This is a genomic window from Citrobacter sp. Cpa228 (assembly GCF_030333085.1).
Lineage (GTDB): Bacteria > Pseudomonadota > Gammaproteobacteria > Enterobacterales > Enterobacteriaceae > Citrobacter > Citrobacter pasteurii.
The window spans coordinates 115,344-156,329 of the sequence record NZ_JAOWGQ010000054.1 but is presented as its reverse complement, the minus strand read 5'-3'; the positions used below and the strand labels follow the sequence as shown (position 1 = coordinate 156,329).

38 protein-coding genes and 1 pseudogene (1 of these 39 cut by a window edge) are annotated in these 40,986 nt (G+C 53.0%); 32 read left to right on the top strand and 7 right to left on the bottom strand.

What is annotated here, in order from left to right:
- Positions 1–292 precede the first annotated feature (292 nt).
- From OGX91_RS18345 to OGX91_RS18325, 5 genes are all read left to right on the top strand, one after another.
- Positions 293–1,924: a sensor histidine kinase gene (locus tag OGX91_RS18345; RefSeq protein ID WP_040234011.1), complete on the top strand. Its 1,632-nt coding sequence runs from the start codon at positions 293–295 to the stop codon at positions 1,922–1,924.
- Positions 1,921–2,640 (top strand): two-component system response regulator DcuR, encoded by a 720-nt coding sequence (gene dcuR / locus OGX91_RS18340; RefSeq protein WP_005132485.1) that lies wholly within the window; start codon positions 1,921–1,923, stop codon positions 2,638–2,640. Before OGX91_RS18345 ends, dcuR begins: the two co-directional genes overlap by 4 nt.
- A 752-nt stretch (positions 2,641–3,392) precedes the next feature.
- Positions 3,393–4,733: an anaerobic C4-dicarboxylate transporter DcuB gene (gene dcuB / locus OGX91_RS18335; protein WP_040234012.1), complete on the top strand. Its 1,341-nt coding sequence runs from the start codon at positions 3,393–3,395 to the stop codon at positions 4,731–4,733.
- A 96-nt stretch (positions 4,734–4,829) separates the two neighbouring features.
- The gene (fumA, locus tag OGX91_RS18330) at positions 4,830–6,476 is read left to right on the top strand and encodes a class I fumarate hydratase FumA (protein WP_005132487.1); all 1,647 of its coding nucleotides are present in this window, start codon (positions 4,830–4,832) and stop codon (positions 6,474–6,476) included.
- Positions 6,477–6,622: 146 nt separating this feature from the next.
- Positions 6,623–7,255, top strand: a complete 633-nt coding sequence (locus OGX91_RS18325; protein WP_149692402.1) for a DUF2238 domain-containing protein — start codon at positions 6,623–6,625, stop codon at positions 7,253–7,255.
- 87 nt (positions 7,256–7,342) lie between these two features.
- On the opposite strand, the pseudogene OGX91_RS18320 reads toward OGX91_RS18325, so the two are convergent.
- A pseudogene (locus tag OGX91_RS18320) lies at positions 7,343–7,656 on the bottom strand (family 4 glycosyl hydrolase); the annotation flags it as partial.
- Between the two features lie 458 nt (positions 7,657–8,114).
- Between OGX91_RS18320 and adiA the strand changes: the two are divergent.
- From adiA to pmrB, 6 genes are all read left to right on the top strand, one after another.
- Positions 8,115–10,382: an arginine decarboxylase gene (gene adiA / locus OGX91_RS18315; RefSeq protein WP_155021957.1), complete on the top strand. Its 2,268-nt coding sequence runs from the start codon at positions 8,115–8,117 to the stop codon at positions 10,380–10,382.
- A gap of 313 nt (positions 10,383–10,695) precedes the next feature.
- Entirely contained in the window at positions 10,696–11,457 is a 762-nt protein-coding gene (locus tag OGX91_RS18310) for an AraC family transcriptional regulator (RefSeq protein WP_149692403.1), read from the top strand.
- 127 nt (positions 11,458–11,584) lie between these two features.
- A complete protein-coding gene (gene adiC / locus OGX91_RS18305; protein WP_155021952.1) occupies positions 11,585–12,922 on the top strand; it encodes an arginine/agmatine antiporter in 1,338 nt (445 codons plus the stop codon).
- Positions 12,923–13,065: 143 nt separating this feature from the next.
- The gene (gene eptA, locus OGX91_RS18300; RefSeq protein ID WP_286627125.1) at positions 13,066–14,703 is read left to right on the top strand and encodes a phosphoethanolamine transferase EptA; all 1,638 of its coding nucleotides are present in this window, start codon (positions 13,066–13,068) and stop codon (positions 14,701–14,703) included.
- A gap of 4 nt (positions 14,704–14,707) precedes the next feature.
- Positions 14,708–15,376 (top strand): two-component system response regulator PmrA, encoded by a 669-nt coding sequence (gene pmrA, locus OGX91_RS18295; RefSeq protein WP_005132497.1) that lies wholly within the window; start codon positions 14,708–14,710, stop codon positions 15,374–15,376.
- Complete coding sequence (pmrB, locus tag OGX91_RS18290) at positions 15,377–16,459, top strand: two-component system sensor histidine kinase PmrB (RefSeq protein WP_040234021.1); 1,083 nt, start codon at positions 15,377–15,379, stop codon at positions 16,457–16,459. It begins immediately after the preceding gene.
- On the opposite strand, the gene pmrR is transcribed toward pmrB, so the two are convergent.
- Both pmrR and proP read right to left on the bottom strand, forming a co-directional pair.
- Positions 16,453–16,542: an LpxT activity modulator PmrR gene (gene pmrR / locus OGX91_RS18285; RefSeq protein ID WP_003826741.1), complete on the bottom strand. Its 90-nt coding sequence runs from the start codon at positions 16,540–16,542 to the stop codon at positions 16,453–16,455. The two genes, pmrB and pmrR, sit on opposite strands and share 7 nt — an antisense overlap.
- 156 nt (positions 16,543–16,698) lie before the next feature.
- Positions 16,699–18,201, bottom strand: coding sequence for a glycine betaine/L-proline transporter ProP (proP, locus tag OGX91_RS18280; protein WP_040234023.1), 1,503 nt, complete (start codon positions 18,199–18,201; stop codon positions 16,699–16,701).
- A gap of 701 nt (positions 18,202–18,902) precedes the next feature.
- Between proP and kdgT the strand changes: the two genes are divergently transcribed.
- Positions 18,903–19,901: a 2-keto-3-deoxygluconate transporter gene (kdgT, locus tag OGX91_RS18275; RefSeq protein ID WP_005132500.1), complete on the top strand. Its 999-nt coding sequence runs from the start codon at positions 18,903–18,905 to the stop codon at positions 19,899–19,901.
- Positions 19,902–19,931: 30 nt separating this feature from the next.
- Here kdgT and OGX91_RS18270 read toward each other — a convergent pair whose 3' ends face one another.
- Complete coding sequence (locus OGX91_RS18270) at positions 19,932–20,825, bottom strand: diguanylate cyclase regulator RdcB family protein (protein WP_286627122.1); 894 nt, start codon at positions 20,823–20,825, stop codon at positions 19,932–19,934.
- Positions 20,822–23,179 carry a clamp-binding protein CrfC gene (gene crfC / locus OGX91_RS18265; RefSeq protein ID WP_005132503.1) on the bottom strand — a complete coding sequence of 786 codons (2,358 nt, stop codon included), beginning with the start codon at positions 23,177–23,179 and terminating at the stop codon, positions 20,822–20,824. Before crfC ends, OGX91_RS18270 begins: the two co-directional genes overlap by 4 nt.
- 542 nt (positions 23,180–23,721) lie before the next feature.
- Between crfC and OGX91_RS18260 the strand changes: the two genes are divergently transcribed.
- From OGX91_RS18260 to OGX91_RS18175, 18 genes are all read left to right on the top strand, one after another.
- Complete coding sequence (locus OGX91_RS18260; RefSeq protein WP_003031835.1) at positions 23,722–24,057, top strand: zinc ribbon domain-containing protein YjdM; 336 nt, start codon at positions 23,722–23,724, stop codon at positions 24,055–24,057.
- Between the two features lie 139 nt (positions 24,058–24,196).
- Positions 24,197–24,646 carry a VOC family metalloprotein YjdN gene (gene yjdN / locus OGX91_RS18255; protein ID WP_005132515.1) on the top strand — a complete coding sequence of 150 codons (450 nt, stop codon included), beginning with the start codon at positions 24,197–24,199 and terminating at the stop codon, positions 24,644–24,646.
- A gap of 132 nt (positions 24,647–24,778) precedes the next feature.
- Complete coding sequence (gene phnC, locus OGX91_RS18250; protein ID WP_005132516.1) at positions 24,779–25,567, top strand: phosphonate ABC transporter ATP-binding protein; 789 nt, start codon at positions 24,779–24,781, stop codon at positions 25,565–25,567.
- A gap of 23 nt (positions 25,568–25,590) precedes the next feature.
- Positions 25,591–26,607 carry a phosphonate ABC transporter substrate-binding protein gene (gene phnD / locus OGX91_RS18245; RefSeq protein WP_005132518.1) on the top strand — a complete coding sequence of 339 codons (1,017 nt, stop codon included), beginning with the start codon at positions 25,591–25,593 and terminating at the stop codon, positions 26,605–26,607.
- A 104-nt stretch (positions 26,608–26,711) separates the two neighbouring features.
- Positions 26,712–27,491 (top strand): phosphonate ABC transporter, permease protein PhnE, encoded by a 780-nt coding sequence (gene phnE, locus OGX91_RS18240; RefSeq protein WP_003841119.1) that lies wholly within the window; start codon positions 26,712–26,714, stop codon positions 27,489–27,491.
- Between the two features lie 20 nt (positions 27,492–27,511).
- Complete coding sequence (phnF, locus tag OGX91_RS18235; RefSeq protein WP_005132524.1) at positions 27,512–28,237, top strand: phosphonate metabolism transcriptional regulator PhnF; 726 nt, start codon at positions 27,512–27,514, stop codon at positions 28,235–28,237.
- Entirely contained in the window at positions 28,238–28,690 is a 453-nt protein-coding gene (phnG, locus tag OGX91_RS18230; RefSeq protein ID WP_048213880.1) for a phosphonate C-P lyase system protein PhnG, read from the top strand. It abuts the gene before it with no gap.
- Positions 28,687–29,283 (top strand): phosphonate C-P lyase system protein PhnH, encoded by a 597-nt coding sequence (gene phnH / locus OGX91_RS18225; protein ID WP_149692406.1) that lies wholly within the window; start codon positions 28,687–28,689, stop codon positions 29,281–29,283. Before phnG ends, phnH begins: the two co-directional genes overlap by 4 nt.
- Positions 29,283–30,350 (top strand): carbon-phosphorus lyase complex subunit, encoded by a 1,068-nt coding sequence (locus tag OGX91_RS18220; protein WP_286627118.1) that lies wholly within the window; start codon positions 29,283–29,285, stop codon positions 30,348–30,350. The genes phnH and OGX91_RS18220 overlap by 1 nt, the downstream gene beginning before the upstream one ends.
- A 46-nt stretch (positions 30,351–30,396) precedes the next feature.
- Complete coding sequence (phnJ, locus tag OGX91_RS18215) at positions 30,397–31,188, top strand: alpha-D-ribose 1-methylphosphonate 5-phosphate C-P-lyase PhnJ (RefSeq protein ID WP_230586357.1); 792 nt, start codon at positions 30,397–30,399, stop codon at positions 31,186–31,188.
- Positions 31,185–31,943, top strand: a complete 759-nt coding sequence (phnK, locus tag OGX91_RS18210; protein WP_149692408.1) for a phosphonate C-P lyase system protein PhnK — start codon at positions 31,185–31,187, stop codon at positions 31,941–31,943. Before phnJ ends, phnK begins: the two co-directional genes overlap by 4 nt.
- A gap of 108 nt (positions 31,944–32,051) precedes the next feature.
- A complete protein-coding gene (phnL, locus tag OGX91_RS18205) occupies positions 32,052–32,732 on the top strand; it encodes a phosphonate C-P lyase system protein PhnL (RefSeq protein WP_149692409.1) in 681 nt (226 codons plus the stop codon).
- Entirely contained in the window at positions 32,729–33,865 is a 1,137-nt protein-coding gene (phnM, locus tag OGX91_RS18200; RefSeq protein ID WP_005132539.1) for an alpha-D-ribose 1-methylphosphonate 5-triphosphate diphosphatase, read from the top strand. Before phnL ends, phnM begins: the two co-directional genes overlap by 4 nt.
- A gap of 2 nt (positions 33,866–33,867) precedes the next feature.
- Complete coding sequence (gene phnN / locus OGX91_RS18195; protein WP_005132540.1) at positions 33,868–34,422, top strand: ribose 1,5-bisphosphokinase; 555 nt, start codon at positions 33,868–33,870, stop codon at positions 34,420–34,422.
- Positions 34,409–34,843 carry an aminoalkylphosphonate N-acetyltransferase gene (gene phnO, locus OGX91_RS18190; RefSeq protein ID WP_199947627.1) on the top strand — a complete coding sequence of 145 codons (435 nt, stop codon included), beginning with the start codon at positions 34,409–34,411 and terminating at the stop codon, positions 34,841–34,843. The genes phnN and phnO overlap by 14 nt, the downstream gene beginning before the upstream one ends.
- A 9-nt stretch (positions 34,844–34,852) precedes the next feature.
- A complete protein-coding gene (phnP, locus tag OGX91_RS18185) occupies positions 34,853–35,611 on the top strand; it encodes a phosphonate metabolism protein PhnP (protein ID WP_199947629.1) in 759 nt (252 codons plus the stop codon).
- 78 nt (positions 35,612–35,689) lie between these two features.
- Positions 35,690–35,941, top strand: a complete 252-nt coding sequence (locus tag OGX91_RS18180) for a type II toxin-antitoxin system Phd/YefM family antitoxin (protein ID WP_087879465.1) — start codon at positions 35,690–35,692, stop codon at positions 35,939–35,941.
- Positions 35,938–36,225, top strand: a complete 288-nt coding sequence (locus OGX91_RS18175) for a type II toxin-antitoxin system RelE family toxin (protein ID WP_005132544.1) — start codon at positions 35,938–35,940, stop codon at positions 36,223–36,225. The genes OGX91_RS18180 and OGX91_RS18175 overlap by 4 nt, the downstream gene beginning before the upstream one ends.
- Here the strand turns inward: OGX91_RS18175 and yjdP are convergent.
- Both yjdP and OGX91_RS18165 read right to left on the bottom strand, forming a co-directional pair.
- The gene (gene yjdP, locus OGX91_RS18170) at positions 36,222–36,551 is read right to left on the bottom strand and encodes a DDRRRQL repeat protein YjdP (RefSeq protein WP_149692412.1); all 330 of its coding nucleotides are present in this window, start codon (positions 36,549–36,551) and stop codon (positions 36,222–36,224) included. The two genes, OGX91_RS18175 and yjdP, sit on opposite strands and share 4 nt — an antisense overlap.
- Before the next feature lie 69 nt (positions 36,552–36,620).
- On the bottom strand, positions 36,621–38,885 hold the full coding sequence (locus OGX91_RS18165; protein ID WP_286627113.1) for an ATP-binding protein: 2,265 nt from the start codon (positions 38,883–38,885) through the stop codon (positions 36,621–36,623).
- A 114-nt stretch (positions 38,886–38,999) separates the two neighbouring features.
- On the opposite strand from OGX91_RS18165, the gene OGX91_RS18160 reads away from it, so the two are divergent.
- Positions 39,000–40,523, top strand: coding sequence for a sugar ABC transporter ATP-binding protein (locus tag OGX91_RS18160; RefSeq protein WP_286627111.1), 1,524 nt, complete (start codon positions 39,000–39,002; stop codon positions 40,521–40,523).
- A protein-coding gene (locus OGX91_RS18155) for an ABC transporter permease subunit (protein ID WP_286627109.1) crosses the window boundary here: on the top strand, positions 40,516–40,986 show its beginning. Its footprint extends 525 nt past the window's final position; 471 of the gene's 996 nt are visible here — the first part of the coding sequence; it begins with the start codon at positions 40,516–40,518; its stop codon lies beyond the right edge, outside the window. The genes OGX91_RS18160 and OGX91_RS18155 overlap by 8 nt, the downstream gene beginning before the upstream one ends.

The following is a 40,986-nucleotide window of genomic DNA, read 5'->3' as shown; positions in this document are numbered from 1 at the left end:
CTCAGCCCGCAACCCTTAAATGACAGAAAAATGACTGACTGCTGCATTCCACAGCAAAACACCGCCTTATACCCATTTACGCACAGAGTTATCCACAATCGTAAGCAAATTATCTGTCAGCGTCCCTGAAAAAGGAGAGAACCGGTATGAAAACCTCTATATAGAAAGAAATTCACTCTACGCTATATAAAGAAGAAGGGCTGACAACTTAAGCTCCATAATCCCTACCACCTTTGAATTACGTACCTCATCGGGCAATAATACCCGCACAAACAGTGATTCCAGGACTGCGATGAGACACCCTCTGCAACGAACTACGATACGCAAACGCCCGATGAAACTCGGCACAACCGTGATCCTCATGGTCAGCGCGGTCCTCTTCTCTGTGCTGCTCGTCGTTCATTTGATTTACTTCTCGCAAATCAGCAACACGACACGTGATGCATTAGCAGACAAAGCGCTTGCGGTCGCGCGAACGTTGGCAAACTCTCCTGAAATCCGCGAGGGGCTCAAGAAAAAGCCTGAGGACAGTGGTATCCAGGCAATTGCTCAAGCGGTAAATAAGCGCAACGATTTTTTATTCATCGTTGTCACGGATATGAAAAGCATTCGTTATTCGCACCCTGAAGCACAACGTATCGGCCAACCGTTTAAAGGCGACGACATCCTGTTGGCGTTACAGGGCAAAGAGAACGTTGCCATTAATCGCGGCTTTCTGGCTAAAGCGCTACGCGTTTTCACCCCCATTTATAACGAACATCACCAGCAGATTGGGGTTGTGTCGATTGGTCTCGAGTTAAGCAGGGTCACCGAGCAGATCAATAACAGCCGCGGCAGTATCTTTTGGTCCATCTTATTTGGCGTTCTGGTTGGGTTATTAGGTACCTGGGTATTGGTGAAGGTTCTCAAACGCATTCTGTTTGGTCTGGAGCCTTATGAAATTTCCAATCTGTTCGAACAGCGCCAGGCAATGCTGCACTCTATAAAGGAGGGGGTCATTGCCGTTGATGATAGTGGTGAGGTCACGCTAATAAACCAGGCCGCCCAGGAGCTATTGGATTACCGTAAGTCACAGGATGATGCCCAGCTATCCACACTCAGCCATGCATGGTCTCAGGTAGTTGATCTTTCGCAGGTGCTACGTGATGGAACGCCACGCCGTGATGAGGAGATCATGGTGAAGGATCGGCTGCTTTTAATCAACACCGTTCCAGTACTCAGCAATGGCAAAATCATCGGGGCTATTTCAACCTTCAGAGACAAGACTGAAGTCCGAAAACTGATGCAGCGTCTGGACGGTATGGTCAACTATGCCGATGCACTTCGTGAACGATCCCACGAATTCATGAACAAGTTACACGTGATTCTGGGATTATTGCACCTGAAAAGTTATAAGCAGTTGGAAAATTATATCATTAAGACGGCCAACAATTATCAGGAAGAGATTGGCTCACTGTTAGGCAAAATAAAATCACCGGTGATCGCGGGCTTTTTACTCAGTAAGATTAATCGCACATCTGATTTAGGTCATAGTCTGATCATTAGTAATGAAAGCCAGTTGCCGGAAAACAGTAATGAAGATCAGGTGGCGGTGTTGATCACCGTGCTGGGCAATTTAATTGAAAACGCCCTGGAGGCGCTAGGTCAAGAATCTGGGGGCGAGATCAGCGTATCCTTGCATTATCGACACGGCTGGTTGCATTGCGAAGTGAATGACGATGGTCCGGGGATCGCCCCCGAACGCATTGACCACATCTTTGAGAAGGGCGTCTCGTCAAAAGGAACCGAACGAGGCGTCGGTTTAGCACTTGTGAAACAGCAGGTTGAAAACGTTGGCGGCAATATTTCCGTCGAATCCGAACCTGGGGTCTTCACCCAATTTTTTGTACAGTTACCGTGGAATGGTGAGAGGGCCAGCAGATGATCAATGTCTTAATTGTCGATGACGATGCAATGGTTGCGGAGTTAAACCGCCGTTATGTCGCGCAGCTGTCTGGTTTTCATTGCTGCGGAACGGCCTCTACTCTCGAAAAAGCCAAAGAGATCATCTTTCATGGCGAACATCATATTGACCTGATTCTACTGGATATTTATATGCAGAAAGAAAACGGTCTGGACCTGTTACCCATTCTGCACAGCGAAGGCTGTAAATGTGATGTCATCGTCATCTCCTCCGCCGCCGATGCGACAACAATTAAAGACTCACTCCACTACGGTGTCGTTGATTATCTGATCAAACCGTTTCAGGCCTCACGCTTCGAAGAGGCCTTAACCAACTGGCTGCAGAAGAAAACGGATATGGAGAAGCACCAGTACTATGAACAGTCAGAGCTTGACCAACTGATTCATGGTAGCTCTTCCAGCGAGCAGGAAACGCGGCGCTTACCCAAGGGGCTGACACCACAAACGTTACGTACGCTGTGCCAGTGGATTGATGAGCACCAGGACCAGGAGTTCTCCACGGATGAACTGGCGAACGAGGTCAATATCTCCCGGGTCTCATGCCGTAAATACCTTATCTGGCTCGTCAATTGTCATATCTTATTTACCAGTATCCATTATGGTGTTACTGGCCGGCCGGTTTACCGCTACCGCGTTCAGGCTGAGCATTACTCATTACTTAAACAATACTGCCAATAAAACGCTCCCCCGGGGATTATTCGTTATATAAAAGTAACAATTATTAAAATAATGAAAAATCCCTTTTTATCCCACTAAAACAGATAAATAGTGAATTTGCGTTAGATCAAATATATTTGTATCAAACATGTTAAATTTATTATTTTGTTATTGATAAACATCACACTGTTTTTAATTTCAAAATCGCTAACAAAAGTTAATTAAGTATTAACTAACCCACAGAGTGTGTATTTTTACTCCTAAAGGATTAGTCTGAATTTCATCAGACATAAAAATCTAGACTGGTAGCAATGGAGACCATGCTACGTACTATGGACACCGTACATTTTTGTGAGCAAATAAACGTATCCGTACGCCAGATTCATTACCACATGACATGGCGTGACCGCGATCACATAAAGAACACACTCACCTGGTATATCGGTGTTTCACGTAATAGCGGACAATGTAGAACCGACGGTCAGCCTCCGGAAAACCGGTGTAAGCCAGCCAAACTACAGCGTCAGCCGCAGCGCTTCATAACCAGCCCAACCTCCCATCGCCTGAGGATTCTCTCCTCTGATCAATGCCATAGAAAAAAGTTAAATATTTCCAAAAAGTTATAAATACATTCTAGCCAGATATTTAAACATTAATCGCAAATACGGACATATCGAATACTGACCATTTTTTGATGCTTATTCCGGCAAAAAAGAATGTGCTACAGATCCATTTTTCAAAAATTGACTGGGTTTTTCGCGAGGGTAAATAAAATGTTATTTAGTATACAACTTCTCATAATATTAATATGTTTGTTTTATGGTGCCAGAAAGGGCGGTATCGCGCTGGGTTTGTTAGGCGGTATCGGCCTGGTTATTCTGGTTTTCGTGTTCCATCTCCAGCCGGGTAAACCCCCTGTTGATGTAATGCTGGTTATTATTGCCGTGGTGGCCGCTTCTGCAACCTTGCAAGCCTCCGGCGGTCTTGACGTTATGCTGCAAATTGCTGAAAAGCTGCTGCGTCGTAACCCAAAATACGTTTCTATCGTAGCACCATTTGTTACCTGTACCCTGACTATCCTGTGCGGTACCGGCCACGTGGTGTACACCATTCTGCCGATCATTTATGACGTCGCCATTAAGAACAATATTCGCCCGGAACGCCCAATGGCGGCGAGTTCTATCGGTGCACAGATGGGGATTATCGCCAGTCCGGTTTCCGTCGCCGTTGTCTCTCTGGTTGCGATGCTGGGTAACGTGACATTTGAAGGCAAGCACCTCGAATTCCTCGACCTGCTCGGCATCACCATTCCATCTACCCTGCTGGGTATCCTGGCTATCGGTATTTTCAGCTGGTTCCGTGGTAAAGATCTGGATAAAGACGAAGAGTTTCAGAAGTTTATTTCCGTACCTGAAAACCATCACTATGTGTATGGCGACACGGCAACACTGTTAGACAAAAAACTGCCGAAAAGTAACTGGCTGGCAATGTGGATCTTCCTCGCTGCCATCGCCGTTGTTGCCGTGCTCGGTGCGGTATCTGAACTGCGCCCTTCTTTTGGCGGCAAACCGCTGTCAATGGTACTGGTTATCCAGATGTTCATGCTGCTGACTGGCGCATTGATTATCATCTTAACCAAAACGAATCCCGCATCTATCTCAAAAAATGAAGTCTTCCGTTCAGGTATGATCGCGATTGTTGCGGTGTACGGTATTGCCTGGATGGCGGAAACCATGTTCGGTGCGCATATGTCTGAAATTCAGGGCGTACTGGGCGAGATGGTGAAAGAATATCCGTGGGCCTATGCGGTTATCCTGCTGTTGGTCTCCAAGTTTGTAAACTCTCAGGCTGCAGCGCTGGCCGCTATCGTCCCGGTCGCACTGGCTATCGGGGTTGATCCAGCGTACATCGTTGCTTCTGCTCCGGCATGTTACGGTTACTACATTCTGCCGACCTACCCGAGCGATCTGGCTGCTATTCAGTTTGACCGTTCAGGTACCACCCACATTGGCCGTTTCGTTATCAACCACAGCTTCATTCTGCCTGGTTTGATCGGCGTAAGCGTATCCTGTGTCTTTGGTTGGGTCTTCGCCGCAATGTACGGTTTCCTGTAAGCACACTTCGCGTGCCGTCCGCTATGGTGCGGCACGCCACCGTTAAGACACAGAGAATTTTAAAATTCCTGAGAAAAATGAAAAGGCTGGAAGCAAATGTCAAATGTTGAATTCACTTACCAGGCGGCTTTCCCACTGGGGGAAGACAAAACTGAGTACTACCTGCTGACATCCGATCACGTCAGCGTCGGCGAGTTTGAAGGCGAGTCAATCCTGAAAGTAGCGCCTGAAGCACTTACGCTACTGGCCCAGCAAGCCTTCCACGATGCCTCCTTCATGCTCCGCCCTGAACACCAACAGCAAGTCGCCTCCATACTCCATGATCCTGAAGCCAGCGAAAACGATAAGTACGTTGCGCTGCAATTCCTGAGAAACTCCGAGATTGCCGCCAAAGGCGTATTGCCAACCTGTCAGGATACCGGCACGGCCATTATCATGGGTAAAAAAGGTCAACGTGTCTGGACCGGCGGCGGTGACGAAGCGGCGCTCTCCAGAGGCGTATTTAATACCTATATTGAAGATAACCTGCGCTACTCGCAAAACGCGGCGCTGGATATGTACAAAGAAGTGAATACCGGCACTAACCTGCCTGCGCAAATCGACCTGTACAGCGTGGACGGCGACGAATATAAATTCCTGTGCGTGGCAAAAGGCGGCGGTTCTGCCAACAAAACCTACCTGTATCAGGAAACCAAAGCACTACTGACTCCCGGCAAACTGAAAAACTTCCTGGTTGAGAAAATGCGTACGCTGGGGACTGCAGCTTGCCCGCCGTACCATATCGCATTTGTGATTGGTGGTACGTCAGCAGAAAGCACCCTCAAAACGGTGAAACTGGCCAGCACACACTACTATGATGCGCTGCCGACTGAAGGTAACGCTCACGGTCAGGCATTCCGCGATCTGCAACTGGAACAGGAACTGTTGGAAGAAGCCCAGAAACTCGGCCTTGGCGCCCAGTTTGGCGGGAAATATTTCGCTCACGACATCCGCGTGATTCGACTGCCTCGCCACGGCGCATCCTGCCCGGTAGGCATGGGCGTTTCCTGCTCCGCAGACCGTAATATTAAGGCCAAGATTAACCGCGAAGGTATCTGGATTGAAAAACTGGAACATAACCCAGGCCAGTACATCCCGGAATCTCTGCGCCAGGCCGGCGAAGGCGAAGTGGTTAAAGTTGACCTTAACCGTCCGATGAAAGAGATCCTTGCCCAGCTTTCTCAGTACCCGGTATCCACCCGTCTGTCGCTGAGCGGCACTATCATTGTCGGTCGCGACATCGCCCACGCGAAGCTGAAAGAACGCATCGAGTCCGGCGAAGGTCTGCCGCAGTACGTGAAAGATCATCCGATCTACTACGCAGGCCCGGCGAAAACGCCGGCAGGTTACCCGTCCGGTTCTTTGGGTCCAACCACTGCGGGTCGTATGGACTCCTATGTTGACCTGCTGCAGTCCCATGGCGGCAGCATGATCATGTTGGCGAAAGGTAACCGCAGCCAGCAAGTGACCGACGCCTGCCATAAACACGGCGGCTTCTACTTAGGTAGCATCGGTGGTCCGGCAGCGGTACTGGCGCAGCAGAGCATTAAGCATCTGGAATGCGTGGAATACCCGGAGCTGGGAATGGAAGCTATCTGGAAAATCGAAGTAGAAGATTTCCCGGCTTTCATCCTGGTCGATGACAAAGGCAACGATTTCTTCCAGCAAATCGTCAGTAAACAATGCGCTAACTGCGCGAAGTAACCTATTCGGCCCGGCACTGGACTGACACCAAATTTTGGGGCCAGCCCGGTGATCCCCCCGGGCCAACTTTATCCCCCCATTAACTGGCGTTGAATTTTTGCCGTTCACAGTGAATAGTAATATTTTCCATTACTTGTGAATTCGCCATGCTCCGCACACTGAATCCTGTAATACTGAACACTGGCGCTATAGTGCTGGCGCTGATCCTTATCTACACCGGCTTTTGTGCCACCGAGAAATTGACCTGGCTGATGGAAGTGACGCCGGTCATTATTGTTGTGCCATTGCTGCTCGCCACCATGAAGCGTTACCCGCTGACACCCATGCTCTACACGCTTATCTTCTTTCATGCCATCATTTTGATGGTTGGCGGCATGTATACCTATGCCAAAGTCCCCATTGGTTTTGAAGTGCAGACGTGGTTGGATCTCAGTCGCAACCCCTATGACAAACTGGGTCATTTTTTCCAGGGACTGGTGCCAGCGCTGACGGCAAGAGAGATTTTAGTCCGCGGCAATATTGTCCGCGGCCGCAAGATGTTAGCGTTTTTAGTCTGCTGCGTAGCACTGGCAATCAGCGCCACCTATGAGCTCATTGAATGGTGGGCGGCACTGGCGATGGGGCAAGGCGCGGATGACTTCCTGGGTACGCAGGGCGATCCATGGGATACTCAATCGGATATGTTCTGCGCCCTGCTCGGCGCGCTAACGACAGTGCTTGTACTGGCGCGAGTTCACTGTGCACAGCTGCGTCGCTACGGGATGGTAAGCGCCAACTAAATATACATACTGCCGGATGTCGATAACGTTCATCCGGCAGACGCAAGAGGAACCTTACTGATGCAACCAGGCCGGCAGCCACTCGCCGTGCGCGTCAATGAGATCTTCACGACCCGGTTTGATAAACCACGGCGTGTATTCAGCAAAGTGTTCCGACGACTCGGTGACGAAATACCCAATTTTTTGAACATTTCATAACGCACAATGTTCTGGCAGCGAGTATTGCCGTGGATATTCGGTTTCGGGACCTGGCCCGTTGCATAAGCTGCCAGCAGTTCCGGATAGAGATCGACATAGGTCCCATCAGCCGTTTTACGCTCCAGTTGCAGATAAAACGCCATATGGTTGATCCCGGCGCAACAATAACGCAACGAAGCAGGATCAATATCCAGATCCCGCGCCGATAAAAGTAATTTTGGGTGCAGACATCATGACTCTCCAGAACGTGGGGTGATGACGCAATGGTGTCATGAGGACGCAAGAAAAACGTCCGGCTTCTGCACCGAGCACTCCCAAAAACTCAGTTCGCCTTTTCGTTCGGGCGAAAACTGAGCCAGCAACATCGACAATCGATGACCGGATAAGCGCCGGATGGCGCAAACATATGCCCACTGACAGCACTTCCCATTCGGCAATATCAGTATCAGCCAAAAAAATAATTCCCCTGTCGATAAACAGTGCTGAAAAACTGCCGTCGATGAATATTAATTATTTGTTTATAAAGGAATAAAAACAAAACACGCTCATTTCTCAGCCACTTTACAGCCCAATTCGTCAGGATAATACTTGCCTGCGTCACATTCATACGGTGTGTCTGCAATCCATAAATTGCAACCTCTCCACTACCGGGTAAAAGATGATGAAAGTATTAATTGTTGAAAGTGAGTTTCTGCATCAGGACACCTGGGTTGGTAGCGCTGTCGAGCGTCTGGCTGATGCCTTAAGTCGCCAAAATGTTACCGTCATTAAGTCCACTTCATTCGACGATGGTTATTCCATCCTCGCGGCAAATGAAGCCATTGATTGCCTGATGTTCAGCTATCAAATGGAACAACAAGATGAACACCTGAATGTCAGGCAATTGATCGGCAAGCTCCACGAACGCCAGCAAAACGTCCCCGTTTTCCTGCTGGGCGATCGGGAAAAAGCCACCGCATCGCTGGATCGCGATCTGCTGGAGCTTGTCGATGAATTCGCCTGGATTCTTGAAGATACCGCTGACTTTATCGCCGGGCGCGCCGTTGCTGCGATGACCCGTTACCACCAACAGCTGTTACCACCGCTGTTCAGCGCGCTGATGAAATACAGTGACATTCACGAATATTCCTGGGCCGCCCCTGGTCACCAGGGCGGCGTGGGATTTACTAAAACACCGGCCGGTCGTTTCTACCATGACTACTACGGTGAAAACCTATTCCGTAGCGACATGGGTATTGAACGCGCCTCACTGGGTTCACTGCTTGACCATACTGGCGCGTTTGGTGAAAGCGAAAAATATGCCGCACGTGTCTTCGGCGCTGACCGTTCATGGTCCGTGGTGGTCGGTACTTCTGGCTCTAACCGCACCATCATGCAGGCATGCATGACTGACAACGATGTGGTAGTGCTGGATCGTAACTGCCATAAATCCATTGAACAAGGGCTCATTCTTACCGGGGCAAAACCGGTGTACATGGTACCAAGCCGCAACCGCTACGGTATTATCGGGCCTATCTACCCGCAGGAAATGCAGCCCGAAACATTGCAGAGAAAAATCAGCGAAAGCCCGCTGACAAAAGACAAAACCGGACAGAAACCGTCATATAGCGTTGTAACCAACTGTACCTATGACGGCGTCTGCTACAACGCAAAAGAGGCGCAAGACCTGCTAGCCCAGACCAGCGATCGCATTCATTTCGATGAAGCCTGGTACGGCTATGCGCGTTTCAACCCGATTTATGCCGATCACTACGCTATGCGTGGTGCACCTGGTGACCATAGCGGCCCAACCGTTTTTGCCACCCACTCGACCCATAAGTTGCTGAATGCGCTCTCTCAGGCATCTTACATTCACGTCCGAGAAGGCCGTGGCGCGGTGAATTTCTCCCGCTTTAACCAGGCGTACATGATGCACGCCACCACGTCTCCGCTGTATGCCATCTGTGCATCAAACGACGTGGCAGTTTCCATGATGGACGGTAACAGTGGCCTGTCGCTCACCCAGGAGGTGATCGATGAAGCCGTCGATTTCCGTCAGGCGATGGCACGGCTGTACAAAGAATTCACGGCTGAGGGCGACTGGTTCTTCAAACCGTGGAACAAAGAGGTGGTTACCGATCCGCAGACCGGAAAAACCTATGACTTTGCCGATGCGCCAACCCAACTCCTGACGACCGACCAGAACTGCTGGGTAATGCGTCCCGGTGAATCCTGGCATGGCTTTAAAGACCTGCCAGATAACTGGAGCATGCTGGACCCTATTAAAGTCAGTATTCTGGCGCCTGGTATGGGTGATGATGGTGAACTGGAACAGACCGGTGTTCCGGCTGCGCTGGTTACCGCCTGGCTTGGCCGCCACGGCATCGTACCGACCCGTACCACCGATTTCCAGATTATGTTCTTGTTCTCAATGGGGATCACCCGTGGTAAATGGGGCACGCTGATAAACACACTGTGCTCTTTCAAACACCACTACGATGCCAATACCCCGCTCTCACAGGTGATGCCTGAACTGGTAGAGGAATATCCTGACTCTTACGCAAACATGGGTATTCACGATCTGGGCGACACCATGTTCGCCTGGCTGAAAGAAAATAACCCAGGTAGCCGACTCAATGCAGCCTACTCCGGCCTGCCTGTTGCTGAAATGACCCCGCGTGAAGCTTATAACGCAATAGTCAGCGATAACGTTGAGATGGTGGCTATTGAAAATCTGCCGGGCCGTATCGCAGCCAACTCCGTCATTCCTTACCCACCGGGAATTCCAATGCTGCTGTCCGGGGAAAACTTTGGCGATGCCAACAGCCCGCAGATTAGTTATCTACGTTCGTTGCAATCCTGGGATCATCATTTCCCTGGCTTTGAACATGAAACCGAAGGAACGGAAATTATTGACGGTGTGTATCACGTCATGTGCGTGAAAGCCTAATGTCGCTTTTTAGATAGTCTATTTTTTATAAGGTTGACGTGTGATGGTTGAGTAATTCCTGAGTATTGCTGCAAAACAATAACATTGTCATACCTTTTGCGCGGGACCACCCCGCGCTTTTTTTATACGCAAATAGTACGTTGCCACTTGCGTAAAAAATTATGTACATGCCAAGAATCCCTACAGATATTGTAATTACTAAAAATCACGCTATTTTATCGCTTGTTTTGATTCATCATACAATTTTTTAACCGCGATTACTCAGCAGGTGCTGAGTTACGGTATTTGATGTTCATATTCCGGGAGTTTGGGTATGAGGCTTTGCAGCAAAGAAGCTTGTGTTGTTGTATTAACGGAGAAAGATGTTTGGTTAAGGATTAACGGTAAAGAAGCCATCAGTTTAAAAGCTAACCACATGGCTCTGGTGGCGTGTGATAATAATATTATCGACTTCTCTTCACTTAATAACGCACTGGTCGTACATATCAGTCGCGATGTCATTAAAGACTATCTACGATTTTTAAATAAAGATCTTTCACAGTTCCCTCTCTGGCAACGTAGCGCCAATCCGGTGATGACCGCCGTCTGCCTGACGCCGGATGTCTTTCGGGTTGCCGCTCAACACAGCGTGATGGAAACGCAAAACGAAGGCGAAAATGAGCGTACCCGTTCGCTACTGTTCACCGTATTATCGCGTTTTCTCGACAGCAAAAAGTTTATCTCCCTACTTATGCATATGTTACGCAATCGCATCAGCGACAGCGTTTACCACATCATTGAGAGCGATATCCATAAAGACTGGAATTTAAGCATGGTCGCCAGTTGCTTATGTCTGAGTCCCAGTTTGTTAAAGAAAAAGCTCAAAAATGAAAATACAAGTTACAGTCAAATAATAACCACGTGTCGTATGCGTTATGCCGTTAATCAATTAATGATGGACGGGAAAAACATTTCACAGGTATCTCAGCTGTGCGGATATAACAGTACTTCATACTTTATCTCCGTATTCAAAGAGTTCTATGGAATGACGCCGCTGCATTATGTCAGTCAACATCGGGAACTCTCCGCTGCCTGATTTTTGATCATTTAGCGATGAGCCATAATAATATCAGCATTGGCGATACCCCGGTTCCACCATCATAAAATAGTCTTCTGAAGAGGTATGATGTGACGTCATTTATCCTTATCAGGAGTTAAAAAATATGTCGACGGATGCTGATACTCACAAAGTGGGCTTAATCCCCGTCACCCTTATGGTGTCGGGGAATATTATGGGTTCCGGTGTATTCCTGCTACCCGCAAACCTGGCGTCAACTGGCGGGATTGCAATCTACGGATGGTTGGTCACTATTATCGGTGCTCTGGCACTGTCGATGGTGTACGCCAAAATGTCGTCCTTAGACTCCAGTCCCGGTGGTTCTTACGCTTATGCGCGCCGCTGCTTCGGTCCCTTTTTAGGCTACCAGACCAACGTGCTGTACTGGTTGGCCTGCTGGATTGGTAACATCGCCATGGTCGTTATTGGCGTGGGTTACCTGAGCTACTTCTTCCCTATCTTAAAAGATCCGTTGGTTCTGACGCTCACCTGTGTCGTGGTACTGTGGGTCTTCGTCTTGCTGAATATTGTCGGTCCAAAAATGATCACTCGCGTGCAGGCCATTGCGACAGTACTGGCGCTGGTGCCCATTGTTGGTATTGCCGTCTTCGGCTGGTTCTGGTTCCGCGGTGAAACCTATATGGCGGCCTGGAACGTCAGCGGCATGAATACCTTCGGCGCCATCCAAAGCACCTTAAACGTAACCTTATGGTCGTTCATTGGGGTTGAAAGCGCCTCCGTCGCCGCCGGTGTGGTTAAAAATCCGAAACGTAACGTCCCTATCGCCACCATTGGCGGGGTATTGATTGCCGCCGTCTGCTACGTTCTCTCTACCACGGCGATTATGGGTATGATCCCTAACGCTGCACTGCGGGTGTCAGCCTCACCGTTTGGTGATGCTGCACGAATGGCACTGGGCGACACCGCCGGGGCAATTGTCTCCTTCTGTGCCGCTGCCGGGTGCCTCGGTTCTCTGGGCGGTTGGACGCTACTTGCCGGACAAACTGCCAAAGCGGCAGCCGATGACGGCCTGTTCCCACCGATTTTCGCCCGCGTCAACAAAGCGGGAACACCGGTTGCCGGGCTAATCATCGTCGGGATCCTGATGACCCTCTTCCAGTTCAGCAGTATGTCGCCAAACGCCGCAAAAGAATTTGGTCTGGTCTCTTCGGTCTCCGTTATCTTCACCCTGGTGCCATATCTGTACACCTGCGCGGCATTGCTGCTGCTGGGTCACGGTCACTTTGGTAAAGCGCGTCCGATGTACTTACTGGTGACCTTCGTGGCATTTGTCTACTGCATCTGGGCAGTGGTGGGTTCTGGCGCCAAAGAAGTGATGTGGTCGTTCGTGATGTTGATGGTAATCACCGCACTATATGCGCTCAACTACAACCGGATCCATAAAAACCCGTATCCTCTGGATGCCCCGACCAACAATAATTAATGCCTGTAAGCGTCGTTGCCCGATGACATAAGCGCATCGGGCCTACGCATCCCCCCACCAGTACCTGCTAACATTAAGAACTTAATGTTGGCTTAATTTTACTTTGAGAGGATCCGCTCCACTTAGTCGATGGAACCCCCTTAATGTTAAAGCTCCTGTTTAAAAGACCGACTCTCGGGCAAATCAGCTGGCTATTGCTGATCTCATTTTATCTTGCGACCTTCCTGAACATCGCGTTCTACAAACAGGTACTGCAAGACCTTCCGCTGGATTCCCTGCGCAACATCCTGGTGTTCTTATCGATGCCGGTTGTCGCATTCAGCATCATGAATATCGTGCTCACGCTGGCCTCTTTCCTGTGGCTTAACCGCCTGGTCGCGTGCATTTTCATTTTGGTCGGGGCGTCCGCCCAGTATTTCATTATGACCTACGGCATCATCATTGACCGCTCGATGATCGCCAACATGATGGATACCACACCGGCTGAAACCTTCGCCCTCATGACGCCGCAAATGCTCCTGACGCTGGGACTGAGCGGCATTCTGGCCGCCATCGTTGCCTGCTGGGTAAGAATCAAACCTATTACGCCTGCGCTGCGCAGCGTGTTGTACCGCGCTGCGAATATCCTGATATCGGCACTGCTTATCGTGCTGGTCGCCGCCTTCTTCTATAAAGATTACGCATCGCTGTTTCGTAATAACAAAGAGCTGGTTAAGTCCCTCAGCCCGTCCAACAGCATCGTGGCAACGTCATCCTGGTATTCACACCAGAGGCTGGCCAACCTGCCGCTGGTGCGTATTGGCGAAGATGCGCACCGTAATCCAGAAATGGTGAAAGGAAAACGTAAGAACCTCACTATTGTGGTGCTCGGTGAAACATCACGCGGCGACAACTTCTCTCTGTCAGGTTATTCACGTCAGACCAATCCGTTGCTGGAAAAAGATGATGTCGTTTATTTCCCGCGTACAACGTCCTGCGGTACGGCGACAGCCGTTTCCGTTCCCTGCATGTTCTCCGACATGCCACGAGCGCACTACGACGAAGAGCTGGCTCACCACCAGGAAGGCGTACTCGATATCATCCAGCGGGCGGGAATTAACGTTCTGTGGAATGATAACGACGGCGGCTGTAAAGGTGCCTGTGACCGCGTACCGCATCAGGATATGACTGCGCTGAACTTACCAGGACAGTGTATTAACGGTGAATGCTACGATGAAGTCCTGTTCCACGGGCTGGAAGAGTACATTAATAACCTGAAGGGCGACGGCGTGATCGTGCTGCACACCATCGGCAGCCATGGCCCAACCTATTACAACCGTTATCCGCCACAGTTTAAGAAATTTACCCCAACCTGCGATACCAACGAAATTCAAACCTGTTCGCAGCAGCAACTGGTGAATACCTACGACAATACCATCCTGTACATTGACTATATTGTTGATAAAGCGATCAATATACTGAAAGAGCATCAGAACAATTTCACCACCAGCCTGGTTTATCTTTCCGATCACGGTGAATCCTTAGGAGAAAACGGCGTCTACTTGCACGGTCTACCGTATTCGATTGCGCCAGACACACAAAAACATGTACCGATGCTGTTGTGGCTCTCCGAAGATTATCAGCAACGCTACCAGATTTCTCAAACATGTTTGCAGAAACGGGCCAGCTCAGAAGATTTCTCACAGGATAATCTGTTCTCAACCCTGCTGGGATTAACGGGCGTACAAACCAAGTATTACCAGTCAGCAGATGATATTCTGCACCCATGCAAGGGAGGCTAACCGAATGAAAATTCTGATTGTTGAAGACGATACACTGTTACTACAGGGGCTGATACTTGCCGCACAAACGGAGGGCTACGCCTGCGATGGCGTGTCAACGGCCCGTGCCGCCGAGCATTGCCTGGAAACGGGGCATTACAGTCTTGTCGTTCTGGATTTAGGTTTACCGGATGAGGATGGCCTGCATTTTCTGACCCGCATCAGGCAGAAAAAATACACCGTACCGGTACTCATCCTGACCGCCCGCGACACCGTGAAAGACCGCATCACCGGGCTGGATGTCGGCGCTGATGACTATCTGGTCAAACCGTTCGCGCTGGAAGAACTGCATGCCCGCATTCGGGCGCTGTTACGTCGGCATAACAATCAGGGTGAAAGTGAGATTATCATTGGCAACCTGACATTGAATATCGGCCGCCGCCAGGTGTGGATGGATGGACAAGAAATTGTCTTAACGCCAAAAGAGTACGCGCTATTGTCGCGGCTGATGCTCAAAGCGGGGAGCCCGGTACACCGGGAGATTCTGTATAACGACATCTACAGCTGGGATAACGAGCCGTCGACCAATACGCTGGAAGTCCACATCCATAATCTGCGCGATAAAGTGGGAAAATCACGCATTCGCACGGTTCGAGGTTTTGGCTACATGCTGACCGCTACTGAGGAAAGCTAAGTGAATTTGATGCGTTTTCTAAAGCAACCGCTCCCGCTTCGCCAGCGTTTAATGCTGACGATCGGCCTGATTCTGCTGGTCTTCCAGCTGATTAGCACCTTCTGGTTGTGGCATGAAAGCACCGAGCAAATACAGCTGTTCGAACAGGCGTTACGCGAAAACCGTAACAACGATCGCCATATCATGCACGAGATCCGTGAGGCTATCGCCAGCCTGATCGTCCCCGGCATTTTTATGGTCAGCCTGGCGCTGCTGATTTGCTACCAGGCAGTGCGACGAATTACCCGTCCTCTTGCCGATCTCCAACAGGAGTTAGAAACTCGCACAGCGGATAATCTGGCTCCCATTAATATCCGTAGCTCCACCATTGAGATACAGGCGGTAGTGACGGCGCTCAATCAGTTGGTTACGCGGCTAACAACCACTATCGACAACGAGCGGCTGTTTACTGCTGACGTTGCCCATGAGCTACGAACGCCACTATCCGGCGTTCGTCTGCATCTGGAATTGCTGTCAAAAACCCACAATGTTGACGTTACGCCGCTCATCACCCGTCTCGACCAAATGATGGACAGCGTGTCGCAGCTGTTGCAACTCGCCCGTGTGGGTCAGTCGTTTTCGGCCGGAAATTACCAGCATGTCAAACTGCTGGAGGACGTCATACTGCCCTCCTACGATGAGCTCAGCGCCATGCTGGATCAGCGGCAACAAACGTTGCTCCTGCCGGCAAGCACAGAGGATGTCATCGTACGCGGCGACGCCACTCTATTGCGGATGCTGTTGCGAAATCTGGTAGAAAACGCCCACCGTTACAGCCCGGAAGGTACCAACATTACGATTAACCTTAACGTGGAACAAAATGCAATTCTGGCCGTTGAGGATGAAGGGCCAGGCATTGATGAAAGTAAATGTGGGGAACTGAGCAAAGCATTTGTGCGTATGGATAGCCGTTTTGGCGGGATTGGGCTGGGGCTGAGCATTGTCAGTCGAATTACCCAGTTACATCACGGGCAGTTCTTTTTGCAAAACCGCCCAGGAGCCAGTGGCACTCGCGCCTGGGTGGTGCTGGAGAAAGATCAGTAAGAGCTCACCCACACATACAAAAAGCTGCTCACAATCAGTACGCTGCAAACGGTGGTCAAACTTTCATAAATACGGGTTTTCATGACACTCTCCTCCGATACTATGGAGGAGAGTTTGCCTGAAGGATATTAAGCCAACCTTAAGGCCACGCGCCGGATGGCTGCTGACGCCTTATCCGGCCTACAAAGCACAATGCTACCCGTAGGCCTAAAAGCTCGCGCCATCAGGCAATGACACGATTACTCATCAATACGCGGATGCTGCTGCACCAGGCGCGTACGCTTAACCTGTAGCTCGGCAATTTCCTGATCGATGTCTTCGATTTTCTGCTCAATATTGTCGTAGTGCTCACCAAGGATCTCTTTCGCTTCCTGAATATCCGAAGCCGCAGGTGTCGCCCCTTTCAGCGGCTGATTGGCGGTTTCTTTCATGGTCACGCCGGTAATTAAACCCACTACCGCAATCACCATCAGATAGTAAGCAGGCATCATCAGGTTCTGCGAGCTTTCCACCAGCCATGCGGCCAGCGTCGGCGTCAGGCCTGCAACCAGTACCGAGATGTTAAACGCGGCGGCCAGCGCACTGTAGCGAATATGTGTCGGGAACATCGCGGGTAACGTTGACGCCATCACCCCGGTGAAGCAGTTAAGGATCACCGCCAGCATCAGCAACCCGGCGAAAATCAGGCCGATGACGTTACTGTTAATCAGGATAAATGCCGGAATGGCCAGCACAAACAGCGCAATGCTGCCCATAATCACAAACGGACGGCGTCCGAAGCGGTCACTCAGCAGCCCCATAATCGGCTGCACAAACAGCATACCAATCATAATGGCGATAATAATCAGCACACCGTGATCTTCAGAGTAGTGCAGGTTATGCGACAGGTAGCTCGGCATATAGGTGAGCAGCATGTAGTAGGTGACGTTGGTCGCAATCACCAGACCGATGCACGCCAGCAGGCTACGCCAGTGTTTAGTCGCAATTTCTTTAAACGAAATCTTCGGTCCTTCCTGCAGCCCCTGACGATCGCCCTGCTCCAGTTTATCTACGTGCTGCTGGAACGCCGGCGTCTCTTCCAGCGCATGACGCAGGTACAGGCCAATCAGCCCTAACGGTAGCGCCAGGAAGAACGGAATACGCCAGCCCCACTCAAGGAAGTTATCTTCGCCGACGACAGTTGAGATCAGAACCACCACGCCCGCACCCAGCACAAACCCGGCAATCGAACCGAAGTCCAGCCAACTGCCCATAAATCCGCGCTTACGGTCCGGGGAATACTCTGCGACAAAAATCGACGCGCCGGTATACTCCCCGCCGACCGAAAAGCCCTGTGCCATCTTACACAGCAACAGCAGGATCGGTGCCCAGATACCAATAGACGCATACGAAGGGATCAACCCAATACAGAAGGTACTGATCGACATAATCACAATCGTGATAGCCAGGATCTTTTGGCGACCGTATTTATCGCCGAGCATACCGAAGAACAACCCGCCAAGCGGTCGAATCAGAAAGGGAACGGAGAAGGTAGCGAGCGCAGCAACCATCTGCACGCTGGGGTCAGCCCCCGGGAAGAACACTTTACCTAATGCGTAAGCAACAAACCCATAAACACCAAAATCAAACCACTCCATTGCATTACCAAGTGACGCGGCGGTAATGGCTTTTCGCAGTTTTCCGTCATCAATAATGGTGACGTCGCGAAGCGTAATTGGCTTTATTTTTTTCCTTTTTAGCATACCAGTCCTCATAGACTTAGCCCTGTCGCGCTACAGATCGAGTTTCCCAACGCCATATGCGCTAAGGTCATCGCCGAGCGGGGATTGCACAGACGCAATCCCTGTAACAAGCGTAGCAGGTTTACTTACACTGACTGAAAATGAGCAGTACAACCGAACCTGTTGACGCCTGATTGGGCGGTTAATGACCTCTTTACCCTAACAGTGTTTAAATGTGTGATCAACTTCACACATAGTTTTTCATTTCGTCAACCTGCGTAAATCAGGTCGCTTTTAGTCAGCTTTTTTACATGTAATGCTTGCGATTTACTGACAATTAAATACAAGAATAAATCGCCTGGCACCATCAACAATCACAGCAGTCACTATTATTCTGCTAGCAAAAAAATCACCTAATCCTTTCACAAAAAGATCACAGGTCTTTTAATAATCGGAACCTGTAATGATCTTTGCTCAGAATATGTGATGAAGATAACTAAAACATCGTTTTATTTTGATTGAATCAACGTTCCTGTGAATGCAAACTAATTCCAGACGCAATATCCCTGGGAGCAGCAACACGCTCAACGTATGCCGCGTTAGATTTTATAAAACAAAGAGATAGCCGTTTTCTCTGTTAAAACTCAAAAGTAACCTTTTGAATTTAAATAATTTTTACTTTCTTGCGCGTTTATAACCTGCGACAAGACATGAGGACGTTTATGAAAATTAAAGCCACGATTGAACGCATCCCCGGCGGAATGATGTTGATTCCTCTGTTATTAGGCGCAGTGTTAAATACGTTAGCTCCCGATACGGGCGCGTATTTCGGTTCATTTACCAAAGGTATGATCAGCGGAACAGTTCCGATTCTGGCGGTATGGTTTTTTTGTATCGGTGCATCAATTGATTTGCGAGCAACCGGTACGGTATTACGCAAATCCGGCACGCTGGTATTAACCAAAATAGCCGTGGCATGGGTAGTGGCAATGATTGCCGCTTCATTTATTCCTGATACAGGCATTCAAACCGGGTTCTTTGCTGGTCTTTCCGTACTGGCAATTGTCTCAGCAATGGACATGACCAACGGGGGTTTGTACGCCAGCCTGATGAACCAGTACGGTACGAAAGAAGAGTCTGGCGCATTTGTGTTGATGTCTCTGGAATCCGGTCCGTTAATGACCATGGTCATTCTGGGCTCTGCCGGTCTGGCCTCTTTCGAGCCACACCATTTTGTCGGTGCGGTATTACCGTTCCTGATTGGTTTTGCGTTGGGTAACCTGGATCACGACCTGCGTGCCTTCTTTAGCAAAGCGACACCGGTGCTGATTCCGTTCTTCGGTTTCGCGCTGGGCAACACGATTAACCTGAGTGTCATCGTTGATACCGGTCTGCTGGGCATTCTGCTGGGTGTCGCGGTTATCATCATCACCGGTATCCCGCTGATTATTGCTGACCGCGTCATTGGTGGCGGAAACGGTACGGCGGGCGTAGCCGCCTCTTCTGCCGCAGGCGCTGCGGTGGCAAACCCGGTGATTATCGCCCAGATTAACCCGGCATTTGAACCGGTTGCTGCTTCGGCAACTGCTCTGGTCGCTGCCAGCGTGATTGTCACCGCCATTCTGGTGCCGATTATCACCGCGTTGTATGCCAAACGTTTTAATAAAAATCAGGTCGCCAACGAGACGACGGCGACCCAGGCAGACTCACTGCACCACTAAGCCTGCCTTTGCCTCACTCACCGCCTCTGCTCAACTGATGAGCTGGGGCGGTGCGAAAATCTCCTCAACCATCGCATCAACCAGCCGCTTCGCCGAACACAGTCTCGGCATCCCCAACGCCACATTCTGCCAACGCTGCGTCACCGACCAGCTCACCGGATGGCGCTGTGCATCGCACCAGTCACCCAGCCAACTCAGCAGATCGTTATGTTCGCTCGCCCCCCCAACTGCAGGTGAACTCAGCCATTGATGATAATAATGGCGCGTAGTAGGTGCCGCATTCACGCTATGTGCCAGTGTCTGGGCAGCCATCGTGCGTAAATTGTCTTTTAGCATCGACACAACATCGGCATTCGCCAGCCGACAGGCATCACCAAAGGCGCCCCAGCGCAGTTCCTCCAGCGCCACAAAGCAGCGTCCGGGTAATGACCAGCCGTCATACGCGCCAGCCCGCCAGCGAGTAAAAATCTGTTCACTGTGTTCGCCTGCCTGCACGGTCAGCCCACGTTGCGTCAGCGCTTTCTCTTTATATGCGCTACGTTGGGCAAACACGTCAGCCAGTGAAATTAATTGCTGCATCACGCCGGGAGTTGATTGTCCGCGTGGCTGCTCAGTTTGTTGTAAGAGCACCAGTCGCTCGGCAATACGTACCAGCGCCAGATGGCCAGGATCGATAGTGCCCGCCAGCTTTTCCACCAGCTTAAGCCGCATCACCAGGTGTTCGCTGGATACCCCCGCCATCCCCCACGCCCGCAGCTGCGTCTGGGATAACACTTCCTGCGTCAGGCGCGCACGCAACCGCTGCTGCTGCTGCAGAAAACCGCCGGAACGTTTGGTTTCATCTCCCTGAACCAGATCGACCATAAACTTCGGGTAGACGCACTCCAGCGTCCGCCCTGGGCCTTCCAGTAACACGTTAGTCATGTATGCTCGGTTGCAAAAAGGGTGTGGATATCGTCACGCAGCAAGCGGGAATCTTCATAAATCCATGCCGCCGTCGTAATACGATGCTGCAATTGTTCATTCATTGCATTCACCGCCGATTCATTTTGCTGGCGCAGGGTCAGACTCTCGCGCAGGCTCGCCTGCAATTGCGTCAGACACAGTGAAAAATCAGCAAAAAACGTGGCCATGCCTGCCGTAACGGAAATATCGACCTGAGCAACTAAAGCTTTACGAATTTGTTGGCAAAACTGAGTGACGTAATGGACAAGATTCTTGTGCAACGCGCCCATATCAATGAGGTAACGCGTTTTTGTTTCGACGTAATCATTCCATCCCCAGTTGGGTTGATTCAACCAACGTGAGAACGTATCACGCACAACACCGCCGGTGGACGGGGCATTATCAGCAGGGATATCCTGTTCAATAGCCTCGTTAAACAACTGACGGGTATTGAAATTAAACATCGCCGCATGAAAGGCTGGAAAACGGATCCGCGCCCGAAATCCAGCATGATTCAGATCGTCTTTCACCCGCTGCTCAATAGGCCGCATAGCGTCATTCAGCGCCCGGGATAACGTCGATTCAAGCGCCTCAAAACGCAGCGCCAGGTCCCGGCTGATACTCTCCTGCGCCGCCAGCAGGACAACCTCACAGGAGGAGCGAATTTTATCTAACACAATTTTCGCTTGCCCCTCGTCATGCAACACCAGCATATCACCGGCCATTTCCGCCGTCGTAATGGCAGCGCCCATGCCATGTTGTGACATCATCAGCACGTTTTCTTTCACAAAGAACGAGTTGATACTGTACAGAATCTCGGTCTGCTGCTGATTGAGATAGCCGGCAGCAGCCTCCAGCGCCAGCTCAACTTCGTGACTGACCTCGTCGCCCACCCGCGCCTGGCTTCTCTGCAACTGTTGCATGTCATCTTCAATATGCGCGATGTTCATCTGTAACTGCTCATAGGCTACGGTTAAGCCGTGGGCGCGAAACTCCAGATACTCGTGTGCGCTTTGCGAATAGTTCAATAGCTTGTGCGATGCCGAACGGAGCGCATACAGTGAGGCATTGGCGTAGGCTGCATGGATCACTTTCTGAATCGGTTGTTCAAACAGTGAGTCTTCCCAAAGCAGATCGGCGGCATGACGAATATGTTCTTTATCATCAAGATCGGTGGTACGCCAGCGCCTGCCGAGTGCCGCTTCGGCAAAGTCCTGGACCCAGCGCTGCTCCTGATGATCCGGCAAGCGCCCATTATTCACGAGTTCATGACGTGCCCTGTTGGCCAGATATCCCCACATTGAGGAGACCGGATAAATACGTTCAGGCGTAATACCGCCTTTCATCAACGTGCCGGAAATTAACGCCCGCACCTGCTCTTCATCATCGCTGTTGCGGTCTTTCTGATCGAATTTGTTAACCAGTGCATACAGCGGTACTGACTTGCCAACCGCCATAATGGCCTGACGGACTTCCTCATCCGAAATCGACTTCAGTTGGGTATAATCCATCACCGCCAGTACCGCGGAAGCCCGCGCCAGCTGTTCATTGAGCATTTGCTGTAAGTGTGGCTGCCCGGCCTCATTCGGCCCGGGAGTATCCAGCAGCGTCAATTGTCCCGGATAACTTGCCAGCCCGGCCAGATGCACGAACTCAACCTCAATAACCGGAATATGCTCAATTGCAGCATAGGCGGCAAACGGAAACTCCACCTCCAGCGCTTTAGATAAACGCACCAGATCGTTCAGGCTCTTGAGAAAATAGAAAATAGGCTGTGCGCCAAGGTAATACCGTTCAAATGCCACGCCGTTTTCAATATGTTGGAGCAGGGCATTCATATCCTTATCTATTTCCAGCGTCTGAGCCAGACGCTGACGATCGCATCCCCGCACGCGCTGCTGTAATATTTTCATTAAGGCGTCAATTGGCGCGACATGCAAAAAATGCAGCACCGGCTCTTTCTGTCCCGGTGTATGGCGGATAAGGGTTGGTAACGCCGTCATCGGTCGATTACGATTAGGTAAAACCTCAGTTCCGACAATCGCGTTAATCGTTGTCGACTTTCCCGCCTTCATCGTACCGACGATCGCCAGAACCATTTCCAGACGGGTAATCTTTCGCAGTTCATTGTTAAGCGTTGCCTGCTGGACATCCATGCCACGCGCGCTGAAATGCAGGGGCTGAACAACCTGTCCGCTATGCTCTCCTTTTTTCAGCATGACATCATTCGCCGAGGTCATTGGCAATTTCTGCAATTGCCTGAGATGTTCAAGAGAGAGCATCAGTAAGCGTTCAGCTTCCTGACTTAATTCATAAATTGTCTGTGTGTACATGGAAAATCTTTCCTTAACGCAAATAGCATTACTTTTATTTAGCCAAATCGTTTTATTTATAGATCTTCGGCTTTTATAATTACGTGTGGAAATAATTAAAATTAAAACAACCAGCTGATATTATTAAAATAAAATTTATCGTATGACTGCTGGCCTGATGCCTCTCACTTACTATGTTAAGTAAGAAAGATAAACAGAGTAGTTCAGTTTTAAAAAATGCCAGCTTAATTCCCCTACCAAATTTAAGGGGATCGCAAAGTATTCACTCACAATGACTTAGCTAGTCTGTAAGCCATGCTACCTATGAATATCGGGTGTTTCGCCTCACCTTATCTTAAATAACTAAACGTAGCAATTTCCCTTAAAAAATATTCCTTCTGGTTTTCATAGACGTGAAAGCAACCTGACGCTACAACAGATAGTTGGGCATAATTGGCCTGTAGCCCCGACAAAAGCAGGGATTTTATGTATAATTGCGGCCTTTTTCGGCAATCTGCCAATTTTGGGCGCTTTTGCCCCTGCTGACTTTTGAGGAAATCCACATGTCATTACCACACTGCCCACAATGCAACTCCGAATACACTTACGAAGATAACGGCATGTTCATCTGCCCGGAATGCGCTCACGAATGGAACGACGCTGAACCCGCTCAGGACAGCGACGAACTGATCGTTAAAGATGCTAACGGCAACCTGCTCGCCGATGGCGACAGCGTTACCGTAGTAAAAGATCTGAAGGTAAAAGGTAGCTCTTCCATGCTGAAGATCGGAACCAAAGTAAAAAACATTCGTCTGGTTGAAGGCGACCACAACATCGATTGCAAAATTGATGGCTTTGGCCCAATGAAGCTGAAATCTGAGTTTGTGAAAAAGAACTGATTTAACCTGCCTGATGGCGCTGCGCTTATCAGGCCTACACCAGTTCATTTGTCAGGCGGGAAGCCCATACTTCCCGCCTGGTTTATTTTTGCACACGGCATCTACACTTAACTGGTTTCTTTTACCTGAGGTAAAGATCATGCCGTTAAGTCCCTACATCTCCTTTGCAGGCAACTGCGCTGACGCCATCGCCTATTATCAACAGGCGTTAGGTGCCGAACTGCTCTACAAAATCAACTTCGGTGAAATGCCCAAATCGGCGCAGGACAGCGAAGAAGGTTGCCCTTCCGGAATGAAATTCCCCGATACCGCCATCGCCCACGCCAACCTGCGCGTTGCAGGCAGCGACATCATGATGAGTGATAGCGCCCCCGATGGAAATGCCCACTACTCTGGCTTTACGCTGGTGCTCGACACGCAAAACGTCGACGAAGGTAAACGCTGGTTTGATAACCTGGCAGCAAACGGAAAAATCGAAATGGACTGGCAGGAAACCTTCTGGGCCCACGGTTTCGGTAAAGTAAGCGACCAGTATGGCGTGCCGTGGATGATCAACGTCGTCAAACAGCAGCAGCCGCTATCCGAGTAATCCAACGGGAGGCAAGCCCTCCCGTACTGTCATCAAATATCGCTCAACTCTTCATCACTAAGTAACCTTCCTTTAACGAAAACGTCACATTAATCCGCCACGATGGGGCCACTTTTTTAGGGAGGCCGCAGCATGCAAACGGTTATTCGCGTCGAGAAACTCTCCAAATCCTTCAATCAACATCAGGCGCTTAATGCGGTTGATCTGAATATCTGTGCCGGTGAGATGGTGGCTCTGCTTGGGCCGTCCGGCTCCGGCAAATCCACCCTTTTACGTCATTTAAGCGGTTTGATCGTCGGTGATAAATCACCTGGTAGCCATGTCGAACTGCTGGGTCGCACCGTTCAACATGAAGGCCGCCTGGCGCGCGATATCCGCAAAAGCCGCGCCCACACCGGCTACATCTTCCAACAGTTCAATTTGGTGAACCGCCTGACGGTGCTGGAGAACGTCCTGATTGGCGCACTCGGCAGTACGCCGTTCTGGCGTACCTGTTTTAGCTGGTTTACCGCTGAGCAGAAACAGCGTGCATTGCAGGCGTTAACCCGCGTCGGCATGGCGCACTTTGCATACCAACGCGTTTCCACGCTTTCGGGCGGACAACAGCAGCGCGTCGCGATTGCCCGCGCGCTGATGCAGCAGGCCAAAGTAATCCTTGCCGACGAGCCGATTGCTTCGCTGGATCCGGAATCCGCGCGCATCGTGATGGACACCCTGCGCGACATCAACCAGACCGACGGCATCACCGTGGTCGTCACGCTGCATCAGGTGGATTACGCCCTGCGCTACTGCGAACGCATTGTCGCGCTGCGCCAGGGCAACGTCTTCTTTGATGGCAGCAGCCAGCATTTTGACAACGACCGTTTTGACCATCTCTACCGCAGCATGAACCGCGTCGAACAGAACGCGCAGGCTGCCTGACATCCCCACAATGAGGAATGGAAATGAGCTATAAGACCGTTGCCGCGCTGGCTTTTACCAGCATGTTTAGTCTCAGCACACTGCTCACCCCGGCCCATGCCGAAGAGCAAGAAAAAGCGCTGAACTTTGGCATTATTTCGACCGAATCACAGCAAAACCTGAAGCCGCAGTGGGAACCGTTCCTGAAGGACATGGAAAAATCGCTGGGCGTGAAAGTAAACGCCTTCTTCGCCCCGGACTACGCCGGGATCATCCAGGGCATGCGCTTTAACAAAGTCGATATCGCCTGGTACGGCAACCTCTCAGCAATGGAAGCGGTGGATCGCGCCAACGGACAAGTGTTTGCCCAGACCGTGGCCGCCGACGGATCCCCGGGTTACTGGAGCGTGTTGATCGTTAACAAAGACAGTCCGATCAACAACCTGAACGATCTGATCGCCAAACGTAAGGATCTGACCTTCGGCAACGGCGATCCCAACTCCACCTCTGGCTACCTCGTCCCCGGTTACTACGTCTTCGCCAAAAACAACATCTCCGCCAGCGACTTCAAACGCACCGTTAACGCCGGGCACGAAACCAACGCCCTGGCCGTCGCCAACAAACAGGTGGATGTGGCTACCAACAACACCGAAAACCTCGACAAGCTGAAAACCTCCGCACCGGACAAGCTGAAAGAGTTGAAGGTTATCTGGAAGTCACCGCTGATCCCGGGCGATCCGATCGTCTGGCGTAAGAACCTCTCTGAAGCCACCAAGGACAAGGTGTACGACTTCTTCATGAATTACGGCAAAACGCCGGAACAGAAAACCGTACTGGAACGCCTGGGATGGGCGCCGTTCCGTGCCTCCAGCGACTTACAACTGGTGCCGATTCGCCAACTGGCGCTGTTTAAAGAGATGCAGGGCGTGAAGGACAACAAAGGGCTGAACGAGGAAGAGAAAACCAGCAAAACCTCGGCGCTGAAAGCACAGCTCGACGACCTGGACCGTCTGACCGCCGCCCTGGGCGCCATGACCAGCGTCAGCAAAGCGGTGCAATAACCCTGATGCCCGGTGGCGCTTCGCTTACCGGGCCTACGATGTTTTGTAGGCCGGATAAGGCACCTGCGCCGCCATCCGGCAATAACCGATGCACGGAGCCAAACATGCAAACCATCACCGTTGCCCCGCCCAAGCGTAGCTGGTTCTCACTACTGAGCTGGGCCATTCTTCTCGCCGTGCTGGTGGTCTCGTGGAAAGGTGCCGAAATGGCCCCGCTCACGCTGATCGAGGATTCCGGCAATATGGCAACCTTCGCTGCCGACTTCTTCCCGCCGGATTTCAGTCAGTGGCAGGACTATCTCGGTGAAATGGCCGTCACGCTGCAAATCGCCGTCTGGGGTACCGCCCTCGCCGTGGTGTTGTCGATTCCCTTCGGTCTGATGTGCGCCGATAACCTCGTGCCGTGGTGGATTTACCAGCCGATGCGTCGCCTGATGGATGCCTGTCGCGCCATCAATGAAATGGTCTTCGCCATGCTGTTCGTGGTCGCCGTCGGTTTAGGTCCGTTCGCCGGAGTGATGGCGCTGTTTATCCACACCACCGGGGTACTCTCCAAGCTACTTTCCGAAGCGGTAGAAGCCATTGAACCTGGTCCGGTAGAAGGTATTCGCGCCACCGGAGCTAACAAAATTGAAGAGATTCTGTACGGCGTTCTGCCACAGGTCATGCCGCTGCTTATCTCCTACTCGCTGTATCGCTTTGAATCCAACGTTCGTTCCGCCACGGTAGTCGGTATGGTCGGCGCAGGCGGCATTGGCGTGACCTTATGGGAGGCGATTCGCGGCTTTCAGTTCCAGCAAACCTGCGCCCTGATGGTGTTAATCATCGTCACCGTCAGCCTACTGGATTTCCTTTCCCAGCGTTTGCGTAAGCACTTTATCTGATTAGCGAGGCATTGATTGCTATGCACTTGTCTACACATCCGACCAGTTATCCAACGCGTTATCAGGAAATTGCCGCGAGACTTGAGCAGGAGCTTCGTCAACATTATCGCTGCGGTGACTATCTGCCCGCCGAGCATCAACTGGCCGCGCGTTTTGATGTTAACCGCCACACCCTGCGCCGCGCCATTGACCAACTGGTTGAGCGCGGCTGGGTTCAGCGTCGCCAGGGAGTCGGCGTGCTGGTGCTGATGCGCCCGTTCGATTACCCGCTTAATGCCCAGGCACGCTTTAGTCAGAACCTGCTGGACCAGGGCAGCCACCCCACCAGTGAAAAACTGCTGGCGGTGCTGCGTCCGGCCTCCAGCCACATTGCCGATGCGCTCAGCATTAACGAGGGCGATAACGTGATTCACCTGCGCACCCTGCGCCGGGTAAACGGCATCGCACTGTGTCAGATCGACCACTATTTTTCCGACCTCACGCTGTGGCCGCTGCTGCAGGGCTTTAACAGCGGCTCACTGCACGACTACCTGCGCGAACAATCCGGTCTGACGCTCCTGCGTACGCAGACGCGCATCAGCGCCCGCCGCGCTCAGGCCAAAGAGAGCAAGGTGCTGGAAATCCCCAACATGGCGCCGCTGCTGTGCGTGCGCACTCTGAACCACCGTGAAGGCGAAGAACAGGCGGCGGAATATTCCGTCAGCCTGACCCGCGCCGACATGATCGAATTCACCATGGAGCACTGAATGCATTTCGATACCGCCACTCGCCAGCGTTGGATGCGCGCGCTGGCTTACAGCAATGCCGATGCCCTGAATGCGCGTATCAAGGCGCTCAAACTAACGCCGGACTATGAGCTTATTCGCGCCCCGGAAAGCGGACTGATGCAGATCCAGGCCCGTATGGGCGGCACCGGTAATCGCTTCTTTGCTGGCGACACCACGCTTACCCGCGCGGTTATTCGCCTGAAAAGCGGGACGCTGGGCTACAGCTACCTGCTGGGTCGCAATAAACAACACGCCGAGCAGTGTGCGGTCATTGACGCATTGCTGCAGGAACAAACGCATTTCCAGAACCTAATGGAAACCTTAATTGCCCCGCTGGAAGCGGAACGCGAGGCGCTGATTAGCGCCCGCCGTGCCGAAGTCAACGCCAGCCGGGTCGACTTCTTCACGCTGGTACGCGGAGATAACGCATGACACGATCTACGGCACTTCTAACCGCTTTTAATTTACCCGTTCAGGATGCTCAGCAGAGCTTTCGTCGTCTGCTGAAGGCCATGAGTGAACCGGGCGTCATCGTCGCCCTGCATCAGCTGAAACACGGCTGGCAGCCACTGGGTCTGGCAACCACTAGCGCGCTGCTGACCCTGGCCGACGGCGACACGCCGGTCTGGCTGGCGCCGTCGATGGATAACGATATCTCCCGGCAGAACCTGCGTTTTCACACCAGCGCGCCGCTGGTGGATCAGCCCCAGTTGGCTGCCTTTGCCGTCGCCGACGAACGTATCAGCAGCGAACAGCTAAACGCCCTCTCTGCCGGTTCCGCCGTCGCACCAGAAACCAGCGCCACGCTGATTGTGCAGGTTGCAGGTTTAAGCGGTGGACGCATGCTGCGTCTGACCGGGGCGGGTATCGCCGAAGAACGCATGATCGCGCCACAGCTGCCGGAATGCCTGATCCACGAGCTCACCGAACGTCCGCACCCGTTCCCGCTGGGAGTCGATCTGATCCTTACCTGTGGCGAACGCCTGCTGGCCATCCCGCGAACCACTCATGTGGAGGTGTGCTGATGTACGTCGCCGTCAAAGGGGGCGAAAAGGCGATAGCCAACGCCCATGCACTGCAGGAAAACCGACGCCGGGGCGATCAGACCATTGCTGAACTGAGCGTGGCACAAATCGAACAGCAGATGAACCTGGCCGTCGACCGGGTGATGACCGAAGGCGGCATCGCCGATCGCGAACTGGCGGCACTGGCGCTCAAACAGGCCAGCGGCGATAACGTCGAGGCCATCTTTTTGCTCCGCGCTTACCGCACTACGCTGGCAAAGGTCGCTGTCAGCGAACCGGTTAACAGCGCAGAAATGCGCCTCGAACGGCGTATTTCCGCTGTCTATAAGGATATTCCCGGCGGGCAGTTGTTGGGTCCAACCTACGACTACACCCATCGTCTGCTGGATTTTACCCTGCTGGCCAATGGCGAAACCCCGCCTTTGCGCAGCGCAGACGGCGCGCAGGATGCCTCCCCGCACATCTTTTCCCTGCTGACGAATCAGGGACTGGCAAAGCGCGAAGAGGACGACGACGCTCAACCCGATGACATCACCCGCACGCCGCCGGTTTACCCCTGTTCACGCGCTTCACGCCTGCAGCAGTTGATGCGCGGCGACGAGGGATATCTGCTGGCGCTGGCCTACTCCACCCAGCGCGGCTACGGGCGCAATCATCCGTTTGCCGCCGAAATCCGCAGCGGCTATGTGGCACTGGAAACCGTCCCGGAAGAGCTGGGATTTGCGGTGAACGTCGGCGAACTGTTGATGACTGAATGCGAAATGGTCAACGGTTTTGTCGCGCCAGCAAATGAATCCCCCCATTTTACCCGCGGCTACGGGCTGGTGTTCGGTATGAGCGAACGTAAAGCGATGGCGATGGCGCTGGTGGACCGCGCCCTACAGGCAGCCGAATACGATGAAACGGTCACCGGACCGGCACAGGACGAAGAGTTCGTGCTGGCGCATGCGGATAACGTCGAGGCGGCGGGTTTTGTTTCGCACCTCAAACTTCCCCATTACGTCGATTTCCAGGCCGAACTGGAACTGCTCAAACGCCTGCAACAGGAGGCCACCCGTGACCACTAACCTCTCCGGCTACAACTTTGCCTATCTTGATGAGCAGACCAAACGCATGATCCGCCGCGCAATTCTGAAAGCGGTGGCGATCCCCGGTTACCAGGTACCATTTGGCGGACGAGAAATGCCGATGCCCTACGGTTGGGGGACGGGCGGCATTCAGCTCACTGCTAGCGTGATTGGCGAGCCGGACGTACTGAAGGTGATTGACCAGGGCGCGGATGACACCACTAACGCCGTGTCGATTCGCAACTTCTTCAAACGCGTAACCGGGGTCAATACCACCGAGCGTACGGAAGACGCCACGCTGATCCAGACCCGCCATCGCATCCCGGAGACGCCGCTGGTGGAAGATCAAATAATCATCTTCCAGGTACCGATCCCCGAGCCGCTGCGCTTTATCGAACCGCGTGAAACGGAAACCCGCACCATGCACGCGCTGGAAGAGTACGGCATCATGCAGGTGAAACTGTATGAAGATATCGCCCGCTTCGGCCATATCGCCACCACTTATGCCTATCCGGTGAAGGTCAATGACCGCTACGTCATGGATCCGTCGCCCATCCCGAAATTCGACAACCCGAAGATGGACATGATGCCGGCCCTGCAACTGTTTGGCGCAGGCCGCGAAAAGCGCATCTATGCCGTGCCACCTTACACCCGCGTGGAAAGCCTCGATTTCGACGATCACCCGTTTACTGTGCAGAGCTGGGATGAACCCTGTGCCATTTGTGGCTCAACCCACAGCTATCTCGATGAAGTGGTGCTCGATGACACCGGCAAACGCATGTTTGTCTGCTCCGACACCGACTACTGCCGCCAACAGAGCGAGGCCCTCAGCCAATGACGCAACCGCTGCTTTCAGTCAACAACCTGACCCATCTCTACGCGCCGGGCAAAGGCTTCAGCGATGTCTCTTTTGACCTGTGGCCTGGCGAAGTGCTGGGTATCGTCGGCGAGTCCGGCTCCGGCAAAACCACGCTGTTGAAATCGATCTCTTCACGGCTGACGCCGCAGAGCGGTGAGATTTTGTATCAGAACCGCTCGCTGTACGGCATGAACGAGGCCGATCGTCGCCGTCTGCTGCGCACCGAATGGGGCGTGGTGCATCAGCATCCGCTGGATGGCCTGCGCCGTCAGGTCTCCGCCGGCGGCAATATCGGCGAACGCCTGATGGCCACCGGCGCGCGTCATTACGGCGATATCCGCGCCACCGCACAGCGCTGGCTGGAGGCGGTGGAGATCACCGCCTCGCGTATCGACGACCTGCCAACCACCTTTTCCGGCGGTATGCAGCAACGTTTACAGATCGCCCGCAACCTCGTCACCCATCCCAAACTGGTATTTATGGACGAACCCACCGGTGGGCTGGACGTTTCCGTACAAGCCAAGCTGCTGGACCTGCTGCGCGGCCTGGTGGTGGAACTGGATCTGGCGGTGGTGATTGTCACCCACGATCTGGGCGTGGCGCGTCTGCTGGCAGACCGTTTGCTGGTGATGAAACAGGGTCAGGTGGTGGAAAGTGGGTTAACCGACCGCGTGCTCGACGACCCGCACCATCCGTACACCCAGTTGCTGGTGTCGTCCGTACTGCAGAACTGATTTTTTTGTTGTGCCCGATGGCGCTGCGCTTATCGGGCCTACCTGGATCGCACTTTTGTAGGCCGGATAAGGCGCAACCGCCATCCGGCAAAAAATCTCGAGGCAAAAATGATTCGCGTTGAAAACGTCAGTAAAACTTTTGTCCTGCATCAGCAAAACGGCGTGCGTCTGCCGGTGCTGCAAAACGCCACACTGGAAGTGAAAAATGGCGAATGCGTGGTGCTGCACGGTCATTCCGGCAGCGGTAAATCGACGCTGCTACGCTCGCTGTACGCCAACTACCTGCCGGATGAAGGACATATCCACATTCGCCACAGCGATGAATGGGTGGATCTGGTGCAGGCCCCGGCGCGCAAAGTGCTGGAAGTTCGCCGTTCAACCATCGGCTGGGTAAGCCAGTTTCTGCGCGTGATCCCACGGATTTCCGCGCTGGATGTGGTGATGCAACCGCTGCTGGATCTGGGCGTATCTCGTGAGGAATGTGCAGCCAAAGCCGCGAGCCTGCTCACCCGCCTGAATGTTCCTGAGCGCTTATGGCATCTCGCGCCATCAACCTTTTCCGGCGGCGAACAGCAACGCGTCAACATCGCCCGCGGATTCATCGTCGATTACCCCATTCTGCTGCTCGATGAGCCCACTGCCTCGCTGGACGCCAAAAACAGCGCCGCCGTCGTCGCATTGATTGAAGAAGCGAAAGCCCGCGGCGCGGCAATTGTCGGCATTTTTCACGATCAAACCGTGCGCGACCGCGTAGCGGATCGCCTGCACCTGATGGGAACAACAGCATGATTATCAACAATGTAAAGCTGGTGCTGGAAGATGACGTGGTGCAAGGATCGCTGGAAATTGAAGGCGGAACGATCCGCACTTTTGCCGAAAGCCAGAGCAGCTTGCCTGAAGCGCTGGACGGTGAAGGTGGCTGGCTGCTGCCTGGGCTTATTGAACTGCACACCGATAACCTCGACAAGTTCTTTACCCCACGCCCAAAAGTAGACTGGCCCGCCCACTCGGCGATGAGCAGCCACGATGCTTTAATGGTTGCCAGCGGTATTACCACCGTGCTGGACGCAGTGGCGATTGGCGATGTGCGCGACGGTGGCGACCGTCTGGAAAACCTGGAAAAAATGATCAATGCGGTGGAAGAGACGCAAAAGCGCGGGGTCAACCGTGCCGAACACCGCCTGCACTTGCGCTGTGAGCTACCGCATCACACCACCCTGCCGCTGTTTGAAAAGCTGGTTGGTCGTGAACCGGTGACGCTGGTGTCATTGATGGATCACTCGCCGGGTCAGCGTCAGTTCGCCAATCGTGAGAAGTACCGCGAGTATTATCAGGGCAAGTATTCACTCACCGACGAACAAATGGCCCGCTACGAAGAAGAACAGTTAGCGCTGGCTGCGCGTTGGTCGCAGCCTAACCGCACGGCCATTGCCCAGATGTGTCGCGAACGGCAGATTGCACTGGCGAGCCACGATGACGCCACCCACGATCATGTCCTTGAATCGCATCAACTTGGCAGCGTGATCGCCGAATTTCCCACGACTTTCGAAGCCGCCGAAGCCTCACGCCGGCATGGCATGAACGTGCTAATGGGCGCGCCAAATATCGTGCGAGGCGGTTCGCACTCCGGCAACGTAGCAGCCCATAAGCTGGCCGAACTGGGGCTGCTGGATATCCTCTCTTCTGATTACTACCCCGCCAGCCTGCTCGATGCAGCATTTCGTGTGGCAGATGACGACGCCAACCACTTTACGCTGCCACAGGCCATTCGTCTGGTGACCCGCAATCCGGCGCGGGCGTTGAATCTTGACGACCGTGGCGTGGTTGCCGAAGGAAAACGCGCGGATCTGGTGCTGGCACACCGCAAAGGCGGAAACATCCATATCGACCACGTCTGGCGTCAGGGCAAAAGGGTATTCTGACTATGGGTAAACTGATCTGGCTGATGGGGCCGTCCGGCTCCGGTAAGGACAGTCTGCTGGCAGAATTGCGCCAGCAGGAACCGGCACAACTGCTGGTGGCGCATCGCTACATCACCCGGGCGGCCAATGCCGGGAATGAAAATCATATTGCGCTAAGTGAACCAGAGTTTTTTACCCGCGCCGGGCAGAACCTGCTGGCGCTGAGCTGGCATGCCAACGGTCTGTACTACGGCGTCGGCGTGGAGATTGACCTCTGGCTGCATGCTGGTTTTGATGTGGTGGTCAACGGTTCACGCGCCCATCTGCCGCAGGCGCAATCACGCTATGGCACGGCTTTAATGCCTATCTGCTTACAGGTTTCTCCGGCAATTTTACGCCAACGCCTGCAGTCACGCGGACGGGAGAGCGAAACGGAAATCGCCGCCCGCCTTGAACGCGCAGCGCGCTATGCGCCGTATGACTGCCACGTCCTGAATAACGATGGTAGTTTGCTACAGTCTGTCGATACACTGCTCGCACTGATGGGACGCAAGGAGAAGAAACATGTCTGTCTGTGAATTACGCCGCGCCACGCTGTACGATACCGATGCGGTTTATGCGCTCATCTGCGAGTTGAAGCAGGGTCAATTTGACCTGCAGGCTTTTAGCGCTGGTTACGCCGCTAATCTGCAAGATGCCAATATGCACTACCAGCTGGCGCTGCTCGACGGACAGGTCATCGGATTGATCGGTCTGCATTTGCAGTTTCATCTGCACCACGCTAACTGGATTGGTGAGATTCAGGAACTGGTAGTGATGCCGCAGGCGCGGGGGTTAAAGGTAGGCAGCCAGTTGCTGACCTGGGCCGAAGCCACCGCGCGAGAAGCGGGCGCGGAAATGACCGAACTTTCCACCAGCACGCAGCGCCTTGATGCGCATCGTTTTTACCGCCGCGAAGGTTATACGCAGAGCCATTTTCGCTTTACCAAGCCGTTGTAGGGGGATGCGATGAGTCTGACCATTACGCTTACAGGAACCGGCGGCGCACAGTTGGTACCGGCTTTTGGCTGCAACTGTGCCGCCTGCCAACGAGCACGTTTACAGGCGCAATACCGCCGACGCCCCTGCAGTGGCGTGGTCAAATTCAATAATGCGGTGACGCTGCTGGACGCAGGGATCCCCCATCTGATGGACGACTGGCCGGTAGGCAGTTTCCAGCAGTTCCTGCTCACTCACTATCATATGGATCATGTACAGGGACTGTTTCCGCTGCGCTGGGGGGTGGGAAAAACGATCCCGGTGTACGGCCCACCGGATGAACTGGGCTGCGACGATCTGTTTAAGCACCCCGGTATTCTCGATTTTAGCCAGACCGTCGCGCCGTTTGAGGTGTTCGATTTGCAGGGGTTGCAGGTGACTCCTTTACCACTCAACCATTCTAAGCTGACGTTCGGCTATCTACTGGAGACCGCGCACAGCCGCGTGGCATGGCTCTCTGATACTGCCGGACTGCCCGACAAAACGCTGAAGTTTCTCCACAATAACCAACCTCAAGTGATTATCATCGACTGCAGCCATGCCCCGCGCAGCGAGCCACCGCGCAATCACTGCGATCTGAATACCGTTATCGCCTTGAACGAGGTTATCCGTTGCCCACGGGTGATCCTGACCCATATCAGCCACCAGTTCGACCTGTGGATGATGGATAACCCGCTACCCGCAGGGTTTGAGGCCGGGTATGACGGAATGAAGATTGTGCTGGGGTAATTTCCCGGACAATAAGACTTGTTAACAGATCTCTTAAATCCTATATTAAGACCAGTTAAATGGTCTTCAGGAGCGATTATGCCGCATATTATTTTAAGCGATACCACCGCGAGCGTGAGTGAGCTGAAAAAGAACCCGATGGCGACTGTGAGCGCAGGAGATGGGTTTCCGGTCGCAATCCTGAACCGTAACCAGCCCGCCTTTTATTGCGTGCCAGCGGAGCTTTACGAAAAAATGCTTGATGCACTGGACGATCAGCAACTGGTTAAATTAGTCCATGAACGTAGCCAACAACCCCTGGTGGATGTGGATCTGGACAGCTTTTTATGAGTTATACGGTAAAGTTCAGGGAAGATGCGCTGAAAGAATGGCAAAAACTTGATACAGCCATTCAGCAGCAGTTTGCCAAAAAACTAAAGAAATGCTGTGAAAACCCGCATGTCCCCTCAGCAAAGCTCAGGGGAATAAAGGATTGCTACAAAATCAAACTACGAACATCAGGGTTTCGTCTTGTTTATCAAGTTATTGACGACACTCTGGTCATCGCTGTCGTTGCCGTCGGTAAACGCGAGCGCAGTGAAGTCTATAACCTTGCCAGCGAAAGATTGCGCTAACGGTCGTAATCTTCTTCCATTCTGCGCTCTTCATCTTCTAACTGACGCCGTTCCCGATCGAGCTGGCGCTGACGCTCATCCAGTTGTCGACGCCGGTCTTCAAACTGACGTCGCCGGTCATCATACTGCCTGCGCCGATCGTCACTCATCTGGCGTTCCCAGCCACTGTCGCGGGCGTCGTCGTAATCCCGCCCGTTATCGGGTTTGTATGCGTCGTTAATCGCCTGCTGAATATTGCCGATGGCGTCATCGATAATATCGGCCTGCGCCGAAACAGTGGTCACCATTAGCAGACTGAAAAGAAAGAATGTCAGGGAGCGTTGCATCAAACCCGCCTCATCAAGAAACTCACCCCACGGTAATCAAAGCGTATTCGCGCGGGTAGCGGAGGAATCTCAATTACACGAATGCCGCAGCGCCTGCGCCAGCTCTCCTCGGGTAAAAGGTTTACGCAGCAGCGCCACGTCAGGCAGCGCCGGGTTATGCGCCGGACGTAAATCCTGACCGCTAATCAGCAGAATATTCAGCTGGGGATAATGCTTCAGGGCATGATTGACCACATCCGCGCCACTCAATCCGCCTGGCAGCATTAAGTCGCTGATAAAAATATCAATCTCGGAGGAAGCCGCCAGCATATGCAGCGCCTGCTCGCCGTTGGCGGCCTCCAGCGTCAGATAGCCCAGCAGATGCAACTGCTCACATAACGTTTGGCGCACGTCGGCCTCATCTTCGAGCACCAGTACCAGCTTTTCACCGCTGTTCGCCGCATGTTCCGCTATCGGCTCAGCCTGAATCTGTACCGGCACAACGGCGCGGGGAAGCTGTAACCGGACCGTGGTTCCCTGCCCCGGCGCGCTCTCAATTTCCACCCGACCACCGGACTGGCGTACAAAACCGTAGACCATCGACAATCCCAGACCGCTGCCGCTGCCGGTCTGTTTGGTGGTGAAAAATGGCTCGAAGACCTGAGCTTTCACTTCCTGCGACATCCCACTTCCCTGGTCGGCTACCTCCAGCATCACCATATCCTGCTTGCGCCCATCGCTGCGCGTAACCCGTTGATTCCATGTACGGATTTTTATCGTACCCGCCTGCCCGTCCATGGCATCACGGGCATTCATCACCAGATTGATAATGGCGTTTTCCAGTTGGCTGACGTCAATCCACGCCGGCCAGGCCGGAGACTGGGCTTCAATTTCCAGCGTCAGCGTGGACGGGAGCGAATGGCGCATCAGTTCGCCCAGGTTTTCCAGCAATGTTTTCAGCTCCACGGCATGTGGATGCAAAGACTGTTTGCGCGAGAAAGCCAGCAGCCGCTGGGTCAGCAGCGCCCCGCGCTCGGCGGCTTTCAGCGCCCGATTGATCCGTGGCGCGTCGGGAGAATTCGGATCCACCAAATCCAGGCTGCCGATAATCACCGCCAGCAGGTTATTGAAATCATGCGCTAATCCGCCCGTCAGCTGTCCTACCGCCTTCAGCTTTTGGCTGTGCAACAGCGCTTCCTCCAGCCCCTGACGCTCGGTGCGGTCGATTTCCATCTGCGTGGTTTTTTCTTTCAGCAGCCGGGTGGTGTGCTCCAACGACGCCGTATTACGGGCAAAGACGCTAAAAGCACGCGCCAGCTCGCCCAGCTCATCACGCCGTTGCAGGGCCGGGACACTGACGTCTGATTCACCGTGCGCCAGCCGGCTCATCGCCCGCGAAATGGCCGTCAGGTTAGAACCGAGATTGCGGTAGATATACCACCCGGCAAAACCGGTGATCACCACCGCCAGTAGCGCAAACGCCAAAATAAACAACGCGCCGGATTGCAGTTCCCGATGACTTTGCGCCACCCGCTGTTCGGAGATTATCGCCACCTGCGAGACATACTGGTTGATATCGCTGTTGAGGATCGCCACCAACGCTTTGATGTGGAACATATACCAGTTGATCGCCAGATCGCTTTGTTCCAGTGCGGCAGAAAGCGGCTCCAGCTTATGCAGTTCCTGATTAAAATCATTGAGAATACGGCTAATCAGCAGGTTACTGGCTTGCAGAGGCAGCGCGAGCATCACCTCGTCCAGTTGTTTGACCACCGATCGCGGTGTAGGTGTTTCAATAGCGGCGATAATTAAGCGATCCATCTGATCCAGCAGCGCGTCATCCTGTGCGTCAGTCAACTTTTGCAGATGGCGTAAGTAGCTTTGATTCTGGTACAGCGAACTGAGTAGCGCGTTGCGCTCCAGATGCCGCCGCTGTCCGCGCTGCAACATACCTTCCACACTGCTTTGCAGCTCATTGCTGCGTTGAATAATACGCTCAACCAGCACCGGCTCCTGCTGCGCCAGCGGCGCAGCGGCCAGTTGTTCCAGCGACTGCTTCAGCGACCGCTGCGTCTCCTGCAGCCGTTCCGCTTCGCCTTTGTATTCCAGCGCCCCCACCACCTGCGACAGCCGCACCGCCGCCGTCGCCACGTTCGCCGTATCGCGCGCCAGGTTCATACTGCCGGTCATGTCGTCAACGGTTTGCTGCTGCACCTGCTCCTGAATCTGGCTGGCATGCTTAAACCCCAGCACCGCTACGCCGCTGACCATCAACGTGACCGCCACCACCAGCAGGTTGAAAAACAGTAATCGCCCGCGCGCGCTGGCGAAAAAGTGACGTCCTGGTTGCGGCATATCACGCTCCGTGAAGAAAAATCGCAATATGACAAATATGAACGGCTTCTGACATTTTGCATTTACATTCCTGTGATGGACTGCTGATATCGGCCACCCCGCAGGAGATCCGCTATGAGCAGGACACCGGTTCTGGAGATGCGCAACATTGCCAAAGCGTTTGGCAAATTTTACGCGCTGAAAGGGGTCGATTTAACGGTCTGGCCGGGTGAGATCCATGCCCTGATGGGCGAAAATGGCGCAGGAAAAAGCACCCTGATGAAGATCCTCGCCGGTGCCTATACCGCCACCAGCGGCGAGATCCTGATTGACGGTCAGCCGTTCCACATTCGTGGGCCAAAAGATGCGCTCAGCGCGGGCATCACGCTGATTTATCAGGAGATGCAGCTCGCGCCAAACCTGACGGTGGCGGAAAATATCTTTCTTGGCAGCGAACTGTCGCGTGGTGGTCTGGTTCAGCGCAAAGAGATGGTGATGCAGTCGCAGAAGGTTATCGACCGACTCGGCGCCCAGTTTAAGGCCAGCGACCGGGTAATGACGCTGACCATCGCCGAGCAGCAGCAGGTGGAAATCGCCCGCGCCTTGCACCGTAACAGCCGCATTCTGGTTATGGATGAACCCACCGCCGCCCTCTCCTCACGTGAAACCCACCGCCTGTTTGAACTGATCATGCGCCTGCGCGATGAGGGGATGGCGATTATCTACATCAGCCACCGCATGGCGGAAGTGTACGAACTCTCGGATCGCGTCAGCGTCCTGCGCGATGGGCAGTATGTCGGTAGCCTGACCCGCGACAAGCTTAATGCTTCGGAACTGGTGCGCATGATGGTGGGCCGCCCGTTGAGCGATCTGTTCAACAAAGAGCACGATATTCCTTTGGGTAAAGCGCGCCTCAATGTTCATCACCTGACTGATGGCAACAAAGTGCAACCATGCAGCTTGCTGGTGCGCTCCGGGGAGATTGTCGGCCTTGCGGGTCTGGTGGGCGCCGGACGTTCTGAACTGGCGCAGCTGATTTTTGGCGTACGTAAAGCCATCGGCGGCATGATTGAAATCGACGGTGAACCGGTGGTGATCCACTCCCCACGCGAGGCGATTGACCACGGCATTGGTTTTCTGACCGAGAACCGCAAAGAACAGGGGTTATTTTTAGAACTGGCGGCAGCGGAGAACATCACCATGGCGACGCTGGAGCGCGACGCCACCTGGGGCATGCTCGATCGCAAAAAAGCGCAGGCGATTTCCGATGATGCGATTCAATTACTCAACATCCGCGTGCCGCATGCTCAGGTACGAGCGGGTGGGCTGTCCGGCGGTAATCAACAGAAATTGCTGATCTCGCGTTGGGTGGCGATCGGCCCCCGCATTTTGATCCTCGATGAACCCACGCGCGGCGTGGACGTCGGCGCCAAAAGCGAGATCTACCGGATCATGAACGATATGGCGCGCAAAGGCGTGGCGATCCTGATGATCTCCAGCGAACTGCCGGAAGTGGTCGGGATGAGCGATCGCGTGTATGTCATGCGCGAAGGCAGTATTGCCGGCGAGCTGGACGGGAAAAGTATTACCCAGGAAAACATTATGACGCTGGCAACCGGCGTGAACGACTCCCACCATCAGGCGGTGCCCCATGAATAATCCAACCACTCCCCAGCAGGTGGCGAAATCCGCCTCCGCGAAAAAAATGCTGATGAGCGATCTGATGCAAACGGTCGGCATCTTACCCATTCTGATCCTGATTGTGGCGGTGTTTGGCTTTATCGCGCCAAACTTTTTTACTGAGAGCAACCTGCTGAATATTACCCGCCAGGCGTCGATCAATATCGTGCTGGCGGCTGGCATGACTTTCATTATTTTAACCGGCGGCATCGACCTTTCGGTTGGTTCGATTCTCGGCACCACCGCAGTAGCGGCGATGGTCGTTTCTCTTATTCCTGAGTTTGCCATGCTGTCGATTCCGGCGGCGCTGATGCTCGGCATGATACTGGGGTTGTTTAACGGGGCGCTGGTCGCTTTTGCCGGACTACCGCCGTTTATCGTCACGCTTGGGACTTATACCGCGTTACGTGGCGCGGCTTATCTACTGGCGGATGGCACTACG

Coding starts and splice junctions, on each gene's coding strand:
- OGX91_RS18345 (WP_040234011.1), top strand. CDS start 293: ATGAGACACCCTCTGCAACGAACTACGATACGCAAACGCCCGATGAAA.
- dcuR (WP_005132485.1), top strand. CDS start 1,921: ATGATCAATGTCTTAATTGTCGATGACGATGCAATGGTTGCGGAGTTA.
- dcuB (WP_040234012.1), top strand. CDS start 3,393: ATGTTATTTAGTATACAACTTCTCATAATATTAATATGTTTGTTTTAT.
- fumA (WP_005132487.1), top strand. CDS start 4,830: ATGTCAAATGTTGAATTCACTTACCAGGCGGCTTTCCCACTGGGGGAA.
- OGX91_RS18325 (WP_149692402.1), top strand. CDS start 6,623: ATGCTCCGCACACTGAATCCTGTAATACTGAACACTGGCGCTATAGTG.
- adiA (WP_155021957.1), top strand. CDS start 8,115: ATGAAAGTATTAATTGTTGAAAGTGAGTTTCTGCATCAGGACACCTGG.
- OGX91_RS18310 (WP_149692403.1), top strand. CDS start 10,696: ATGAGGCTTTGCAGCAAAGAAGCTTGTGTTGTTGTATTAACGGAGAAA.
- adiC (WP_155021952.1), top strand. CDS start 11,585: ATGTCGACGGATGCTGATACTCACAAAGTGGGCTTAATCCCCGTCACC.
- eptA (WP_286627125.1), top strand. CDS start 13,066: ATGTTAAAGCTCCTGTTTAAAAGACCGACTCTCGGGCAAATCAGCTGG.
- pmrA (WP_005132497.1), top strand. CDS start 14,708: ATGAAAATTCTGATTGTTGAAGACGATACACTGTTACTACAGGGGCTG.
- pmrR (WP_003826741.1), bottom strand. CDS start 16,542: ATGAAAACCCGTATTTATGAAAGTTTGACCACCGTTTGCAGCGTACTG.
- proP (WP_040234023.1), bottom strand. CDS start 18,201: ATGCTAAAAAGGAAAAAAATAAAGCCAATTACGCTTCGCGACGTCACC.
- kdgT (WP_005132500.1), top strand. CDS start 18,903: ATGAAAATTAAAGCCACGATTGAACGCATCCCCGGCGGAATGATGTTG.
- OGX91_RS18270 (WP_286627122.1), bottom strand. CDS start 20,825: ATGACTAACGTGTTACTGGAAGGCCCAGGGCGGACGCTGGAGTGCGTC.
- crfC (WP_005132503.1), bottom strand. CDS start 23,179: ATGTACACACAGACAATTTATGAATTAAGTCAGGAAGCTGAACGCTTA.
- OGX91_RS18260 (WP_003031835.1), top strand. CDS start 23,722: ATGTCATTACCACACTGCCCACAATGCAACTCCGAATACACTTACGAA.
- yjdN (WP_005132515.1), top strand. CDS start 24,197: ATGCCGTTAAGTCCCTACATCTCCTTTGCAGGCAACTGCGCTGACGCC.
- phnC (WP_005132516.1), top strand. CDS start 24,779: ATGCAAACGGTTATTCGCGTCGAGAAACTCTCCAAATCCTTCAATCAA.
- phnD (WP_005132518.1), top strand. CDS start 25,591: ATGAGCTATAAGACCGTTGCCGCGCTGGCTTTTACCAGCATGTTTAGT.
- phnE (WP_003841119.1), top strand. CDS start 26,712: ATGCAAACCATCACCGTTGCCCCGCCCAAGCGTAGCTGGTTCTCACTA.
- phnF (WP_005132524.1), top strand. CDS start 27,512: ATGCACTTGTCTACACATCCGACCAGTTATCCAACGCGTTATCAGGAA.
- phnG (WP_048213880.1), top strand. CDS start 28,238: ATGCATTTCGATACCGCCACTCGCCAGCGTTGGATGCGCGCGCTGGCT.
- phnH (WP_149692406.1), top strand. CDS start 28,687: ATGACACGATCTACGGCACTTCTAACCGCTTTTAATTTACCCGTTCAG.
- OGX91_RS18220 (WP_286627118.1), top strand. CDS start 29,283: ATGTACGTCGCCGTCAAAGGGGGCGAAAAGGCGATAGCCAACGCCCAT.
- phnJ (WP_230586357.1), top strand. CDS start 30,397: ATGATCCGCCGCGCAATTCTGAAAGCGGTGGCGATCCCCGGTTACCAG.
- phnK (WP_149692408.1), top strand. CDS start 31,185: ATGACGCAACCGCTGCTTTCAGTCAACAACCTGACCCATCTCTACGCG.
- phnL (WP_149692409.1), top strand. CDS start 32,052: ATGATTCGCGTTGAAAACGTCAGTAAAACTTTTGTCCTGCATCAGCAA.
- phnM (WP_005132539.1), top strand. CDS start 32,729: ATGATTATCAACAATGTAAAGCTGGTGCTGGAAGATGACGTGGTGCAA.
- phnN (WP_005132540.1), top strand. CDS start 33,868: ATGGGTAAACTGATCTGGCTGATGGGGCCGTCCGGCTCCGGTAAGGAC.
- phnO (WP_199947627.1), top strand. CDS start 34,409: ATGTCTGTCTGTGAATTACGCCGCGCCACGCTGTACGATACCGATGCG.
- phnP (WP_199947629.1), top strand. CDS start 34,853: ATGAGTCTGACCATTACGCTTACAGGAACCGGCGGCGCACAGTTGGTA.
- OGX91_RS18180 (WP_087879465.1), top strand. CDS start 35,690: ATGCCGCATATTATTTTAAGCGATACCACCGCGAGCGTGAGTGAGCTG.
- OGX91_RS18175 (WP_005132544.1), top strand. CDS start 35,938: ATGAGTTATACGGTAAAGTTCAGGGAAGATGCGCTGAAAGAATGGCAA.
- yjdP (WP_149692412.1), bottom strand. CDS start 36,551: ATGCAACGCTCCCTGACATTCTTTCTTTTCAGTCTGCTAATGGTGACC.
- OGX91_RS18165 (WP_286627113.1), bottom strand. CDS start 38,885: ATGCCGCAACCAGGACGTCACTTTTTCGCCAGCGCGCGCGGGCGATTA.
- OGX91_RS18160 (WP_286627111.1), top strand. CDS start 39,000: ATGAGCAGGACACCGGTTCTGGAGATGCGCAACATTGCCAAAGCGTTT.